General features: G+C 68.1%; 50 protein-coding genes and 1 pseudogene (2 of these 51 only partly in view). 36 read left to right on the top strand and 15 right to left on the bottom strand.

Annotated features, from left to right (window positions below; genetic code table 11):
- Together AC3A6X_RS22180 and AC3A6X_RS22185 are read left to right on the top strand one after the other, a co-directional pair.
- Nucleotides 1-106 carry the final stretch of an FAD-dependent oxidoreductase gene (locus AC3A6X_RS22180; protein ID WP_487844233.1) on the top strand. Its footprint begins 1,241 nt before the window's first position, so 106 of the gene's 1,347 nt are visible here — the last part of the coding sequence; its start codon lies off the left edge, out of view; the stop codon is at nucleotides 104-106.
- 74 nt (nucleotides 107-180) lie between these two features.
- A complete protein-coding gene (locus tag AC3A6X_RS22185) occupies nucleotides 181-1,098 on the top strand; it encodes an acyl-CoA thioesterase (protein WP_487844234.1) in 918 nt (305 codons plus the stop codon).
- 64 nt (nucleotides 1,099-1,162) lie between these two features.
- Here the strand turns inward: AC3A6X_RS22185 and AC3A6X_RS22190 are convergent, their stop codons facing one another.
- From AC3A6X_RS22190 to uvrA, 5 genes are all read right to left on the bottom strand, one after another.
- A complete protein-coding gene (locus tag AC3A6X_RS22190; RefSeq protein WP_487844235.1) occupies nucleotides 1,163-2,050 on the bottom strand; it encodes a DMT family transporter in 888 nt (295 codons plus the stop codon).
- A gap of 35 nt (nucleotides 2,051-2,085) precedes the next feature.
- Nucleotides 2,086-2,328 carry a F0F1 ATP synthase subunit C gene (atpE, locus tag AC3A6X_RS22195; RefSeq protein ID WP_068684783.1) on the bottom strand — a complete coding sequence of 81 codons (243 nt, stop codon included), beginning with the start codon at nucleotides 2,326-2,328 and terminating at the stop codon, nucleotides 2,086-2,088.
- Between the two features lie 139 nt (nucleotides 2,329-2,467).
- Entirely contained in the window at nucleotides 2,468-3,661 is a 1,194-nt protein-coding gene (locus AC3A6X_RS22200; protein ID WP_487844236.1) for a tetratricopeptide repeat protein, read from the bottom strand.
- Nucleotides 3,662-3,672: 11 nt separating this feature from the next.
- Nucleotides 3,673-5,730, bottom strand: coding sequence for a bifunctional metallophosphatase/5'-nucleotidase (locus tag AC3A6X_RS22205; RefSeq protein WP_487844237.1), 2,058 nt, complete (start codon nucleotides 5,728-5,730; stop codon nucleotides 3,673-3,675).
- 156 nt (nucleotides 5,731-5,886) lie between these two features.
- A complete protein-coding gene (gene uvrA / locus AC3A6X_RS22210) occupies nucleotides 5,887-8,946 on the bottom strand; it encodes an excinuclease ABC subunit UvrA (RefSeq protein ID WP_487844238.1) in 3,060 nt (1,019 codons plus the stop codon).
- Between the two features lie 165 nt (nucleotides 8,947-9,111).
- Here uvrA and ssb point away from each other — a divergent pair, with 165 nt between their 5' ends.
- From ssb to AC3A6X_RS22255, 9 genes and pseudogenes are all read left to right on the top strand, one after another.
- On the top strand, nucleotides 9,112-9,645 hold the full coding sequence (ssb, locus tag AC3A6X_RS22215) for a single-stranded DNA-binding protein (RefSeq protein WP_487844239.1): 534 nt from the start codon (nucleotides 9,112-9,114) through the stop codon (nucleotides 9,643-9,645).
- Nucleotides 9,646-10,030: 385 nt separating this feature from the next.
- On the top strand, nucleotides 10,031-10,822 hold the full coding sequence (locus AC3A6X_RS22220; RefSeq protein ID WP_487844240.1) for a polysaccharide biosynthesis/export family protein: 792 nt from the start codon (nucleotides 10,031-10,033) through the stop codon (nucleotides 10,820-10,822).
- Nucleotides 10,797-11,003, top strand: coding sequence for a hypothetical protein (locus tag AC3A6X_RS22225; protein WP_487844241.1), 207 nt, complete (start codon nucleotides 10,797-10,799; stop codon nucleotides 11,001-11,003). The genes AC3A6X_RS22220 and AC3A6X_RS22225 overlap by 26 nt, the downstream gene beginning before the upstream one ends.
- On the top strand, nucleotides 11,000-11,173 hold the full coding sequence (locus tag AC3A6X_RS22230) for an arsenate reductase/protein-tyrosine-phosphatase family protein (RefSeq protein WP_487844242.1): 174 nt from the start codon (nucleotides 11,000-11,002) through the stop codon (nucleotides 11,171-11,173). Before AC3A6X_RS22225 ends, AC3A6X_RS22230 begins: the two co-directional genes overlap by 4 nt.
- Before the next feature lie 31 nt (nucleotides 11,174-11,204).
- Nucleotides 11,205-11,810 (top strand): sugar transferase, encoded by a 606-nt coding sequence (locus tag AC3A6X_RS22235; RefSeq protein WP_487844243.1) that lies wholly within the window; start codon nucleotides 11,205-11,207, stop codon nucleotides 11,808-11,810.
- Nucleotides 11,807-12,469 (top strand): acetyltransferase, encoded by a 663-nt coding sequence (locus AC3A6X_RS22240; protein ID WP_487844244.1) that lies wholly within the window; start codon nucleotides 11,807-11,809, stop codon nucleotides 12,467-12,469. The genes AC3A6X_RS22235 and AC3A6X_RS22240 overlap by 4 nt, the downstream gene beginning before the upstream one ends.
- Before the next feature lie 2 nt (nucleotides 12,470-12,471).
- Nucleotides 12,472-13,647: a DegT/DnrJ/EryC1/StrS family aminotransferase gene (locus tag AC3A6X_RS22245; protein ID WP_487844245.1), complete on the top strand. Its 1,176-nt coding sequence runs from the start codon at nucleotides 12,472-12,474 to the stop codon at nucleotides 13,645-13,647.
- Nucleotides 13,648-13,649: 2 nt separating this feature from the next.
- Nucleotides 13,650-14,015: a VanZ family protein gene (locus AC3A6X_RS22250; RefSeq protein ID WP_487844246.1), complete on the top strand. Its 366-nt coding sequence runs from the start codon at nucleotides 13,650-13,652 to the stop codon at nucleotides 14,013-14,015.
- A pseudogene (locus tag AC3A6X_RS22255) lies at nucleotides 14,008-15,970 on the top strand (polysaccharide biosynthesis protein). Before AC3A6X_RS22250 ends, AC3A6X_RS22255 begins: the two are co-directional and overlap by 8 nt.
- Before the next feature lie 21 nt (nucleotides 15,971-15,991).
- Here the strand turns inward: AC3A6X_RS22255 and AC3A6X_RS22260 are convergent.
- Nucleotides 15,992-16,456, bottom strand: coding sequence for an EVE domain-containing protein (locus AC3A6X_RS22260; RefSeq protein ID WP_309959377.1), 465 nt, complete (start codon nucleotides 16,454-16,456; stop codon nucleotides 15,992-15,994).
- A 104-nt stretch (nucleotides 16,457-16,560) separates the two neighbouring features.
- Here AC3A6X_RS22260 and AC3A6X_RS22265 point away from each other — a divergent pair, with 104 nt between their 5' ends.
- Nucleotides 16,561-17,541 (top strand): LLM class flavin-dependent oxidoreductase, encoded by a 981-nt coding sequence (locus AC3A6X_RS22265; RefSeq protein WP_487844247.1) that lies wholly within the window; start codon nucleotides 16,561-16,563, stop codon nucleotides 17,539-17,541.
- Nucleotides 17,542-17,588: 47 nt separating this feature from the next.
- Here the strand turns inward: AC3A6X_RS22265 and AC3A6X_RS22270 are convergent, their stop codons facing one another.
- A complete protein-coding gene (locus tag AC3A6X_RS22270) occupies nucleotides 17,589-19,205 on the bottom strand; it encodes a WS/DGAT/MGAT family O-acyltransferase (protein WP_487844248.1) in 1,617 nt (538 codons plus the stop codon).
- 187 nt (nucleotides 19,206-19,392) lie between these two features.
- On the opposite strand from AC3A6X_RS22270, the gene mnmA reads away from it, so the two are divergent.
- Nucleotides 19,393-20,502, top strand: coding sequence for a tRNA 2-thiouridine(34) synthase MnmA (gene mnmA / locus AC3A6X_RS22275; protein ID WP_487844249.1), 1,110 nt, complete (start codon nucleotides 19,393-19,395; stop codon nucleotides 20,500-20,502).
- 85 nt (nucleotides 20,503-20,587) lie between these two features.
- On the opposite strand, the gene AC3A6X_RS22280 is transcribed toward mnmA, so the two are convergent.
- Both AC3A6X_RS22280 and AC3A6X_RS22285 read right to left on the bottom strand, forming a co-directional pair.
- Complete coding sequence (locus AC3A6X_RS22280; protein ID WP_309959370.1) at nucleotides 20,588-21,073, bottom strand: NUDIX hydrolase; 486 nt, start codon at nucleotides 21,071-21,073, stop codon at nucleotides 20,588-20,590.
- Nucleotides 21,073-22,257 (bottom strand): DUF4019 domain-containing protein, encoded by a 1,185-nt coding sequence (locus tag AC3A6X_RS22285; protein WP_487844250.1) that lies wholly within the window; start codon nucleotides 22,255-22,257, stop codon nucleotides 21,073-21,075. The genes AC3A6X_RS22280 and AC3A6X_RS22285 overlap by 1 nt, the downstream gene beginning before the upstream one ends.
- Nucleotides 22,258-22,454: 197 nt before the next feature.
- On the opposite strand from AC3A6X_RS22285, the gene AC3A6X_RS22290 reads away from it, so the two are divergent.
- From AC3A6X_RS22290 to AC3A6X_RS22310, 5 genes are all read left to right on the top strand, one after another.
- Nucleotides 22,455-23,570 carry a Re/Si-specific NAD(P)(+) transhydrogenase subunit alpha gene (locus AC3A6X_RS22290; protein ID WP_487844251.1) on the top strand — a complete coding sequence of 372 codons (1,116 nt, stop codon included), beginning with the start codon at nucleotides 22,455-22,457 and terminating at the stop codon, nucleotides 23,568-23,570.
- A 27-nt stretch (nucleotides 23,571-23,597) separates the two neighbouring features.
- The gene (locus AC3A6X_RS22295) at nucleotides 23,598-23,924 is read left to right on the top strand and encodes an NAD(P) transhydrogenase subunit alpha part 2 (protein WP_487844252.1); all 327 of its coding nucleotides are present in this window, start codon (nucleotides 23,598-23,600) and stop codon (nucleotides 23,922-23,924) included.
- 2 nt (nucleotides 23,925-23,926) lie between these two features.
- The gene (locus AC3A6X_RS22300; RefSeq protein ID WP_487844253.1) at nucleotides 23,927-25,414 is read left to right on the top strand and encodes an NAD(P)(+) transhydrogenase (Re/Si-specific) subunit beta; all 1,488 of its coding nucleotides are present in this window, start codon (nucleotides 23,927-23,929) and stop codon (nucleotides 25,412-25,414) included.
- A 97-nt stretch (nucleotides 25,415-25,511) separates the two neighbouring features.
- Nucleotides 25,512-27,191 carry a long-chain-fatty-acid--CoA ligase gene (locus tag AC3A6X_RS22305; protein ID WP_487844254.1) on the top strand — a complete coding sequence of 560 codons (1,680 nt, stop codon included), beginning with the start codon at nucleotides 25,512-25,514 and terminating at the stop codon, nucleotides 27,189-27,191.
- A gap of 13 nt (nucleotides 27,192-27,204) precedes the next feature.
- Nucleotides 27,205-27,987: a 5'-methylthioadenosine/adenosylhomocysteine nucleosidase gene (locus AC3A6X_RS22310; protein WP_487844255.1), complete on the top strand. Its 783-nt coding sequence runs from the start codon at nucleotides 27,205-27,207 to the stop codon at nucleotides 27,985-27,987.
- Here AC3A6X_RS22310 and corA read toward each other — a convergent pair.
- Nucleotides 27,980-28,966 (bottom strand): magnesium/cobalt transporter CorA, encoded by a 987-nt coding sequence (corA, locus tag AC3A6X_RS22315; RefSeq protein WP_106558504.1) that lies wholly within the window; start codon nucleotides 28,964-28,966, stop codon nucleotides 27,980-27,982. The genes AC3A6X_RS22310 and corA overlap by 8 nt on opposite strands.
- 362 nt (nucleotides 28,967-29,328) lie before the next feature.
- On the opposite strand from corA, the gene AC3A6X_RS22320 reads away from it, so the two are divergent.
- The 4 genes from AC3A6X_RS22320 to hprK all read left to right on the top strand — a co-directional run bounded on the left by AC3A6X_RS22320 (nucleotide 29,329) and on the right by hprK (nucleotide 33,564).
- Nucleotides 29,329-31,437, top strand: coding sequence for an ATP-dependent helicase (locus tag AC3A6X_RS22320; RefSeq protein WP_487844256.1), 2,109 nt, complete (start codon nucleotides 29,329-29,331; stop codon nucleotides 31,435-31,437).
- Nucleotides 31,438-31,679: 242 nt separating this feature from the next.
- Nucleotides 31,680-32,009 carry a ribosome hibernation-promoting factor, HPF/YfiA family gene (gene hpf / locus AC3A6X_RS22325; protein WP_106558506.1) on the top strand — a complete coding sequence of 110 codons (330 nt, stop codon included), beginning with the start codon at nucleotides 31,680-31,682 and terminating at the stop codon, nucleotides 32,007-32,009.
- Nucleotides 32,010-32,102: 93 nt separating this feature from the next.
- The gene (locus AC3A6X_RS22330; RefSeq protein ID WP_068681828.1) at nucleotides 32,103-32,570 is read left to right on the top strand and encodes a PTS sugar transporter subunit IIA; all 468 of its coding nucleotides are present in this window, start codon (nucleotides 32,103-32,105) and stop codon (nucleotides 32,568-32,570) included.
- Between the two features lie 34 nt (nucleotides 32,571-32,604).
- The gene (gene hprK / locus AC3A6X_RS22335; RefSeq protein WP_106558507.1) at nucleotides 32,605-33,564 is read left to right on the top strand and encodes an HPr(Ser) kinase/phosphatase; all 960 of its coding nucleotides are present in this window, start codon (nucleotides 32,605-32,607) and stop codon (nucleotides 33,562-33,564) included.
- A gap of 14 nt (nucleotides 33,565-33,578) precedes the next feature.
- On the opposite strand, the gene fur is transcribed toward hprK, so the two are convergent.
- Nucleotides 33,579-33,998, bottom strand: coding sequence for a ferric iron uptake transcriptional regulator (gene fur, locus AC3A6X_RS22340; protein ID WP_106558508.1), 420 nt, complete (start codon nucleotides 33,996-33,998; stop codon nucleotides 33,579-33,581).
- 91 nt (nucleotides 33,999-34,089) lie between these two features.
- Between fur and AC3A6X_RS22345 the strand changes: the two genes are divergently transcribed.
- The 4 genes from AC3A6X_RS22345 to AC3A6X_RS22360 all read left to right on the top strand — a co-directional run bounded on the left by AC3A6X_RS22345 (nucleotide 34,090) and on the right by AC3A6X_RS22360 (nucleotide 36,717).
- Nucleotides 34,090-34,653: an outer membrane protein assembly factor BamE gene (locus tag AC3A6X_RS22345; RefSeq protein ID WP_487844257.1), complete on the top strand. Its 564-nt coding sequence runs from the start codon at nucleotides 34,090-34,092 to the stop codon at nucleotides 34,651-34,653.
- A gap of 84 nt (nucleotides 34,654-34,737) precedes the next feature.
- The gene (gene dapB / locus AC3A6X_RS22350; protein ID WP_487844338.1) at nucleotides 34,738-35,538 is read left to right on the top strand and encodes a 4-hydroxy-tetrahydrodipicolinate reductase; all 801 of its coding nucleotides are present in this window, start codon (nucleotides 34,738-34,740) and stop codon (nucleotides 35,536-35,538) included.
- Nucleotides 35,539-35,548: 10 nt separating this feature from the next.
- Nucleotides 35,549-36,247: a MotA/TolQ/ExbB proton channel family protein gene (locus tag AC3A6X_RS22355; protein ID WP_487844258.1), complete on the top strand. Its 699-nt coding sequence runs from the start codon at nucleotides 35,549-35,551 to the stop codon at nucleotides 36,245-36,247.
- 17 nt (nucleotides 36,248-36,264) lie between these two features.
- The gene (locus tag AC3A6X_RS22360) at nucleotides 36,265-36,717 is read left to right on the top strand and encodes an ExbD/TolR family protein (protein ID WP_487844259.1); all 453 of its coding nucleotides are present in this window, start codon (nucleotides 36,265-36,267) and stop codon (nucleotides 36,715-36,717) included.
- Nucleotides 36,718-36,740: 23 nt separating this feature from the next.
- Here the strand turns inward: AC3A6X_RS22360 and AC3A6X_RS22365 are convergent, their stop codons facing one another.
- The 3 genes from AC3A6X_RS22365 to glgC are packed head-to-tail and all read right to left on the bottom strand — an operon-like array spanning nucleotide 36,741 to nucleotide 41,990.
- Complete coding sequence (locus tag AC3A6X_RS22365; RefSeq protein WP_487844260.1) at nucleotides 36,741-39,212, bottom strand: glycogen/starch/alpha-glucan phosphorylase; 2,472 nt, start codon at nucleotides 39,210-39,212, stop codon at nucleotides 36,741-36,743.
- A gap of 31 nt (nucleotides 39,213-39,243) precedes the next feature.
- Nucleotides 39,244-40,704 (bottom strand): glycogen synthase GlgA, encoded by a 1,461-nt coding sequence (gene glgA, locus AC3A6X_RS22370; protein WP_487844261.1) that lies wholly within the window; start codon nucleotides 40,702-40,704, stop codon nucleotides 39,244-39,246.
- Entirely contained in the window at nucleotides 40,701-41,990 is a 1,290-nt protein-coding gene (gene glgC / locus AC3A6X_RS22375) for a glucose-1-phosphate adenylyltransferase (RefSeq protein ID WP_487844262.1), read from the bottom strand. The genes glgA and glgC overlap by 4 nt, the downstream gene beginning before the upstream one ends.
- A 163-nt stretch (nucleotides 41,991-42,153) precedes the next feature.
- On the opposite strand from glgC, the gene leuS reads away from it, so the two are divergent.
- The 7 genes from leuS to gshB all read left to right on the top strand — a co-directional run bounded on the left by leuS (nucleotide 42,154) and on the right by gshB (nucleotide 52,290).
- Entirely contained in the window at nucleotides 42,154-44,817 is a 2,664-nt protein-coding gene (gene leuS / locus AC3A6X_RS22380) for a leucine--tRNA ligase (protein ID WP_487844263.1), read from the top strand.
- Nucleotides 44,818-44,825: 8 nt separating this feature from the next.
- Complete coding sequence (locus AC3A6X_RS22385) at nucleotides 44,826-45,332, top strand: LPS-assembly lipoprotein LptE (protein WP_487844264.1); 507 nt, start codon at nucleotides 44,826-44,828, stop codon at nucleotides 45,330-45,332.
- Nucleotides 45,332-46,393, top strand: coding sequence for a DNA polymerase III subunit delta (gene holA, locus AC3A6X_RS22390; protein WP_487844265.1), 1,062 nt, complete (start codon nucleotides 45,332-45,334; stop codon nucleotides 46,391-46,393). The genes AC3A6X_RS22385 and holA overlap by 1 nt, the downstream gene beginning before the upstream one ends.
- Nucleotides 46,394-46,481: 88 nt before the next feature.
- Nucleotides 46,482-47,774, top strand: a complete 1,293-nt coding sequence (locus AC3A6X_RS22395; RefSeq protein WP_487844266.1) for a glutamate-5-semialdehyde dehydrogenase — start codon at nucleotides 46,482-46,484, stop codon at nucleotides 47,772-47,774.
- A 98-nt stretch (nucleotides 47,775-47,872) separates the two neighbouring features.
- On the top strand, nucleotides 47,873-49,171 hold the full coding sequence (gshA, locus tag AC3A6X_RS22400; protein WP_487844267.1) for a glutamate--cysteine ligase: 1,299 nt from the start codon (nucleotides 47,873-47,875) through the stop codon (nucleotides 49,169-49,171).
- Between the two features lie 163 nt (nucleotides 49,172-49,334).
- Nucleotides 49,335-51,203, top strand: a complete 1,869-nt coding sequence (locus AC3A6X_RS22405) for a potassium transporter Kup (RefSeq protein WP_487844268.1) — start codon at nucleotides 49,335-49,337, stop codon at nucleotides 51,201-51,203.
- Between the two features lie 145 nt (nucleotides 51,204-51,348).
- Entirely contained in the window at nucleotides 51,349-52,290 is a 942-nt protein-coding gene (gene gshB / locus AC3A6X_RS22410) for a glutathione synthase (RefSeq protein ID WP_487844269.1), read from the top strand.
- Between the two features lie 57 nt (nucleotides 52,291-52,347).
- Here the strand turns inward: gshB and AC3A6X_RS22415 are convergent, their stop codons facing one another.
- Nucleotides 52,348-53,358, bottom strand: a complete 1,011-nt coding sequence (locus tag AC3A6X_RS22415) for an AraC family transcriptional regulator (RefSeq protein WP_487844270.1) — start codon at nucleotides 53,356-53,358, stop codon at nucleotides 52,348-52,350.
- A 106-nt stretch (nucleotides 53,359-53,464) separates the two neighbouring features.
- Here AC3A6X_RS22415 and AC3A6X_RS22420 point away from each other — a divergent pair, with 106 nt between their 5' ends.
- The 3 genes in view from AC3A6X_RS22420 to AC3A6X_RS22430 are tightly spaced (at most 58 nt apart) and all read left to right on the top strand, a layout consistent with a single transcriptional unit that may run on beyond the window.
- Nucleotides 53,465-53,677 (top strand): DUF1289 domain-containing protein, encoded by a 213-nt coding sequence (locus tag AC3A6X_RS22420; RefSeq protein ID WP_487844271.1) that lies wholly within the window; start codon nucleotides 53,465-53,467, stop codon nucleotides 53,675-53,677.
- A gap of 58 nt (nucleotides 53,678-53,735) precedes the next feature.
- Complete coding sequence (locus AC3A6X_RS22425) at nucleotides 53,736-55,469, top strand: fatty acid--CoA ligase (RefSeq protein ID WP_487844272.1); 1,734 nt, start codon at nucleotides 53,736-53,738, stop codon at nucleotides 55,467-55,469.
- Between the two features lie 7 nt (nucleotides 55,470-55,476).
- A protein-coding gene (locus AC3A6X_RS22430; RefSeq protein WP_487844273.1) for a YeiH family protein crosses the window boundary here: on the top strand, nucleotides 55,477-55,813 show its 5' end (the start). Its footprint extends 686 nt past the window's final position; 337 of the gene's 1,023 nt are visible here — the first part of the coding sequence; its start codon is at nucleotides 55,477-55,479; the stop codon falls past the right edge of the window.

The following is a 55,813-nucleotide window of genomic DNA, read 5'->3' on the forward strand; positions in this document are numbered from 1 at the left end:
GGCGGGCACGGCGGCGGCTTCGCTGGAAGCTTCGAATTTCGCCGAGGTGGATGTGGCAGCGTTGCAGAAGAGGCTGGCGGCCGACGGCGTCGACCTGGACCGCTGACAGCCCGGAGACACACGGCGGGCAGGCTCTTTGCTATCGTCGATGGTTCCTGTTTGCCGCGAACCGCCCCCACGATGACCGATCCCGCCACCGCCGCCCGCCTTGTCGGCGAGCTTGTAGCCCTGATGCAAATGCAGCCGCTGGGCGAAGACCGCTTTCTCGCGCAGAGCGAGGACATCGGCACCCCGGCCGTGTTCGGCGGCCAGGTGCTGGGCCAGTCGCTGGTGGCGGCCAGCCGCACGGTGGGCGCCGACCGGCCGGTGCATTCGATGCATGCCTACTTCCTGCTGCCGGGCGAGCACGCGCCCATTGAGTATTCGGTGGACCGCGTGCGCGACGGCCGCAGCTTCACGACGCGGCATGTGGTGGCGCGACAGCGCGATCGCATCATCTTCGAGATGTCGGCCTCTTTCCAGACGGTGGACGAGGGCATCGAGCACCAGCTGGAGATGCCCGCCGAAGCCGGCCCCGAGGGCCTGCCGAGCGAGCTGGAGCAGCGCCACGCGCTCGGCGACCGGCTGCCCGAGCGCTGGCGCAACGCCGCCCTGTCGCCGCATGGCATCGAGTACCGCCGCGTCGATCCCGACGACCTGCTCAATCCGGCGCCCCGGCCGTCGCAGGCCGCGCTCTGGATGCGCGCGATCGCGCCGCTGCCGGACGATCCGGTCGTCCACCGCGCGCTGCTGGCCTATGCGTCGGACCATGGCCTGCTGCGCGCCGCGATGCTGCCGCATGGCCTGAGCTTCATGAGCGGCCGGGTGCGCCCGGCCAGCCTCGACCACGCGATGTGGTTTCACCGCGATTTCCGCATGGACGACTGGCTGCTCTACGTGATCGATTCGCCCAGCGCCGGCGGCGCCCGCGGCTTCTGCCGTGGCAGCCTGTTCACGCGCGACGGGCGGCTGGTGGCGTCGACGGCGCAGGAAGGGATGCTGCGGGTGCTGCCCGAGGGAAGCCCGTGGTCGACGGCGGGGGGTGCGGCGCCGATCTAAGCGCAGGCCTCAGTGCGCACCGGCCGGCTTGCAGGCCAACCGGCCTGAGGCCCGGCCTTTCTCCTCAGTCGCCGCCGGCCCTGGCCGGCCAAAGCACCGACGCAATGGCCACCATCATCAGCACCACCGCGGCCCAGTCCTGCCAGTAGACGGTCTCGCCCAGCCACAAGGCGCCGCTGAACACGCCCAGCACCGGGATCAGCATCACGCTGAGCGTGGAGGCCACCGGCGGCAGGCTGCGCGCGAGGTAGAACCAGACCGCGTGCGCAAAGCCAAAGATGAGCACCGCATTGAAGAGGATCGCGCCCCAGGCGGCCGTGTTCGGCGCGCGCCACTGCGGGCGTTCGAACAGCAAGGTCAGCAGGCTCATCACCACCGCGGTCAGCGCCGTCATCCAGAACGAGAGCGTGAGCGTGGGCAGCTCGATGCGCGAATGCCGCAGCAGCTGCGTGCCCAGGGCCCAGGTGGCCGCCGCCATCAACGCCAGCGCAACGTAGCCGGGCCGCCCCGCGAGGTGGGTGAGCTCGTGCCACAGCAGCAACGCCACGCCGAGCGTGCAGGCGCTCACGCCCAGCCAGCCGCGGCGCGTCAGCGTGGCGGAGAAGAGCATGGCACCGATCACGGCCGAGAACACCGGCATCGTGTAGCCCAGGATCGCCGCGCGCCCGCTCGACAGCGCCTTCACGGCGAGGATGATGCAGGCGTGCCAGACGAACATGTTGGTGGCCGCCAGCCACAGCAGCTGCGGCCAGTGCCTGCGCGGCACGCGAAACGGCACCTTCATCGCGACCAGCGCCAGGGCCAGCACCGGCAGGCCGAGCCAGAGCGACAGGCTGCGAAAGGCCAGCGGCGGATAGTCGGCCACGCCCAGCTTCATCACCGGCCAGTTGATGCCCCAGATCAGGGTCAGCGGAACGAGCAGGGCCAGCTGGCGCAGGGTAAAGGCGTGCATGGGCCGGGATTGTGGCCTGCACGCCTGCAGCTTCTTCAGCGGAAGGGATTCGCCGTCGCGAACCAGAGGCCGATGCCGGTGGCGATGATGAAGGCGCCGTCGGTCACGCCCGCGATCAGGAAGAACAGGGTCTGCAGCTGGTCCTTGAGCTCGGGCTGCCGCGCCGTGCCTTCCAGCAGCCTCGACCCGACGATGCCGATGCCGATGCAGGAGCCCACGGCGGCAATGCCGATGAGAAGCGCGACGGCGAGGGGGAGGATGTCGAAGCCTTGGGTCATGTTGCTCTTTCGTGGCCTTGGGAGTTGGGCCTGGTGACTGCCGGAACCCCCTTGGCTCCGGCTTGGGTCCACTGTCGCCGAGGGGGTGCGTGGCGTCGATGACCTCGGAGGTCATGGCCGTTGGCGTGCGTCGCGCACTTCAGCGCAGGGCGATGACCTGGAGCGCGAGGCGCAACGCGCTTTCGTAGGCCTGGTCGGCGGGCAGCGTGCCGGAGGCGCGTGCCGGCGCCGTGGGGCTGGCTGCATCCGGCGGCGAGGTGGCCGTCGCGATGCCAGGCAGGTCTTGCCAGCGCGAGGCGGGCAGCATCACGGCCTCGCGCTCGGCACCCGGCAGCGCGATGCCCGCGAGCCGCCCGTGGGCGTCGAGCACCGGCCCGCCATGCGGTCCGTCGGCCAGCTCGATGCCCAGGCGCCGAAGGCCGTTGCTCGGGAACGCACCGAAGAAGCCCTGGCTGAGCCACGGCCACGCGGGCACGGCGCTGCCCGATTCGGCATATTCCACCGCGAAGCCCGGACTCCCCGCGAAGGGCTCGCGCGGCGCCACAGCCAGCGAGGGCGGCGGCTCCAGCGCGGCGTCCAGGCGCAGCACCGTGACGCCGAAGGCCTCTAGAACCTTCGAGTGCTCATCGACCCGCGCCCGAGTGGTCTGCCCCAGGCCGTTGCGCACCCACAGCATGCCGGACGGCGCCGAGCGCACCGCGGCGTTGGGCACCAGGGCCAGCGTTCCGTCGCGGATCAGCACGCCGCTGGAGACGATGCGGGCCGCCTCCGGAACTGCGTCCTGCCCTGGCGCCATCACGGCCTGCGGGGCCAAGCGATGAGGCGTCTGCAGCAAGGCGCCCACCGCCATCGGCCAGGGCGTTGCGAACGCGCGGCGGACCTCGAGCGATACGGAGTCTTGCGGCGAGCGCTCGAGCGTCTCGTTCAGTACGCGCTCGGCGAACGCACCCTGGCCGCCGGCCCGCAGCAGCCACGCGTACAAGGCGCCGGCCGAAGGCGATTCGCGGTGCGTGCCGGCGGTATGCGCGCAGAAGGCGAGCGCGCGACGGTACTGCCCGGCCTGCATGTAGGTCCGCACCAGGCCCATCTCGGTGTCGGGCGCGTGCAGCATCATCGCGGCACGGTCGAAGCTCTCGTTGGCCGCGGCGGCGTCGCCCCGCGCGAGTTCCGACTCGGCGCGGCGCAGCACGGCCGCGCGGGCGTCCATCAGCGCCGGATCGTTCACGCGAAAGTCCGTGATCGATGCCGCGGAGCGCGGCGGCGCGGCCGGCTGTGCAACGGCCTGCGTGCCCGCCAGGCCCAGCGCGATGCAGGCGGCTGCGATTCGCTTCAATCTCGAACTTCTCAGGGCAACTGCGTGATGCGCGGGATCGCCAGGGCCGGCAGCGCCGGATCGTAGGCGGGCTTCGGCGCCTTGTAGCCGGCGTTGAGGTAGGCGGTGAGCGCATCGATGTCCTGCGCGCCGCCGAGCACGTTGGTGCCACCCAGCAGCACCGTGAAGCCGTCGCCGCCGGTGGCCATGAAGTTGTTGACGGTGACCCGATAGGTCTTGGTCGGGTTCAGCACCACGCCGTTGGCGACCAGAGTCTCCGGCGCGCCGGTTACGACCGGCGGTGTCACGGTGACGTCGGTCGGCGTCAGCACCACGCTGACGATCTTCGAGCAGGGCGCGGCGGCCGCGCTCCACGAATACTTCAGGCCGTTCGACACCTGCATGATGCGCTGCTGTACCTGGCCCTGGCAGCCGACGAACTGCTGCTCCAGCAGGTTCTTGATCTGCAGCGCGGTCAGCGTCATCGTCACCAGGCTGTTGCCGAAGGGCTGCACGGTGAAGGCGTTGCCGTAGGTCACGTTGTAGGGGTAGCTGGCGCCGGCGATCGCGAAGCCGGGGTTGCGCACGCCGCCGGCGTTCATGAAGGCCATCACCGCGCCGCCGAGGGCGGCCGGCTGCGTGGCCTGCAGCTGGGCGTCGGCGATCAGGCTGCCGGCCGGCATCTCCCCGGCGGCGTTCGCGCTGTTGGGCAGCGGTGCGGCGATGGTGCCGATCACCGCGTTGGCCAGCGGCGACACCAGTGCGTTGTAGCCGTCGACGATGTTCTTCACGCTGGGATCGGTGGCGATGGCGTTGTTGATTGCCACGTCGGTGCGGTCCACCAGCCGGTTGGTCGCCGACACCGAGAGCAGCTTGTGCGAGCGAGGGTGGAAGCTCATGTCGATGTCGGTCAGGATCCGGCCGAAGGCGCTCGCGCTGGTGACCGGGACCAGGCGGCCCTCGCTGTTGGGCAGGCCGGTCGGGCGCGGCGTGCTGACGGCCGTGCCGTTGACGTTCTTCACGTCGACCGTGTTGGCGGAGCAGTTGTAGGCCGCGTGCGTGTGGCCGCTGATGACTAGGTCGACACCATTGCGCAGGCGCTTGACGATGTTGGCGATGTCGGAGTCGCTGCCGTCGGCGTTCCTCAGGTTGCCGTCGCAGCCGTTGATGTCGCCCACGTTCGGGCTGGTCTGGAAGCCGCCCTGGTGCACCAGCACCACGACCGCATCGACGCCCTGCGCGCGCAGACGCGGGATCAGCGCGTTGACCGTGTCGGCCTCGTCGCGGAACTCGAGGCCGGCGACGCCGGTCGGGGTGACGATGGCCGGCGTGCCCTTCAGCGTCATGCCGATGAAGGCCACCTTCACGCCGCGGAAGTTCTTGATGCCGTAGGCCGGCAGCAGGGTGCGGCCGGTCGCGGTCTCGAACACGTTGGCCGACAGCCACTTGAACCTGGCGCCGTCGAAGGTGCCCGGTGAATTGGAGCCCAGGCCCTTGCAGCTGTTCGGGTCGGGGACGCTGTTGGTGAGCTTGCAGCCGCCGTTCTGCAGGCGCTTGAGTTCCGCCGAGCCCTTGTCGAACTCGTGGTTGCCGACGGCGTTGAACTCGAGGCCGATCCTGTTCAGCGTCTCCACCGCGGGCTCGTCGAAGAACAGGGCAGAGATCAGCGGCGAGGCGCCGACGAAGTCGCCGGCGCCGACGACCACGTTCAGCATGTTCTGGGACTTCAGCTTGGCCACGTAGGCCGCCAGGTACTCGGCGCCGCCCACGGCCGGGCGCTGCGCCGCGGGGACCACGGTGTTGACGCCGAAGGTGCCGGGCGACTGCAGGTTGCCGTGGTAGTCGTTGAAGCCGATGACCTTGACCTTGATGGGCTCGCGCGGATGGCCGTGGTGGCCGCGATCGTGGTCACGGTCGTCGTCGTCGCGATCCTGGCCGTGGTCGTTGCGGTCATGATCGTCGCGGCTGTTGGCGGCGAGGATGATCTTCCCCGGCTCGTCCGGACGGGCCTGGGCGATGGTGGATGTCAGGCCGATGCCGGCGGCAACGGCAGTCAGTGCGCAACTCAGCGTCAGGCGGCGGATCGTCATGGCAGGGCCCTCCAGGTCGTTGGAATCGATGCGACCGCGAGTCCGCTCAAGCGCCGATCGCGCGAGGACTCGGATGCACCGCAGGACTATCGATGCACCTGGTGACGGGTCTGTGACGGCGCCGAACCGCCGACGGGGGCGCAGGGCCCGCGCGCCTCAGCCGGGCAGCAACCGCTTCAGATAGTGCCCCGTGTAGCTCGCCTCGTTGGCCGCCAGTTCCTCCGGCGTGCCCGCGCCCACCACGGTGCCGCCGCCCGCGCCGCCTTCGGGGCCCATGTCGATCAGCCAGTCGGCGGTCTTGATGACGTCGAGGTTGTGCTCGATCACGACGATGGTGTTGCCCGCGTCGCGCAGCTGGTGCAGCACCTTCAGCAGCAGCTCGATGTCCGCGAAGTGCAGGCCGGTGGTCGGCTCGTCGAGGATGTAGAGGGTGCGGCCGGTGTCGCGCTTGCTGAGCTCCAGCGCCAGCTTGACGCGCTGCGCCTCGCCGCCCGAGAGCGTGGTCGCGGACTGGCCCAGCTTGATGTAGCTCAGGCCCACGTCCAGCAGGGTGCGCAGCTTGCGCTCGATGGTGGGCACGGCCTTCAGGAACTCGTAGGCGGCCTCCACCGTCATGTCCAGGATCTGGGCGATGTTGCGGCCCTTGTATTGCACCTCCAGCGTCTCGCGGTTGTAGCGCTGGCCCTGGCAGACCTCGCAGGGCACGTAGACGTCGGGCAGGAAGTGCATCTCGACCTTCACCACGCCGTCGCCCTGGCAGGCCTCGCAGCGGCCGCCGGCGACGTTGAAGCTGAAGCGCCCGGGGCCGTAGCCGCGCTCGCGCGCGGTGTTGGTCTCGGCCATCAGCTCCCGGATCGGGGTGAACAGGCCGGTGTAGGTGGCGGGGTTGCTGCGCGGCGTGCGGCCGATGGGCGACTGGTCGACGTTGATCACCTTGTCGAAGTACTCGATGCCCTCGACCGCCTCGTGTGCCGCGGGCTCCTCGTGGGCGCGGTAGAGGGTGCGCGCAACCGCGGTGTAGAGGGTGTCGTTGACGAGCGTGGACTTGCCCGAACCCGAGACGCCGGTCACGCAGGTGAAGAGGCCGACGGGGAAGGCCACGCTGACGTTCTTCAGGTTGTTGCCGGTGGCGCCGACCACGCGGATCTCCTGCAGGTCGGTCTGCGTCGCGAGGTGGGCGGCCTCGCGCGCCGCGCGCCGCTCGCCGGCCGGGCTCATGGGGAAGCGCGAGGCCTTTTTCGGCTCGGCGGCGTCCGGCTTGGCGACCACCGGCAGCCAGGGGGTGCGGCGCTTGGGCACGGCGATTTTCCTGGCGCCCGAGAGGTACTGGCCGGTGAGCGATTCGGGGTGGCCCGCGACCTGCGCGTAGCTGCCCTGCGCCATGACGCGCCCGCCATGCACGCCGGCGCCCGGGCCCATGTCGATCACGTGGTCGGCCGCGTGGATCATGTCCTCGTCGTGCTCGACCACGATCACGCTGTTGCCGATGTCGCGCAGGTGCTTGAGGGTGCCGATCAGCCGGTCGTTGTCGCGCTGGTGCAGGCCGATGCTGGGCTCGTCCAGCACGTACATCACGCCGGTGAGGCCGGAGCCGATCTGCGAGGCCAGGCGGATGCGCTGCGCCTCGCCGCCCGAGAGGGTCTCGGCGCTGCGGTCCAGGCTCAGGTAGTTCAGGCCCACGTCGTTGAGGAACTTGAGCCGCAGGCCGATCTCGCGCACCACCTTGTCGGCGATCTCGGCCTTGGCGCCGCGCAGGTGCAGCTGCTGGAAGTACGCGAGGCTCTCGCGCAGCGTCGCGCGGCTGATCTCGTAGATCGCCATGCGCCGCGTGCCGCTCTCCGGTTCGTCGGCCAGGAACACATGGCGCGCCTCGCGGCGCAGTCGTGTGCCGCTGCAGTCGGGGCAGGGCTGAAGATTGCGAAAGCGCGAGAGATCTTCGCGCACCATGGCCGAATCGGTCTCGCGGTAGCGCCGCGCCATGTTCGGAATCACGCCCTCGAAGGGGTGTTTGCGCACCAGCTTCTTGCCGGCCTGCTGGCCGCTTTCCATGGTGTAGCTGAACTTGATCTCTTCTTCCGCCGAGCCGTGCAGCACCGCCTGCTGCACCGAGGCGGGCAACTCCTCGAAGGGCGTGTCGACGTTGAACTTGTAGTGCTTGGCCACGCTCTCCAGCATGCTGAAGTAGTAGCCGTTGCGCCGGTCCCAGCCCTTGATGGCGCCGCTCGCCAGGCTCAGCGAGGGGAAGGCCACCACGCGCTGCGGATCGAAGAACTCGCGGTGGCCCAGGCCGTCGCAGCTCGGGCAGGCGCCCACCGGCGAATTGAAGGAAAAGAGGCGCGGCTCGAGCTCGGCCAGCGAGTAGTGGCAGATCGGGCAGGCGAACTTGGCGTTGAAGAGGTGTTCCTTCGTGCTGCCGTCCGCGTGCATCTCGAGCGCGATCGCGCGGCTTTCGGCCAGGCGCAGCGCGTTCTCGAAGCTCTCGGCCAGGCGCTGCTGCATGTCGGGACGGGCGCGCAGGCGGTCGATGACGACGTCGATGTCGTGCTTCTCGGTCTTCTTGAGCTTGGGCAGGTCGTTGTACTCGTAGGTCTGGCCGTCGACGCGGAAGCGCACGTAGCCCTGGGCCTGCATTTCGGCGAAGAGCTCGAGGAATTCGCCTTTCTTCTCGCGGGCGACCGGGGCCAGGATCATCAACCGGGGCTCGTCGGGGATGGCGAGCACTGCATCCACCATCTGGCTCACGGTCTGCGCCTGCAGCGGCAGGTCGTGGTCGGGGCAGTAGGGCGTGCCGGCGCGCGCGTAGAGCAGGCGCAGGTAGTCGTGGATCTCGGTCACCGTGCCCACGGTGGAGCGCGGGTTGTGGCTGGTTGCCTTCTGCTCGATGCTGATCGCGGGCGACAGGCCCTCGATCAAGTCGACGTCCGGCTTGTCCATCAGCTGCAGGAACTGGCGCGCATAGGCCGACAGGCTCTCGACGTAGCGGCGCTGCCCTTCGGCGTAGAGGGTGTCGAAGGCCAGGCTGGACTTGCCCGAGCCCGACAGGCCGGTGATCACCACCAGCTTGTTGCGCGGGATGTCGAGGTCGACGTTCTTGAGGTTGTGGGTGCGCGCGCCGCGGATGCTGATGCGCTGCTGGGCGAGCGCGGCGCCGAGGTAGGCGCCGCTGGTGCTGGTGCTGCTGCTATCGCCGAGGTGGGCGCCGTCGGTGCGATCCATAGGGGAGAAATTCACGGGGCGGTGGGTCAAGGGCAACCGAGCATGATAAATCCCCGGGGATTTCAGGGCGAGCAGAGGGATTGGGCGGCCGCATCAGGGGCCAGGCTGCATGGGGCACAATCTCCGATTTCCTCCTCTTTCATCCATTCATCAGGGGCAGTGCATATGGCATCGGTCAACAAAGTCATCCTCGTCGGCAACCTCGGGCGCGACCCCGAAACGCGCACCTTCCCGAGCGGTGACCAGATCTGCAACGTGACCCTGGCCACCACCGACAAGTGGAAGGACAAGCAGAGCGGCGAGATGCGCGAGGCCACCGAGTGGCACCGGCTGGTGTTCAACGGCCGGCTGGCCGAGATTGCCGCGCAGTACCTGCGCAAGGGCTCGCAGATCTACGTCGAAGGCCAGATCCGCACGCGCAAGTACACCGACAAGGACGGCGTCGAGAAGTACGCCACCGACATCCGCGTCGACCAGATGCAGATGCTGGGCAGCCGCCAGGGGCAGGGCGCGCCTTCGGGCGAGGACGATGGCGGCTATGGCGGTGGTTATTCGCAGGGTGGTGGCGGCGGCGGCGGCGGCTACTCGCGCCCGCCCGCTGCGGCACCGCGCGCACCAGCCGCGTCGCCGGCTCCGCGCCAGGCGCCGGCCAAGTCCTCGTCAGGTTTCGACGACATGGACGACGACATCCCTTTCTGACGAGATCCTTCCGGGTCGCCTCCAAAGGCGCAGGGCTTGACGGCCCTGCGCCTTTTTTGTTTTTCCCCTCGGCCGATCGAAGTCCCGGGGGCTGCCAGTCGTCGTGAAGTAGTTGCAAGCAAGCGGGCGCAGGCCTTCGCAGATCCTGATGAATTGTCGCGGCAATTGTTTCCGGCGATGACTCTTCAGCACCATACGCACCGCTGACTACAACCCTTACCAACCCGCGATGATTCAGCTTTTCCGATGCGCATTGATCTGCACGGCCGCAGCGCTGAGTGGCTGCGCGCTCGCACCGGGTGCGAACTTTGGTGCGACTGTCGCGGGCCAATCGGCAAGTCTCAACCACTCCCCCGAGGCTGCAGATTTGCCGCCGCCCGGGGCATTGCAAAGCATTACACCCGAACTGATCCGCCGCCAACGCGCGGGTCAGGCCACCGAGGTGGGCTCGGATGTCAAGCGCCTCTTCGGTGTCGCGCAGCCGTACCGCATCGGCAGCGGTGACATCCTGAATATCGTCGTCTGGGACCACCCCGACCTGGCCCTCGCGCCGGCAGGCTCCCTCACCACGGACGCTGTCACGGGCTCTCCCATCAGCAACGGCTACAACGTGGCCGCAGACGGCACGATCCAGTTCCCCTACGTGGGCAGCTTCAAGGTGGGTGGGCTCACCGAGACGGAAGTGCGCGACCGCCTGATCGCGCGTCTCGCCAAGTACTTCGCCGAGCCGAAGATCACGGCCCGCATCCAGTCCTATCGGGCTGGCCGGGTGTACGTGGATGGGGAGGTGCGCACGCCCGGCCTGCAGATGGTCAACGACATCCCGATGACCTTGCCGGAGGCGCTCCATCGCGCCGGCGGCTTCACTGCCGAGGCCGACCGTTCCTCCGTCACCGTCTCGCGCAGCGGCACCACCACCCTCGTCGACCTGCCGCGACTGGCGGCGCTGGGCATCAATCCGACCGACATCCTCCTGGCTCCCGGCGACCTGGTGCGGGTGCTCAGCCGCGAGGATGCAAAGGTCTACGTGATGGGTGAGGTCACGCGTGCGGCCGCCCAGCCTCTGCGCAACGGCCGGCTTACGCTGAACCAGGCGCTGGGCGAGGCGGGTGGCGTCAGCACCCACCACCGGAAATCCGCGGCAGATCTATGTGGTGCGTGCCGCCGCGGGTGGTGAGCCGGAGATCTTCCACCTCGATGCGAGCGCTCCCGTCTCCTACGTGCTGGCAGAGGGCTTCGAGCTCAAGGCGCGCGACGTCGTGTACGTCGATCCCGCGCCCCTGGTGGTCTGGAACCGCGTCATCAGCCTGATTCTTCCGAGCGCACAGGTGGTCAACGTGGCCAACGGTATCAAATGACCGGACGCATCCTCGTTCTGTGCTCGGGCAACATTTGCCGCAGCCCGCTTGCGGCGGCATTGCTGGCCCGCGATCTTTCCGTCAAGACGATCGGATCGGCCGGGCTGGCTGCGCCGGTGGGGCTGCGCGCGCGCCGGCTTGCCGAAGAGAAGTACGACGTGCGCAAGTGAATGCAGTGATGCTGCGCGAGATGGGGATTGCATGAAGCGTCTTGTCGATATCACGGTGTCGTTGGTGGCCCTGGTCCTTCTCGGCCTCCCTATGCTGCTGCTGGCATGGCAGGTGCGTCTCAGGCTGGGCGGCCCGATCTTCTTCTGCCAGACGCGCCCTGGACTTCACGACCGCCCCTTCCGGATGGTCAAGTTCCGCACCATGACGCAGGCGCGCGGAAGCGATGGCCGCCTGTTGTCCGACGCGGATCGCCTCACCGCCTTCGGCCGCTTCCTGCGCGCCAGCAGCCTGGACGAATTGCCCGAGCTCTGGAACGTGCTCAAGGGTGACATGAGCCTGGTCGGACCCCGTCCCCTGCTGGTCGAGTATTTGCCGTTGTACTCCCGCGTTCAGGCTCGGCGCCATGAAGTGCGCCCCGGCATCACGGGCTGGGCACAAGTCAACGGGCGCAACGCTCTGTCGTGGGACCGGAAGCTCGAACTCGACGTCTGGTACGTCGACAACCGCTCGCTGTGGCTGGACATCCGCATCCTCTGGCTCACGGCGGGGAAGGTCCTGGCGCGCGACGGCATCAGCGCCCCGGGCGAAGCAACGATGCCGCGCTTTACCGGCCCGCAAATGGAGCACGAGCGATGAACAACGCGCCACTCTTCGCGGTCTACGGCGCCAGCGGCTGCGGCCGAAGCGTCATGCCCATCGCGCGTTCACAGTTGCAGCGCCAGGGAATCCCGGCGACGCAGCTGGTCTTCGTGGACGACCAGCCCGAGGCGGCAGTGGTGAATGGCCAGCGCGTGCTGCGCTATGAGGAGTTCCTGGAAGCCCCGGCCAGCACGCGCCATGCCGTGCTCGCCATCGCCGACAGCGAGGTCCGGAAGCAACTCGCCGACCGCTGCCGCACCGGTGGCGTCCAGCCCTGGACTCTCATCGCCGCCGACGTGGTGGTGATGGACGAGGTCACCATGGGCGAGGGCGCCATCCTCAGCCCCTTCGTCACCCTCGGCTCCAACGTCCGCATCGGCCGGCATTTCCACGCCAACCTGTACAGCTATGTCGAGCATGACTGCGTCATCGGCGACTTCGTCACCTTCGCGCCCGGCGTCAAGTGCAACGGCAATGTCGTCGTCGAGGACCATGCCTACATCGGCACGGGGGCGATCATCAAGCAGGGCAAGCCGGGGCAGCCCCTGGTCATCGGCCGCGGTGCCGTCATCGGAATGGGCGCCGTGGTCACAAGGCATGTGCCCGCAGGCACTACGGTAGCCGGCAACCCTGCCCGGCCACTCATCAAGGGTTGATCGTGCTGAACACCTCCTTTTCTCCCTGGCCCAATTTCACCGTCCAAGAGGCCGAAGCCGTGGTGCGGGTGCTGATTTCCAACAAGGTCAACTACTGGACCGGCGACGAATGCCGCGAGTTCGAGCGCGAATTCGCCGCCTGGACCGGCGCCGCCCATGCCGTGTCGCTGGGCAACGGCACGCTGGCGCTGGATGCGGTGCTCAAGGCGATGGACATCGGTCCGGGTGACGAAGTCATCGTCACGCCACGCACCTTCATTGCCAGCGTGTCCTGCGTCGTCAACGCCGGCGCAACACCCGTCTTCGCCGACGTCGAGCCCGACAGCGGCAACCTCTCGGCGCGGACCATCGCACAGGCCATCACCCCCCACACCCGGGCCGTCATCTGCGTGCACCTGGCCGGCTGGCCCTGCGACATGGATCCCATCATGGCCCTGGCCGCCGAGCACGGCATCAAGGTCATCGAGGACTGCGCCCAGGCCCATGGCGCGCGCTACAAGGGCCGGTCGGTCGGAACCCTCGGCCATGCCGGCGCCTGGTCCTTCTGCCAGGACAAGATCATGTCCACGGGCGGCGAAGGCGGCATGGTCACGACCCAAGACAGGGACCTGTGGCGCGCCGTCTGGCAATACAAGGACCATGGCAAGAGCCACGAAGCGGTGTACGAGCGCCAGCACCCGCCGGGCTTTCGCTGGCTGCACGAAAGCTTCGGCACCAACTGGCGCATGCTGGAGATGCAGGCGGTCATCGGGCGCATGCAGCTGCGCAGCATGGCCGACTGGACGGCGAAGCGCACGCGGCATGCCGAGGCGATCCGGGCAGCGTGCGCACCGTACGCGGCAGTGCGCGTGCCGCGACTGCCTGCCTCTTGCATCCATGCCCACTACAAGTGCTACGTGCATGTGCAACCCGATCGGCTTGCGCCCGGCTGGAGCCGCGACCGCATCGTCGAGGCCATCCAGGCGCTGGGCGTTCCCTGCTATCAAGGCTCGTGCTCCGAGGTCTATCTCGAGAAGGCCTTCGACGGCACCGGTTGGCGCCCGGCCGAACGGCTGCCGGTCGCGCGCGAGCTTGGAGAGACCAGCCTGATGTTCCTGGTGCACCCGACGCTGACCTCGGCGGAGATTGCCAAGACCTGCGCCGTGATCGACCAGGTGCTGCAGAAGGCGAGTGCCTGACCATGCGCACGACCCTGCTGCGTTCGGCCTTCTGGATCTGCGTGTTGGCGATTCTGGCGATGTCGCTCATGCCTCCGGTGCCGCATATGCCCACCACCGGCTGGGACAAGAGCAACCACATGCTCGGCTTCGCCGTGCTGATGCTGCTCGGCCGCTGGGCCTATCCCGGTCGCACGGTGTTTCTCGTGACCGGCCTGCTGGCCTACGGCGCCCTCATCGAGCTGCTGCAATCGCTCACGCCTGCCCGCTTCGCCGAATGGGCGGACTTGCTGGCAGACGGGCTCGGACTCTTCGCCGGCTGGTTGCTGGGCCAGATGACGGCTTGGCTCCGGGCCCGGCGGCTTGCACCGAGGTCGAGCGATGAGTGAGCACTCGACGCTCCTCGCGCGGACCGCGGCCCCCTTGCTGGCGCTGCCCCGCGTCGCCAAGCGTGCTCTGGTGCTGGGGGTGGATGCCTGCCTCTGCGTGTTCACGGTCTGGCTCGCGCTGTCGCTGCGCTTCGACGCCTGGGTGGTCTTGTCCGGCCGCGACCTGTGGGCCGTGGGGATCTCGCTGTCCCTGGCCCTGCCGCTCTTCGTGAAGTTCGGGCTGTATCGCTCCATCTTCCGCTACAGCGGGTGGCCGGCCGTCTCGGCCATCGCGAAGGCAGTCGGGATTTATGCCGCGGCCTACGGCCTGGTGTTCGCGGCGATCGGCGTCCCGGGCGTGCCGCGCACCATCGGTCTGATCCAACCGCTGCTGCTGCTGCTTGCCGTGAGCGTTTCGCGTCTTCTTGCCCGTGGCTGGCTGGGAGGGGTCTATCAAGGGCTGCTGAGCCGCAGCGAACTCCCTCGGGTGCTGATCTACGGCGCAGGCGATGCCGGCCGCAAGCTCGCCCAGGCCCTGTCCGCCAGCAGCGAGCTGCGGCTGCTGGGCTTCTTCGACGACGACAAGCGCCTGCAGGGCGGCCTGATCCATGGCCTGCCGGTTCATGATCCCGCGACGCTGAAGGAGCAGGTGGCCGTACTGCACGTCAGCGACATCTTCCTGGCCATCCCCTCGGCTTCGCGCCAGCGGCGTCACGAGATCCTCGAGCAGGTGCGGCAGGTCAGGGTATCGGTGCGTACGCTGCCGGGCCTGATGGAACTCGCCCAGGGCAAGGTACAGGTCAGCGACCTGCGCGAACTGGACGTCGAAGACCTCTTGGGGCGTAACGCCGTCCCGCCCCATGCGATCCTGCTCGGCAAGAACATTCGCGGCAAGGTGGTGCTGGTGACCGGCGCCGGCGGCTCCATCGGCAGCGAGCTTTGCCGACAGATCGTCGCGGGCGATGCATCCACACTGCTGCTGGTGGACCGCTCCGAATTCGCGCTCTACAGCATCCATCGCGAACTGCTGCAGGGACTGGAAGGCCTGGGCGCGGGCGTGCCGCGGATCGTGCCTCTGCTCGCCTCGGTGGCGGATGCGCGTCGCATGCGCGAGATCATGGCGGCCTGGCATCCGCACACGGTCTACCATGCCGCAGCCTACAAGCACGTGCCGCTGGTGGAGCACAACCCGGCCGAGGGGGTTCGCAACAATGTGTTCGGCACGCTGATCACGGCCGGGGCCGCGTCCGCGCACGGCGTGCGCGATTTCGTGCTCATCAGCACCGACAAGGCCGTGCGGCCCACCAACATCATGGGCTGCAGCAAGCGCCTGGCCGAGATGGGCCTGCAGGCCCTGGCGGAGCAGGCGGCACGCCGGTCCAACGGCACGCGCTTCTCGATGGTTCGCTTCGGCAATGTGCTGGACTCCTCAGGCTCCGCTGTTCCGCCAGCAGATTCGCAACGGCGGCCCCATCACGCTGACGCACCTCGACATCACCCGCTACTTCATGACCATTCCCGAGGCGGCGCAACTGGTGATCCAGGCAGGAGCGATGGCGAGCGGCGGCGACGTGTTCGTGCTGGACATGGGCGAGCCGATCAGGATCGTCGATCTCGCCCGCCGCATGGTCGAGCTCTCCGGAATGACCGTGCGGGACGCCGACAACCCGGCCGGGGACATCGAGATCCGTGTGGTCGGCCTGCGCCCCGGCGAAAAGCTCTACGAAGAGCTGTTGATCGGCGACAACCCGATGCCCACCTTGCACCCGCGCATCCTGAAGGCGCGCGACGATTTCCTGCCCTGGGGCGAGCTGTCGCCTCAACTGGAGCGCCTGAAGGCCGCACTCGAGATCAACGACGCGCCCTCGATCCGGCAGCAGCTGCAGCACATGGTGCTCGGCTACCGGCCGCGCGGGGAGGTGGTGGACTGGGTCCACCTCGAGCAGCGCGCCGAGCTCGCCGTCGCGGCGGTCTGAGGCGATCGAGGGTCGCCGCCCTCAGGCCAGCATCTTGTCCGCGATCAGATGCCAGTGCACCGGATCGACCGGCGTGATCGAGAGGCGATTGCCCCGGCGCAGCACCACCATGTCCGCCAGCTCGGGCGTCGCACGCATCTCGGGCAGGCCCAGCAAGCGGGTCTTGCGCAGCGCCTGCACGTCCAGCAGGACCCAGCGCGGGTGCTCGGGCTTCGATGCCGGGTCGTAGTAGGGCGACTCGGGATCGAACTGCGTCGGATCGGGCCGGGTGCCGGAGGCCACGCGCGCGATGCCCACGATCCCCGGCTGCGGGCAGCTCGAGTGGTAGAACAACACGCCGTCTCCCACCTGCATCTGCTTGGCCATGTAGTTGCGCGCCTGCCAGCCGCGCACGCCGGTCCAGGGCACGGTGGCGTCGGGCGCGGCCAGCGCGTCGTCGATCGAGCAATCGTCGGGTTCGGACTTCATCAACCAGAAATTGGACATGGCGGTATCAGCTTCGGTGGATGGCGATAGCGCGACGTTTTATCAGAACCCGGAATTCGCCTGCGCCAGCACGACCATCGCGATCGGGCCATGATGCCGCGACCATGGTGCCCTTCTCCATCCTCGACCTCTCCCCCATCACCGAAGGCAGCGACGCCGCTCAGTCCTTCCGCAACTCCCTCAGCCTCGCCCAGCATGGCGAGAAGCTGGGTTACCGGCGCTACTGGCTGGCCGAGCACCACGGCATGCCCGGCATCGCGAGCGCGGCCACGGCGGTGCTGCTGGCCCACATCGGTGCCGGCACCTCCACCATCCGCATCGGCGCCGGTGGCGTGATGTTGCCCAACCATTCGCCGCTGGTGATCGCCGAGCAGTTCGGCACGCTGGAGTCGCTCTACCCGGGCCGCATCGACCTCGGCCTCGGGCGAGCCCCGGGCTCCGACCAGCGCACCGCGCGGGCCTTGCGGCGCGACCTGCAGTCCGATGCCGACCAGTTCCCGCAGGACGTGGTCGAGCTGATGGACTTCATGGCCAAGGAGCCGCAGCAAGCGGTGCGCGCGGTGCCGGGCATGGGGCTGGAGGTGCCGGTGTGGATCCTCGGCTCCAGCACCTTCGGCGCGCAGCTCGCGGCGCACCTGGGCCTGCCCTATGCCTTCGCCTCGCATTTCGCGCCGCAGCAGCTGATGCAGGCGATCCGCCTCTACCGCGACACCTTCAAGCCCTCGAAGCAGCTCGCCAAGCCTTATGTGATGCTGGGCTTCAACGTGTTCGCGGCAGAGACCGACGAGGAGGCCGAGTTCCGCTCGAGCTCCTGGCAGCAGGCCTTCGTCAACCTGCGCAGCGGCCGGCCGGGCCGGCTGCCGCCGCCGGTGGCGAACTACCGCGCGCGCATCGGGCCGGCGGAGAACGCGCTGCTCGACTCGGTGCTGTCTTGCGCGGCGGTAGGGTCGAAGGAGACGGTGCGCTCCGGGGTGAAGGCCTTCATCGAGCGGACGGGGGCGGACGAGCTGATGATCACCTCGCAGGTGTTCGATCACGAGGCGCGCTTGAAGTCCTACGAGATCCTCGCCGGGCTTCGGGATTGACTCCCTCTCCCGGGGGGAGAGAGGGCAAGTCCGGGGAGAAGGAAGAGTCAGTTCAGCGCTGCAGCGCGCTTGGAGGCGGGAGTCTTGCGTGGTGCCTTCGGCACTGCAGTGCGTACCGCTTTCGCGGTCACCTTTTTCTTGGCCACCCTCTTCGGTGCCGCCCGCTTCTTCGCGGGCGCCTTCGGCACAGCGGCAGCAGCGGGTGCAGCCACCGGCACGGCAACGGGCGCGGCCGCAGCAGCCGGCGCTGCCTTCCCCACGATCAGCCCGAACAGCTTCTTGTGCTCCGCCACCACATAGTCCCCCAGGTCCGCCACATCCGGCACCGCGCGCCGGCAAGCCGTGAGGCCGAACTCGAGCGCGCCGTTGTAGCTCTGCACCGTCATGTTCAGCGCGAGCCCGTGGCCCGGGATCGAGACCGGGAAGTAGGCCGCCACCTTGGCCCCCGCGAAGTAGAGTGCGAACGAAGGCCCGGGTACGTTGGAGATCGCCACGTTGGCCGCCGGCGGCAGCTTGTCTGCCAGGCCCGAGCGGCCGTAGAGCGAGGCCAGCCCGGACATCAGCGAGGGCACGCCGAGCGAGGGAAAGTCGGTCGGGATCGCGGCCTTGACGTTGCCGGTGAGCTTCTTGCCCTCGCTGGAGGACTCGTGGATGGCCGCCAGCCGCTCCAGCGGATCGGCGATGTCGGTCGCCAGGCTCACCAGCATCACCGAAACCTGGTTGTTCAAGTCCGTGTTGCCCTCGCTGCGCAGCGACACCGGCACGCCCGCGATCAGCGGCTTGGCCGGCTTGCAGCCGTAGTCGGCCAGGTAGCGCCGCAGCGCGCCGGCGCAAATGGCCAGCACGATGTCGTTGAGGCTGGTGTCGGTGGCCTTGGACATCTGCTTGACCTCGGCCAGCGGCACGCTGCGCGCGGCGAAGGAGCGCTGGTTGGTGATCGAGACATTGAGCGGCGTGCGCGGCGCGGTCCGCAGCGCCTTGGGCAGCTCGAAGGCGCGCTGCCCCGTGTTCTCGGACACCGGCATCAGCACGTTCGTGATGGCCTTGGCCGTGGCCGGGATCGACTGGATCAGCTTCACGTACTGCTGCACCGCGTTGCTCAGCGCCGCCGTGGCCAATTCGGCCATGCCCAGCTGCGATGAATCGGGCCGGCGCGTCACCCGCGGTGTCTTCACCGGCGCGGGCGTCTCCGAGATGTCGAACAGCGCCTTGGCCACCGCGACGCCAGCCTGGCCGTCGATCGCGGCGTGGTGCATCTTGCTGTAGAGCGCCACCTGGCCGGTCTGCAGGCCCTCGATGATGTGCATCTCCCACAGCGGGCGGCTGCGGTCCAGCAGAGAGGAATGCAGCCGCCCGACCAGGCGCTCCAGCTGCGCCAGGGTGCCGGGCCGCGGCATGATCACGTGGTGGATGTGGTGGTCCAGATCCAGGTCGTCGTCGTCCACCCACACCGGGTTGGCGAGGTCGAAGGGCATCATCGCCAGCTTGCGCACGAACACCGAGGCCAGGTGCAGGCGCCCGCTCAGGTACTTCTTGGCGTCTTCGGCGAAGTCGCCCTCGTAGCCGGGCGGCAGGTCGATCAGCTGAAGGCTGCCCACGTGCATCGGCGACTCGGGGGTTTCGAGGTGCAGGAACGAGGCGTCCATGCCGCTGAGGTGATCCATGCGTGTCTCCTGGGTGGCGCTTTCCGCGCGCGCCCGCGTTGTTGTGCTTCCGATCGGCGTTGCAGTGTGAACCTCGGCGCTGCTTCTTTCAACTCGATGAAGACCCGCAGGCGACGCGCGTCGCTTCACGCTCCGTGATTACCCGGACACGGGCACCGGCATGATCGGCCTGGGACAATCGCCGCCCATGGAAAAGCAGCGCATCGTGGTGGGCCTGAGCGGCGGGGTGGACTCCGCGGTCACGGCGCACCTGCTCAAGCAGCAGGGCCACGAGGTGGTCGGCATCTTCATGAAGAACTGGGAAGACGACGATGACAGCGAGTACTGCTCGTCGAATATCGACTTCGTCGACGCCGCGAGCGTCGCCGACGTGCTGGGCATCGAGATCGAGCATGTCAACTTCGCGGCCGACTACAAGGACCGCGTCTTCGCCGAGTTCCTGCGCGAGTACCAGGCCGGCCGCACGCCCAACCCCGACGTGCTGTGCAATGCCGAGATCAAGTTCAAGGCCTTCCTGGATCACGCGATGCGCCTGGGCGCCGAGAAGATCGCCACTGGCCACTATGCACGCGTGCGCTTCAACGCCGCGAGCGGGCGCCACGAACTCCTCAAGGGCCTCGACCCCGCCAAGGACCAGAGCTACTTCCTGCACCGCCTGAACCAGCAGCAGCTGGCGAAGACGCTGTTCCCCGTGGGCGAGCTGCACAAGACCGAGGTGCGCCGCATCGCCGACGAGATCGGCCTGCCCAACGCGAAGAAGAAGGATTCGACCGGCATCTGCTTCATCGGCGAGCGGCCCTTCCGCGAGTTCCTCAACCGTTACATCTCGAAGGAGCCGGGCCCGATCCGCGACGAGCGCGGCCGGCGCATCGGCGAGCACCAGGGCCTGAGCTTCTACACCCTGGGCCAACGCCAGGGGCTGGGCATCGGCGGCCTGAAGCCCAAGGGCGCGCAGCGCGGCGCCGGCGAGCATGCGCCCTGGTTCGTCGCGCGCAAGGACATCGAGAGCAACACCCTCTGGGTGGTGCAGGGCCACGACCATCCCTGGCTGCTGTCGCCGGCGCTGGAGGCCGACGATGCCAGCTGGGTAGCGGGCGAGGCACCCGAGCCGGGCGCCTATGCGGCGAAGTCGCGCTACCGCCAGGCCGATGCCGGCTGCGTGCTGGGCGAGGGCGCCAACGGCGCGTTCCGGCTGGCCTTCGCCGAGCCCCAGTGGGCGGTGACGCCGGGGCAGTCGGCGGTGCTTTACGACGGCGAGGTCTGCCTGGGCGGCGGGGTCATCTCGCGGGCCGGCTGAGCCTGCCTTCGGGTGGCGATGCGGTGCCTCATTGGAGTGCCTTCGCCTTCGGTGCGAGTCCCCTTCGGAACGGCCGGGCGGGGGCTCAGGCCTCGTCCTCGCCAGCCACCGAGGCATGGACGTGGATGAGGTCCAGCGGGTGGCGATGCCCCGCAAGATAGTCGTCCACGCATTGCAGCAGCAGCGGGCTGCGATGCCGTTCGCGGCTCGCGCGCAACTCGTCGGCCGTCATCCACAAGGTGCGCACGATGCCGTGGTCCAGCGCGCGGCCCGGCTCCAGGGGGCCCAGCGTGCCGCAGAAGGCGAAACGCATGTAGGTGGTGTCCTCGCCCCGCGCGCCGCGCTGGCGTGCCATGTAGATGCCCACCAGCGCCGTTGGCGTGAAGCGGTGCGCGGTTTCTTCCAGCGTCTCGCGCGCACAGCCTTCGGCCGGCGACTCGCCCGGGTCCAGGTGGCCGGCGGGCGAGTTCAGCCGCAGGCCGTCGCTCGTCTCTTCCTCGACCACCAGGAAGCGGCCGGCCTGCTCGATCACCGCGGCGACGGTGACGTTGGGCTTCCAGCGATGCGCCATCAGCGCAGTACGTAGCCCGAGAAGCGCCAGACCCGGTCGTCGCCCAGCTGGAAGGTCACCAGCTCGCGCACGGTGGCGTTGGCCTTGTTGGCAAAGCGGGTCTCGTATTCGACGCTGACGTACTGGCCGGCCAGCTCCTGGTTGCCCTCGCCGACCACCTGCCGGTTGATCGCGACCCAGGTGCGCTGCTGCGCGGCACCCAGCGGCGCGCGCGCCTTGGTGACCTGATTCACGAAATCGTCGCGGCCTACGCGCTTGCGGGCGGCCGGCGTGGCGCCGTCCCAGAGCTCGCCGGTCTTGTTCTGGTCGATCATCTGGATCGCCTGCAGACCGCCGCGCACCATGTCGCTCGGCTCGACGTCCTGCGCGAATGCGAACTGCAGCCAGCTGCCCAGCAGCGCGGCTGCCAGCAGGCCTCGAATCGTCTTCTTCATCGTTTCCACTCCTTGGTTGATTAGTCTGCCGCGCCTGCCACGGCACAGGGCAAGCCGGCGACCTCGTCGGGGGAGGAACTCCAGCCGATAGCCCAGGCCGTACACCGAGGCCAGCACCACGCCATTCTCGGGGCGCAGCGCCAGTTGGACGCGCAGCCTCGACACATGCGTGTCGAGCGAACGCGAACCAGTACCCAGTTCCTGGCCCCAGATGGCCTGCATCAGGTGTTCGCGCGACAGCAGCCGGCCGATGTTGCGGAACAGCAGGAGTGCCAGCTCGTACTCGCGTTGCTTCAGCCGCACCGGTTCTCCGTGCAGGCGAATCGTGCTGGTGTGCGGGGAGAAGTGATACGGGCCGTAGGCCAGCTCTCTTTCGAAGCGGGTCGGGTAGGCCCGGCGCAGCAGGGCCTGCACGCGCGCCTGGAACTCGGCGCTGCCCAGGGGCTTCACCATGAAGTCGTCCGCGCCGGCCAGCAGCGCCGCGGCCATTCCGGTCTTGTCTTCCGGGGCGGCCGTGAGGAGAAGCGGGAGCCGGTTGCCGAAGCACTCGCGCAGCTTGCGGATGACCTCGATCCCGTCGACATCCGGAGGTCGCCAGTCGAGGACCAGCAGGTCGAAGACCTCGTCGCGGAGTCCGCGCAGCAAGGACTTGCCGTCGGCAAAGCCGTGGCACTCGTGGCCGATCATCGCCATCACGCGCTGAATCGACTCCATCTCACGCGGCTCGTCGTCGAGCATCGCTATTCGCATGGCAACCCCCTGAAGATTTTTTGCTTCTTGGTCCACGCCGCCGGCCATCTGGGCGCCGGTCGTGCGCGGAGTGCGAATGTACAGGAAGTGGATGCGGGTGGGGAAGGGGGCGGGTGCGGGACAGCGCGAACGGCCTGCTGTTGTCATCTTCATGTAAGCTCGGCGCGAATTCCAACGCTGCCCCGAGGAGAAACCCCATGCTGATAGGCGTGCCGGCCGAAACCGTGCCCGGCGAAACCCGAGTGGCCGTCACACCCGAGACGGCCAAGAAGCTTGTCGCGCAGGGGCACACCGTGCGCGTGCAATCCGGCGCCGGCATCACTGCCGCGATCACCGATGCCGCCTTCCAGGCGGCCGGTGCCGAGATCACCGACGCCGCAGGCGCCTTCGCCTGCGAACTGGTGCTCAAGGTGCGCTCGCCCTCCGACGGCGAGGCCGCGCTCATGAAGCCCGGCACCGTCGTGGTGGGCATGCTCAACCCCTTCGATGCCGAGGGCCTGCAGAGGCTCGCGGCCGCGGGCCTCACCTCCTTTGCGCTGGAGGCCGCCCCGCGCACCACCCGTGCCCAGAGCATGGACGTCTTGTCCTCCCAGGCCAACATCGCCGGCTACAAGGCCGTCATGATTGCCGCGGACAAGTACCAGCGCTTCTTCCCCATGCTCATGACCGCTGCCGGCACCGTCAAGGCCGCCCGCGTGGTGATCCTGGGCGTCGGCGTGGCCGGCCTGCAGGCCATCGCCACCGCCAAGCGCCTGGGTGCCGTCATCGAGGCCTCGGACGTGCGTCCCTCCGTCAAGGAACAGGTCGAATCCTTGGGTGCCAAGTTCATCGACGTGCCCTACGAGACCCAGGAAGAGAAGGAAGCCGCCGAAGGCGTGGGCGGCTACGCGCGCCCCATGCCCCAGAGCTGGATGGACCGCCAGAAAGTCGAAGTGGCCAAGCGCGTGGCCGCCGCCGACATCGTGATCACCACCGCGCTCATTCCCGGCCGCCCCGCGCCCGTGCTCGTCACCGAGGAGATGGTCCAGGCCATGAAGCCCGGCTCGGTGATCGTCGACATGGCCGCCCCGCAAGGCGGCAACTGCCCGCTGACCGAGGCCGGCCGCACCGTCATCAAACATGGCGTCACGCTCGTGGGCGAGACCAACCTGCCCGCCCTGGTGGCCGCCGACGCCTCCTCGCTCTACGCACGCAACGTGCTCGACTTCCTGAAGCTCGTGCTCCCCAAGGAGGGCGGCTTCAAGATCGATCTCGAGGACGACATCGTCGCCGCCTGCCGCATGACGCAGGACGGCCAGGTCACGAAGAAGTAAGCCAGCAAGCAAGCGAGGAGAAGCCCCATGGATCCCGTGTCCCACACCGTCATCAACCTCATCATCTTCGTGCTGGCCATCTACGTGGGCTACCACGTGGTCTGGACCGTCACGCCCGCACTGCACACGCCCCTGATGGCGGTGACCAACGCCATCTCCGCCATCGTCATCGTGGGCGCCATGCTGGCGGCCGCGCTCACCAGCAGCTGGCTGGGCAAGGGCATGGGCGTGCTGGCCGTGGCGCTGGCCGCGGTCAACGTCTTCGGCGGCTTCCTGGTCACCCGGCGCATGCTGGAGATGTTCAGGAAGAAGGACAAGAAGGCGGCGGCCCCCGCCAAGGCGGAGGGCCACTGACCATGTCGATGAATGTCGTCACGCTGCTGTACCTGGTCGCCAGCATCTGCTTCATCCAGTCCCTCAAGGGCCTGAGCCATCCCACCACCTCCATCCGCGGCAACCTCTTCGGCATGGTCGGCATGGCGATTGCCATCCTGACCACCGCCGCGCTGATCGTGCAGCTCGCCGGCGGCAAGGCCCAGGGCATGGCCTGGGTGCTGCTGGGCCTGGTGGTGGGCGGCGGCTACGGCGCCTACCGCGCCAAGACGGTCGAGATGACCCAGATGCCCGAGCTGGTGGCCTTCTTCCACAGCATGATCGGCCTGGCGGCTGTCTTCATCGCGGTGGCGGCGGTGGTCGAGCCCTGGGCCTTCGGCATCACGCCGCCGCCGGTGGCGGCGGTGATCGGCGCCAACGTGCCCGAGGGCGCGTACGTGGTCGACGGCTTCGCGCGCTTCGCGATTCCTGCGGGCAACCGGCTGGAGCTGTTCCTGGGCGCGGCCATTGGCGCCATCACCTTCAGCGGCTCGGTCATCGCCTTCGGCAAGCTCTCGGGCAAGTACAAGTTCCGCCTGTTCCAGGGCGCGCCGGTGCAGTTCAAGGGCCAGCACATGCTCAACCTGGTGCTGGGGCTGCTGACCATCGGCCTGGGGCTGGTGTACATGTTCACCGAGAGCTGGACGGCCTTCTTCGTGATGCTGCTGCTGGCCTTCGTGATGGGCGTGCTGATCATCATCCCGATCGGCGGGGCCGACATGCCGGTGGTGGTGTCGATGCTCAACAGCTACTCGGGCTGGGCGGCCGCGGGCATCGGCTTCTCCTTGAACAACGCGATGCTGATCGTGGCCGGTTCGCTGGTGGGCTCCTCGGGTGCGATCCTGAGCTACATCATGTGCAAGGCCATGAACCGCTCCTTCTTCAACGTGATCCTGGGCGGCTTCGGCGGCGAGACGGCCGCGGCCACGGGCGGGTCGAAGGAGCAGCGGCCGGTGAAGAGCGGCAGCGCGGACGACGCGGCCTACATGCTGAGCAACGCCGACACCGTGATCATCGTGCCGGGCTACGGCCTGGCGGTGGCGCGGGCCCAGCACGCGGTCAACGAGCTGGCCGAGAAGCTCACCCACAAGGGGGTGACGGTGAAGTACGCGATCCACCCGGTGGCCGGGCGCATGCCCGGGCACATGAACGTGCTCTTGGCCGAGGCGGAAGTACCCTACGACCAGGTCTTCGAGATGGAAGACATCAACGGCGAGTTCGCGCAGGCCGACGTGGCGATCATCCTGGGGGCCAACGACGTGGTGAACCCGGCCGCGCTCACCAAGGGCACGCCGATCTACGGCATGCCGATCCTGGAGGCCTACAAGGCCAAGACGGTGATCGTGAACAAGCGCTCGATGGCTGCGGGTTATGCCGGGCTGGACAACGAGCTGTTCTACATGGACAAGACCATGATGGTCTTCGGCGACGCCAAGAAGGTGGTCGAGGACATGGGCAAGGCGATCGAGTAAAAGAAAGAGGAGCGCCAAGCGCCCGCCGCCCGGTGCCATCGAGGCCGGGCGGCGTTTTCGTGAGCAGAAACCAGAATTCGTTCGAGGAGACAGATCCATGACAGACCGCCCCTGGCTCAGCAGCTACCCGCAAGGCGTGCCGGCCGACATCGATGCTTCCCGCTATGCCTCGCTGGTCCAACTCATGGAGGAGAGTTTCTCCAAGTTCGCCGACCGCACCGCCTACAGCTTCATGGGCAAGGACATGGGCTACGCCGAGGTCGACAAGCTGAGCCGCGCCTTCGCCGGCTACCTGCAGGGCCTGGGCCTGGCCAAGGGCGACCGCGTGGCGGTCATGATGCCCAACTGCCTGCAGTACCCGATCGCGGTCTGCGGCATCCTGCGCGCCGGGCTGATCCTGGTCAACGTGAATCCGCTGTACACGCCGCGCGAGCTGGAGCACCAGCTCAAGGATTCGGGCTCCAAGGCCATCGTGATCATGGAGAACTTCGGCAACACGCTGCAGCAGTGCATCGCGGCCACGCCGGTCAAGCATGTGGTGCTGAGCGGCATGGGCGACCGCCTCGGCCTGTTGAAGGGCGCGCTGGTCAACTACGTGGTGCGCAACGTCAAGAAGATGGTGCCCGAGTACAGCCTGCCCGGCGCCGTGCGCTTCAATGATGCGCTGGACAAGGGCGCGGGGCGCAAGCTGCAGACGGCGGTCGCGGGGCCGGACGACGTGGCGGTGCTGCAGTACACCGGCGGCACCACCGGCGTCTCCAAGGGTGCGGTGCTGCTGCATCGCAACGTGATCGCCAACGTGCTGCAGTCCGAGGCCTGGAACGACCCCGTCATGCAGAAGGTGCCGGCCGGCGAGCAGCCCACCAGCGTGTGTGCGCTGCCGCTCTATCACATCTTCGCCTTCACGGTGAACATGATGCTGTCCATGCGCACGGGCGGCAAGCTGATCCTGATCCCCAATCCGCGCGACATCCCGGCCGTGCTGAAGGAGCTGTCGAAGCACACCTTCCACAGCTTCCCGGCGGTCAATACGCTCTTCAACGGGCTGGCCAATCACCCGGACTTCAACACCGTCAACTGGAAGAACCTCAAGGTCTCCGTCGGCGGCGGCATGGCGGTGCAGGGCGCGGTCGCCAAGCTGTGGCTCGACAAGACCGGCTGCCCGATCTGCGAGGGCTACGGCCTGTCGGAGACCTCGCCCTCGGCCACCTGCAACCCGACCACCAGCACCGCCTACACCGGCACCATCGGCGTGCCGCTGCCCAGCACCTACCTGAAGCTGCTGGACGACGACGGGCGCGAGGTGCCGGCCGGCCAGCCGGGCGAGATCGCGATCAAGGGCCCGCAGGTGATGGCCGGCTACTGGCAGCGCCCCGACGAGACTGCCAAGGTCATGACGGCCGACGGCTACTTCAAATCCGGCGACGTGGGCATCGTCGACGAGCGGGGCTACTTCAAGATCGTGGACCGCAAGAAGGACATGATCCTGGTCTCGGGCTTCAACGTGTACCCGAACGAGATCGAGGATGTGGTGGCGCAGGTGCCGGGCGTGCTCGAATGCGCGGCCGTCGGCATCGCCGACGACAAGACCGGCGAGGCGGTCAAGCTGGTGATCGTCAAGAAGACCCCGGATCTCACCGATGCCCAGGTGCGCGAGTTCTGCCGCGCCAACCTCACCGGCTACAAGCAGCCCAAGGTGATCGAGTTCCGCACCGAGCTGCCGAAGACGCCGGTGGGCAAGATCCTGCGTCGCGAACTGCGCGACAGCAAGAAGTAGCGGGGCATCTGCCGTGGCGGCGCCGGTCGCGATCGTGGCTGCCATGCAGGAGGAGCTGGGCGCGCTGCTCGCCGCGATGCCCGACGAGCGGCGCGTGCGTGTCGCCGGCCGCGATTTCTGGGTCGGGCACCTGCACGGCCAGACCGTGGTGGCGGTGCTGTCGCGCATCGGGAAGGTCGCGGCGGCCACCACCGCCACCGTGCTGCTGGAGCGCTTCGGTGTGCGCGCCATCGTCTTCACCGGCGTGGCCGGGGGGCTGGCGCCCGGGGTGCGGGTGGGCGACGTGGTGGTGGCGAGCCGGCTGCTGCAGCACGACCTGGATGCCTCGCCGATCTTTCCCCGTTACGAGGTGCCCCTGACCGGGCACGCGCGCTTCGCGACCGACACCGCCATCAGCGATGCGCTGGCGGCCGTGGCCGAAGGGCTGCTGCGCGATCCGGTCGCCTTGCTGGGTCGGCAGGTGGTCGACGACTTCGGGCTGCACGCGCCGCGCCTGCATCGCGGCCTGGTGGTCAGCGGCGATCGCTTCATCGCCCGGGCGGCCGACAGCGAGACGCTGCGCCACGAGCTGCCCGATGCGCTCGCCTGCGAGATGGAAGGGGCCGCGGTGGCGCAGGTCTGCCACGACTTCCGAGTGCCCTTCGCGGCGGTGCGCACGATCTCGGACCGCGCCGACGACCAGGCCCACACCGATTTCATGCGCTTCGTCTCCGCGGTGGCGAGCCGCTACAGCCTGGCGCTGATGAACGGCTGGCTGGCCGGGCTGCCCGGCGCGAAGGTGAACGAGCCTACTTGAGCCAGCCGCGCCGGCGGAAGTACCACATCGGCACCAGCGCGCTGGCGATCATCAGCACGATCGCATAGGCGTAGCCGTAGCCCCATTCCAGCTCCGGCATGAGCTTGAAGTTCATGCCGTAGACGCTCGCGATCAGCGTGGGCGGCAGCAGCGCCACGCTGGCCACCGAGAAGATCTTGATGGTCTTGTTCTGGTTGATGTTGATGAAGCCCACGGTGGCGTCCATCAGGAAGTTGATCTTGTCGAACAGGAAGGCCGTGTGGTTGTCCAGCGACTCGATGTCGCGCAGGATCTGCCGCGCCTCCTCGAACTGGTCGGCGTTGAGCATGCGGCTGCGCATCATGAAGCTCACCGCGCGGCGCGTGTCCATCACGTTGCGGCGGATGCGCCCGTTCAGGTCTTCCTGGCGGGCGATGGCGGCCAGCACCTCGCCGGCCAGCTCGTCGCTCACGTTGCCCTCCAGCACCTTCTTGCCCGCGACTTCCAGCTCGTCGTAGATGTTCTCCAGCGAGTCGGCCGAGTATTCGGCGTCGGCGTCGAAGAGCTTCAGCAGCACCTCCTTGGCATCCTCGATCAGCCCCGGCGCGCGGCGTGCACGCATGCGCAGCAGGCGGAATACCGGCACGTCCTCGTCGTGGATCGAGAACAGCACGCCGCGGCTGCGCAGCTCGGTGTTGTGCTGGTTGAGGATGAAGGCCACGCGCACCGAGCGCGGGTTCTCGTCGTCGTCGATCAGGAAGTCGCTGCGCACATGCAGCTCGCCGTTGTCTTCCTCGTAGAAGCGCGCCGACTCCTCGATGTCCTCGTCCATCGCATCCTCGGGGATGGACAGGCCGTAGTACTGCTTGATCCAGCGCTTTTCTTCCAGCGTGGGCGATTCGAGGTCGACCCAGATCGGCTGGAATTGCGACAGTTCCTCGAGCGCCTCGATTTCTTCCTGGACGAGGCGCCCGTTGGCGAGCGTGAAGATGTTGAGCATGGCTCACTCCCGGGTGATGCTTGTGGCGGTTGGCGAGGGTGGGGGCGCTTTCAAATCCCCAGCCAACGACGCGTCACAGGAGAGTTGAAAGCTGCCGAGGCGGAACGGTTTCCATCCGAGTCTCCGGTTGCAGCGAGGCGCGATTATGTCACCGGCCTCTTGCATTTTCCTGATGAGATCTGGACGGATATCCAGTAAAGTCGCGCTCGATGTGTAGTCCACTGCGTCACTGAAATGGCACCCGCTGTCCGCGCGATACGGGCGCGCTGCCGCGTTACAAATGCGCGCGATGCCGTCTGGCACTGCTGCGCTTTGCGCCTTGCATCGCATCCCGTCTCGCACGGCCCTCGGGTGCCATTTCAATGACGCAGTGGACCGGCATCGCGATCCCCGTCCCCATGCGTCAGGAAGAGCGTCTCGCCGCTGTGCTCTCCGAGCTCAACGAGGCGCAGCGCGCGGCCGTCGAGCATGGGGCCGGCGAGGCGCAGCCGGACCCGCGCCCGCTGCTCGTGATCGCCGGCGCCGGCTCGGGCAAGACCAGCACGCTGGCGCACCGCGTGGCCCACCTGATCGCACACGGCGCCGATCCGCAGCGCATCCTGCTCCTGACCTTCTCGCGCCGTGCGGCGCAAGAGATGGAGCGGCGCGCCGGCCAGGTGCTGGCGAAGGTGCTCGGGCTGCGCTCGGAGGCGCCGCCGGCGCTGCCCTGGGCCGGCACCTTCCATGGCGTCGGCGCCCGGCTGTTGCGCGAATACGCGGCACAGATCGGCCTCGACGCCAGCTTCACCATCCACGACCGCGGGGATGCCGAGGACCTGATGGGCCTGGTGCGCAGCGACATCGGCCTGGCCGCCATGGAGCGCCGCTTCCCGCGCAAGGGGACCTGCCTCGCGATCTACTCGCGCGTCGTCAACAGCGGCGCGCCGCTCGCCGAGGTGCTGGCGCAGGCCTTCCCGTGGTGCGCCGAATGGGAGGCCGAGCTCAAGCGCCTGTTCGGCGCCTACGTCGAGGCCAAGCAGGCACAGCAGGTGCTCGACTACGACGACCTGCTCCTGTACTGGGCCGAGATGGTGGCGGAGCCCGCGCTCGCGGCGCAGATCGGCGCGCGCTTCGACCATGTGCTGGTCGACGAGTACCAGGACACCAACCTGCTGCAGGCCGCCATCCTGCGCGCCCTCAAGCCCGACGGCTGCGGCCTCACCGTGGTGGGCGACGACGCCCAGGCCATCTATTCCTTCCGCGGCGCGACGGTGCGCAACATCCTCGACTTTCCCGGCCAGTTCACGCAGCCGGCGCGCATCGTCACCCTGGAGCGCAACTACCGCTCGACCCAGCCCATCCTCGACGTCTCCAACGCCGTGATCGCGGCCGCGGCCGAGCGCCATGCCAAGACCCTGTGGACCGACAAGCCCTCGGTGGGCCGGCCGCAGCTGGTGCTGGTGCCCGACGAGGCCCAGCAGGCCCGCTTCGTGGCCGAACGGGTGCTCGCGCACCGCGAGGGCGGGCTGGCGCTGAAGTCGCAGGCGGTGCTGTTCCGCACCTCGAGCCACAGCGCGGCGCTCGAGCTCGAGCTGGCGCGGCGCAACATCCCCTTCGTCAAGTACGGCGGCCTCAAGTTCCTCGAGGCCGCGCATGTGAAGGACCTGCTGGCGGTGCTGCGCTTCGCGCAGAACCCGCGCGGGCGCATGGCGGGCTTTCGCGTGACGCAGCTGATCCCCGGCATCGGTCCGGCCACATCGACGCGGCTGCTCGATGCGATGGCCCAGGCGGAGGACCCCGGCGCCGTCGTGCAGACCTTCCAGCCGCCGGCCGCTGCGAAGGAGGAGTGGGCGCACTTCGCGGCCATCTATGCGCAGCTGCGTGCTCCGGAACTCGCCTGGCCGGCCGACATGGAGCTCGCCCTGCGCTGGTACCTGCCGCACCTGGAGCGGCTGCACGACGATGCCGGCCTGCGCCGTGGCGACGTCGAACAGCTGGCGCGGCTGGCCTCGGGCTATGCCTCGCGCGAGCGCTTCCTCACCGAGCTCACCCTCGATCCGCCCGAGGCCACCAGCGACCGGCCCGGCCCGCCCCTGCTCGACGAGGACTACCTCATCCTCTCCACCATCCATTCGGCCAAGGGGCAGGAATGGCGCTCGGTGCATGTGCTCAACGTGGTCGATGGCTGCATCCCCGCCGACGTGGCCCAGGGCGCGCAGGAGCTGGAGGAGGAGCGGCGCCTGCTCTACGTCGCCATGACCCGCGCGCGCGACCACCTGCACCTGATCGTGCCGCAGCGCTTCTACGTCACCCAGCAGGCGGTGCGCGGGGACCGGCATCTCTATGCCGGCCGCACGCGCTTCATCACGGCGGCCGAGGCCCGGGGCTTCGAGCAGCTCACCTGGCCGCCGCCGCCCGAACGCGCCCCCGCCGTGCCGCCGCCCGCGGCCGTCATCGATCTGCAAAAACGCCTGCGCGCCGCCTGGCGCTGAGCGCGGCGCGCGGTCTTTAGCACTACAAAATTCATAGCGCCTGGGCCTTGACCCCAGGGCCATGCGGGGGTTTGCGCCCAGAGGGATTGCAATTCGATGACAGCATGGGCATAGTGAACCGAAGCTTCCCCTCTCTCCCTCCCTCTCCCTCTCTTCCTCACCCCCATTCGTTTTCGCCGGCCAGGCTTCACCTCCATGAAGCAGGGTCTTTTTCCCAAACCGTCAGTTCCAGGAGGTCATTCATGAATTTGACGATCAGCGGTCATCACCTCGACGTCACCCCCGCGCTTCGCAATTACGTCACGAGCAAGTTGGACCGAATCACCCGCCACTTCGACCAGGTGGTCGATATCAAGGTGATCCTCACGGTGGAAAAGCAGAAGGAAAAGGAAGGGCGCCAACGGGCCGAATGCAATATTCACGTCAAGGGCAATGACATGTTCGCCGAGTCGAGCCACGCTGATCTCTACGCCGCCGTCGACCAGTTGGTCGACAAGCTCGACCGCCAGGTCGTGCGCCACAAGGAGTCCCTCAAGAACCACTTCCACGCAGCGCCGAAACGCGTGATGTAGTGCCACCTCGGGCAAACACTCTTGCGGGCCGCCTTCGGGCGGCCCTTTGCTTTTTGCCGGGCGGGTGCATAATCGCCCCCGCCCTGCCCCAACATGAACCGACTCGCGTCCATCCTGCCGCCCGCTCAAGTCCTCGTGAGCGTTGACGCCACCAGCAAGAAACGAGCTTTCGAAGAAGCGGGCTTGCTGTTTGAAAACCTGCATGGCCTCGGCCGCGCCCTCATCACCGACAGCCTGTTCGCCCGCGAACGCCTGGGCTCCACCGGTCTGGGGCACGGCGTGGCCATCCCGCATGGCCGCATCAAGGGCCTCAAGTCGCCAATGGCCGCGGTGTTCCAGCTGGCCAACCCGATCGGCTTCGACGCCCCGGACGAACAGCCGGTGGTGCTGCTGATCTTCCTTCTGGTGCCCGAAGCGGCGACCCAGAAACATCTTGAAATACTCTCCGAGATCGCCGAACTGCTGAGCGATGCCGGCCTGCGCGAGCAGATCAAGTCGAGCAACGACGCCGCCCAGCTGCATGCCCTGATCGCAGGATGGCAATCGGCCCAGGTCGCTTGAAGCGCGTCGTTCGTCGCCTGGGACCGTCTGGCGCATGAAGCCGACCGTCATCAGTGCCGACGCGATGTTCGAGGAGTTCCGCGGGTCGCTCCGTTGGGAGTGGCTCGCCGGCCTGGGCGCCTCGGAGCGCCAATTCGATCCCGGCGTCATCAGCCGTGCCCAGTCGGCCGCCGACCTGGTCGGCTACCTCAACTACATCCATCCGTACCGCGTGCAGATTCTCGGCGCACGCGAGGTGGCCTACCTCACGCGCGGCTCGCCCGACGACTGCGTGCGGCGCATCGCCCGCATCGTGACCCTGGAGCCTCCCATGCTCGTGCTGGCCGACGGCCAGACGGCGCCCGACCAGCTGCTGTCGATCTGCGAGCGGGCGCAGCTGCCCCTGTTCGCGACGCGGGAATCCTCCGCCTTCGTGATCGACCTGCTGCGCGCCTACCTGTCCAAGCATTTCGCCGAGCGCACCTCGATGCACGGCGTTTTCATGGACATCCTCGGCCTGGGCGTGATGATCACGGGCGAGTCGGGACTGGGGAAGAGCGAGCTGGGCCTGGAGCTGATCTCGCGCGGCAACGGCCTGGTGGCCGACGACGCGGTCGACCTCTACCGCATCAACCAGGCCACGCTGGAAGGGCGCTGCCCCGAGCTGCTGCAGAACCTGCTGGAGGTGCGCGGCATCGGCTTGCTGGACATCCGCGCCATCTTCGGCGAGACGGCGGTGCGCCGGAAGATGCGGCTCAAGCTGATCGTGCACCTGGTGCGGCGCGACAGCTTCGAGCGCGACTACGAGCGCATGCCCTCGGCGCCGCTGACCCAGGACGTGCTGGGCATCCCGGTGCGCAAGGTGATCATCCAGGTGGTGGCCGGCCGCAACATCGCCGTGCTGGTGGAGGCGGCGGTGCGCAATTCGATCCTGCAGCTGCGGGGCATCGACACGTACGCCGATTTCGTGGCGCGCCACCACAAGGCGATGGAAGGCGCGCGGGAGGACGACTAGGCGCCTGGGCGGGGCTAACGCTTGCTTGCGCAGTCGGCGCACAGGCCGTACAGCGACATCGCGTGGTCCTGCAGGATCCAGCCCTTGTCCTTCGAGATCATCTGCTGGCGGCGCTCGATTTCGGCGTCGTAGAACTCCTCGACCTTGCCGCAGCCGGTGCACACCAGGTGGTCGTGGTGTTTGCCCTCGTTGAGCTCATAGACCGCCTTGCCGCTCTCGAAGTGGCTGCGCTCGAGGATGCCCGCCTGCTCGAACTGCGTGAGCACGCGGTAGACCGTGGCCAGGCCGATGTCGGAATGCTCGTTGAGCAGCACGCGGAAAACGTCTTCCGCGGTCATGTGGCGCTGGCCGCCGTTCTGGAAGATCTCGAGGATCTTGAGGCGCGGCAGCGTGGCCTTGAGGCCCGTGTTCTTGAGTTCGTCGATATTGGCCATGTTGGTTCCTGCGCCCGTCCCTGCGAGGGCCCACGAAGGGCCAGCCGCTACAATGGCCCGATCATATCGCTTGCCCTCCTGGCCCTTTTCCATGCCTGAGATTTCCCAAAGCCGCCTCTGGCTGCTTGTCGGTGCCGTCGCCGCAACGCTGAGCCTGGGGGCCTGCAGCAGCTTCACCGAGCGCTCGCGCAGCGCGCTCAGCGCCATCACCCCCTACAAGGTCGAAGTGGTGCAGGGCAATTTCGTTTCGAAGGAGCAGGTCGAGCTGCTCAAGCCCGGCATGCCGCGCCAGCAGGTGCGCGAGATCCTCGGCACCTCGCTCCTGAACGACGTGTTCCACTCCAACCGCTGGGACTACGTCTTCACCATCCGGCGGCAGGGCGTCGAGCCCCAGCAGCGGCGCCTGACGCTGTTCTTCAACGGCGAGGTGCTCGACCGTTTCGAGGGCGACCCCATGCCCAGCGAGCAGGAATTCGTCGCCGCCGTCGATGCCCGCGGGCGCGCCGGCAAGGTGCCGGTGCTGGAAGCCACCGAAGACCAGCTCAAGAAATTCGAGCCGGGCAAGGACAAGGGCAAGGAGGCTGAAGCCGAGAGCTCCTCCGCGTCCCTGCCGCCGCTGCCCCCCAGCTATCCGCCGCTCGAAGCGACGCGCTAGCACGCCGATCCGCCGGCAGCATCGGCTGGCATCTCACGAAGGTTCCCTCGCGTGACCGATTCCTCTTCTTCCTCCACGCCGGCGCTGCGCCGGATCGCCATCGCCGGCGCCTCCGGGCGCATGGGCCACATGCTGATCGAGGCCGTGCGCGAAGCCCAGGACTGCCGGCTGGCCGGCGCCCTCGACATCGCGGGCAGCCCCGCGCTCGGCAGCGACGCCGCCGCCTTCCTCGGCGCCGCCAGCGGCGTGCCCATCGTGTCGGACCTGCGCACCGGCCTGCAGGACGCCCAGGTCCTGATCGACTTCACCCGGCCCGAAGGCACGCTGGCGCATCTGGCGGTGTGCCGCGAGTTGGGCGTGCAGGCCGTGATCGGCACCACCGGCTTCAGCGAGGCCCAGAAGGCCGAGATCGCCGCCGCGGCCAAGGACATCGCCATCATGATGGCGCCCAACATGAGCGTGGGCGTCAACGTCACCTTCAAGCTGCTGGAGATGGCGGCCAAGGCCCTGTCCACCGGCTACGACATCGAGATCATCGAGGCGCACCACCGCCACAAGGTCGATGCGCCCTCGGGCACCGCGCTCAAGATGGGCGAGGTGATCGCCGGCGCGCTGGGCCGCGATCTCAAGGACTGCGCGGTCTACGCGCGCGAGGGCATCACCGGCGAGCGCGACCCCTCCACCATCGGCTTCGCGGCCATCCGCGGCGGCGACATCGTGGGCGACCACACGGTGCTCTTCGCCGGCACCGGCGAGCGCATCGAGATCACCCACAAGTCCGCCAGCCGCGCCACCTACGCGCAGGGCAGCCTGCGCGCGGTGCGCTTCCTGGCCGAGCGCAAGACCGGGCTGTTCGACATGTTCGACGTCCTCGGGCTGCGCTGACCTCCCCCGCATGACGATCCTGGAGCTGCTCACCCACGGCGATGGCGTCAGCCGCTCGGTGGCGGCGCTGCTGCTGCTGATGTCGGTGGCGAGCTGGGTCGTGATTCTCTGGAAGGCCTGGCTGCTGCGCGGCGGCACGCACGACGTGGTGCGCAGCATCGCCGCCTTCTGGCAGTCGGCTTCGCTGGGCGACGCCGAGCAGAGGCTGCGGGGCTTCGACCGCGCGGCCCTGGTCTGGCCGGCGGTGAGCGCGGTCCGCCAGCTCGGCGCGCAGCCCGATCCCGCCACGCTCGGCGGCGCAGTCGCTCGCGCCCAGCGCCTCACGCGGGTGCTGCGCGACGCCTTGCATGCCGCCCTGCGGCGCCTGCAGTCCGGGCAGATCCTGCTGGCCACGGTCGGCGCCACCGCGCCCTTCGTCGGGCTCTTGGGCACGGTCTGGGGTATCTACGGCGCGCTGACCGGCATCGCCGGCGAGGCCGGCGGCTTCACCATCGACAAGGTGGCCGGCCCGGTGGGGGAGGCGCTCATCATGACCGCCTTCGGCCTGGCAGTGGCCATCCCGGCCGTCCTGGCCTACAACGTGTTCGGCCGCGTGGTCAGCCGCATCGAGGCCGAGCTCGAGGGCTTCGCGCACGACCTGCTGGGCGCCCTGGGCGAAGACCCGGCGCGCGAGGCGCCGCTGCCGCCGGCCCGCGCAATGCCCGCGTAGCCGGCCCGGACGCTTCCATGGCCTTCGGTCGCACCTCCCTCGGCAGCAGCGCCACCGGCGGCCGCGCGATCGGCGCCGGCGGGCAGCGGCCGTTGTCGGACATCAACGTCACGCCGCTGGTGGACGTGATGCTGGTGCTGCTGGTCATCTTCATCATCACCGCTCCCCTGATGGCCAGCTCGATCAAGCTCGACCTGCCACGCACCGATGCCGGCCAGCCCACCGACACGCCGAAGTTCGTGAGCCTCTCGGTCGATGCCGCCGGCCGGCTCTTCCTGAACGACCAGCCCGTGACGCCCGAGGAGCTCGCGGCCCGGCTCCAGAAGGCCGCTGCCGACAGCCGCGACACCGAGGTCCAGCTGCGCGCCGACCAGACCGTTCCCTACGGCCGGGTGGTCGAGCTGATGGGCATCGCGAACAAGGCGGGCCTGAGCCGCATCGGTTTCGTGACCCAGGCGCCGGCCAAGTAGCCGCCCGTCACGGACCCGCCGGATCAGCCCAGCCTGACCGGCCGGGTATGCCAGATCTCGTGCGCGTACTGCGCGATCGTGCGGTCCGACGAGAAGCCGCCCATGCCCGCCACGTTGAGGATCGCCATGCGCGTCCACGCGTCGGGATGGCGATACAGCGCGTCGACCTTGTCCTGCGTCTTGACGTAGCTCGCATAGTCGGCCAGCAGCAGGTACTGGTCGCCCCAGTTCACGAGGGCCTCATAGATTTCCTGGTAGCGCGCCGGCTCGGCAGGCGAGAAGACGCCGTCGCGAATGCTGTCCAGCACGCGGCGCAGATGCGGGTCGGATTCGTAGATGACGCGTGGCTGGTAGCCGCCGGCGCGGATCTCGGCAACCTCGGGCGTGGTGTTGCCGAAGATGAAGATGTTCTCCGCGCCCACGCTCTCGCGCATCTCGACGTTGGCGCCATCGAGCGTGCCGATGGTCAGCGCACCATTGAGCGCGAACTTCATGTTGCCGGTGCCGGAAGCCTCGGTGCCGGCTGTCGAGATCTGCTCGGACAGGTCGGCCGCCGGCATGATGACCTCTGCCAGGCTCACGCTGTAGTTGGGCACGAACACGACCTTCAGCAGCTCGCCCACCCGATCGTCGTTGTTGACCACCTGCGCCACGTCGTTGATGAGACGCACCACGAGCTTGGCCATGTGGTAGGCCGAGGCGGCCTTGCCCCCGAACACCACCACGCGCGGCACGTGGTGTGCCTGCGGCGCGTGCAGGATGCGTTGGTAGCGCGTGATCACATGCAGCAGGTTGAGCAGCTGCCGCTTGTACTCGTGCATGCGCTTGACCTGGACGTCGAACATGGCGTCCGTGTCGACGACGATGCCCAGGTTCTGCTCGATCCAGTTGGCCAGGCGCAGCTTGTTCTCGCGCTTGGCATGGCGAAAGGCCCGCACGAAGGCCGGCTGCTGCGCCATCGGCCGCAGCGCTTCGAGCTGCGACAGCTCGCGCCGCCAGCCGCGGCCGATGCGCGCGTCGAGCAGGGCCGCCAGCGGCGGATTGGCCTGCGCCAGCCAGCGACGCGGCGTCACGCCGTTGGTCTTGTTGTTGAAGCGCTCCGGGAAGAGGCGCGCGAAGTCGGCGAAGATCGACTGCTTCATGAGCTCCGAATGCAGGGCCGAGACGCCGTTGATCGAATGGCTGGCCAGCACTGCCACGTAGGCCATGCGCACGCGCCGCTCGCCGGACTCGTCGATGAGCGACATGCGCCGCATGAGCTCCACGTCGTGGCCGTTCGCGTGGGCCACGACGTGGAGGAATCGTGCGTTGATCTCGAACAGGATCTGCAGGTGGCGCGGCAGAACGCGCCCCAGGATCTCGACCGGCCAGGTCTCCAGCGCCTCGTGCATCAGCGTGTGGTTGGTGTAGCTGAACACCTTCTGGGTGTGGGACCATGCCGTGTCCCAAGGCAGGCCGTGCTCGTCGATGAGCAGGCGCATCAGCTCCGGGATCGCCAGGACGGGGTGCGTGTCGTTGAGGTGGATGCTGATCTGCTTGGACAGCGTGTCGAAGCCGGTGTGGTTGCGCAGGTGGCGGTGCAGCATGTCCTGAACGCTGGCGCTGACGAAGAAGTACTCCTGGTGCAGCCGCAGCTCGCGCCCCGAGGCGGTCGAGTCGTCCGGGTAGAGCACGCGCGAGACGTTCTCGGAGTGGTTCTTGCTCTCGACCGCCGCCATGTAGTTGCCGCGGTTGAAAGCCGACAGGTCGATCTCCTCGGTGGCGCGCGCCGACCACAGGCGCAGCGTCTGGGTGGCCTGCGTGCCGTAGCCCGGGACGATGGTGTCGTAGGCCATCGCCAGCACGTCATGCGTGTCGATCCACTTGGCCGCGTCGTGGGAGGCACCCTTGCCGTCCAGGCGCTGGACATGGCCGCCGAAGCGCACGCGGTAGGTCACCTCGGGGCGCTGGAACTCCCAGGGGTTGCCGCGCGTGAGCCAGTAGTCGGGTGTCTCGACCTGCTGTCCGTCGACGATCCGCTGCCGGAACATGCCGTACTCGTAGCGGATGCCGTAGCCCATGCCCGGCACCCCGAGCGTGGCCATGGAGTCGAGGAAGCAGGCCGCGAGCCGCCCGAGGCCGCCGTTGCCGAGCGCGGCGTCGGGCTCGCGCTCGGCGAGCGCCTGGATGTCGACGCCGAAGTCGGCCAGCGCTTCCTTCACGGTGTCCTGCAGCTCCAGCGCGAGCAGGGCGTTGGTGAAGGTGCGCCCGATCAGGAACTCCATCGACAGGTAGTAGACCCGCTTGAGCTTCTGGGTGTACTGGGCGCGCGTCGTCGCCATCCAGCGCTCGACGAGCTGGTCGCGCACCGCCATCGCGGTCGCGTGCAGCCAGTCGTCGGGGCTGGCGGCCACGGGGTCCTTGCCGACCGCATAGATCAGCTTGTTGGCGACGGAGCGCTTGAAGGCGGCGACGTCGCGGTCGGGATGGTCGTACGAGAAATCAGCGAGGGACATGATGTCGGAGGGTGGGGTGGTGTTTGTTGCCTCAGGCCAGCGCCTGGGCATAGACGTCGAGATAGCGGGCGGCCGCGCTGCCCCAGTCGGCGGGGCGGCCCATCGCGCTGGCGCGCACCGCGTCCCAGTCGGCCGGGCGGCGGTAGAGGGCGAAGGCGCGGCGCAGCGCGCGCCCGAAGCCGTCGGCGTCGAAGGTGTCGAAGCAGAAGCCGGTGGCCCGGCCGTCGGCCATGTCTTCCAGCGTGGCATCGACGACGGTGTCGGCCAGGCCGCCGACGCGGTGCACCAGCGGCAGGCTGCCGTATTTGAGGCCGTACATCTGCGTCAGGCCGCAGGGCTCGAACAGCGAGGGCACCAGGGTCACGTCGCCGGCACCGAAGAGGCGGTGCGCGAGCGGCTCGCTGTAGCCCAGCGTGACGCTGACCGACCGCGGCGCGGCTGTGGCCCGTTCGCGGAATGCGCGCTCCAGCCCGGCATCGCCGCTGCCGAGCAGGGCCAACTGGCCTCCCTGCGCCAGCAGGGCGTCGAGCCCGCCGAGCACCAGGTGCAGGCCCTTCTGCTCGGTCAGGCGGCTCACGACCACGAAGAGCGGCGTCTCGGCCCCCGGCGCGAGCCCGAGCTGCGCCTGCAGCGCCGTCTTGCAGCGCATCTTGCCGGCCCATTGCCCGGGCTCGAAGCGGTGCGGCAGGAGCGCGTCGGTGGCCGGGTTCCAGACCTGGTCGTCGACCGCGTTGAGGATGCCGCTGAGAACGCCACTGCGGCGGCGCAACAGGCCGTCCAGCCCGCAGCCCTGCTCGGGCGTCTGGATCTCGCGGGCGTACGTCGGACTCACGGTGGTGATGCGGTCGGCGAAGCCCAGGCCGCCCTTCATGAAGGAGAGCTGGCCGTGGTATTCCAGGCCGTCCATCCCCCAGGCGGTGGCCGGCAGGCCGAGGTCGGCGAAATCCCAGGGCGCGAACAGCCCCTGGTAAGCCAGGTTGTGGACCGTGAAGACGCTGCCGACGCGCGGATGCCCGTGGCGGGGCGCGAACGCCAGGTAGGCCGGCGCCAGGGCGGCATGCCAGTCGTGCGCATGAACCACCTGGGGCTGCCAGGCCGCATCGAGCCCGTGGGCGATCCGCGCTGCGGCAAAGCCCAGCAGCGCGAAGCGCCGGTGGTTGTCCCCGTAGGGTTTCCGCTGCGCGTCCTCGTACGGATTGCCCGGGCGGTCGTACAGCCACGGCGCGTCGATCCAGTAGGCCGGCAGGTCCGGCGCGCCTTCGGCCCTGATGCGCCCGAGGCGCAGGCGCACGCGCTCGCCCCAGGGAGCCTCCAGCTCGGCCACCTGGACCGCGTCGGCAACGCCATCCCGGATCGCCGGAAAGCCCGGGAGCAGCACCCGCACGTCCTGCTGCGCGGCCAGCAAGGCCCGCGGCAGCGCGCCGGCAACATCGGCCAGGCCACCGGTCTTGAGCAGCGGGAACAGTTCGGCGCTGACCTGGAGGATCCTCATTCGAGCCGCTTTAGCATGTCGCGCGTGATCAGCACCACGCCGCCTTCGGTGCGCTCGAAACGCGCCGCGTCGGCCGCCGGATCCTCGCCGACGACGATGTCCTCGGGAATCACGCAGCCGCGGTCGATCACGACCTTGCGAAGCCGCGCGCCGCGGCCCACCTCGACGTCCGGCAGCAGCACCGCCTCCTCGATCCTGCAGAAGGAATGCACCCGCACGCCGGAGAACAGCACCGAATCCTTGACGTGCGAGCCGGACACGATGCAGCCGCCCGAGACGATGGTATTGACCGTCATGCCATGCTTGCCGTCGCGGTCGAGCACGAACTTGGCCGGCGGCAGCTGCCGCTGGTAGGTCCAGATGGGCCAGTCGGTGTCATAGATGTCGAGCTCGGGGGTGATCGAGGCCAGATCGAGGTTGGCAGCCCAGAATGCATCAATCGTGCCGACGTCGCGCCAGTAGGCCTTGGCGTCGGCGCCGTGGCGCGCGCGCGTCACGCAGGACATGCCGAAGGGGTGCGCCACCGCCCGCCCCTGGGCGACCGAGCGCGGGATGATGTCCTTGCCGAAGTCATGGCTGGAGGCCGGGTCGGCGCTGTCTTCCTCCAGCAGGCGGTACAGGTACTCGGAGTCGAAGATGTAGATGCCCATGCTGGCCAGCGCGACTTCGGGCTTGCCGGGCATGGCCGGCGGGTCGGCCGGCTTCTCGAGGAAGGCGGAGATCCGGCGTTCGCCGTCCACCGCCATCACGCCGAAGGCGACGGCTTCCATGCGGGGCACCTCGATGCAGCCGACCGTGCACCCCCGCCCATGCGCGACGTGGTCGCCCAGCATGATCGAATAGTCCATCTTGTAGACGTGGTCGCCGGCCAGCACGACCACGTAGTCGTGCGGCGTCGAGCGGGTCTGGATGATGTCCAGGTTCTGGTAGACCGCGTCGGCCGTGCCGCGGTACCAGTGCTCCTCGCCGACGCGCTGCTGGGCCGGCAGCACGTCCACCATCTCGTTGAGCTCGGCGCGCAGGAAGCTCCAGCCGCGCTGCAGGTGGCGCATCAGGGAGTGCGACTTGTACTGGGTGACCACCGCCATCCGCCGGATGCCCGAATTGAGGCAGTTGGAGAGCGCGAAATCGATGATGCGGAACTTGCCGCCGAAATACACCGCCGGCTTGGCCCGGCGGTCGGTCAATTGCTTGAGGCGGGAGCCCCGTCCGCCCGCCAGTACCAGCGCAATGGTGCGGCGAACGAGCTGGTGGGCCTGAAGATTCGGTTGCGTGCTGCTTTCCATCTCTTGCCTCCGTCGTCTTTTCCGTCGGGCGCCAGCCTAGCATTTCTGGCGTGTTCGTGGCTGCTTCGCTGCCCGGGTTCGCAGCCGGACGCCGCCCCGGCGCCGCAGCCGCGATAATCCGCCTTCCCCCGGCCAGCCGATGCCGGGCTGTTGTCGAAGTCCCATGAACCCCAGCTACAAACCCAGCGATGTCGAGTCGTCCGCCCAGGCGGCCTGGACGGCCGCCGATGCCTACCGCGTGACCGAGGACGCGAAAAGGAAGAAGTACTACGCCTGCTCGATGCTGCCGTACCCCAGCGGCAAGCTGCACATGGGCCATGTGCGCAACTACACCATCAACGACATGCTCACGCGCTACCTGCGCATGAGCGGCTACAACGTGCTGATGCCGATGGGCTGGGACGCCTTCGGCCTGCCGGCCGAGAACGCCGCGCTCAAAAACGGCGTCCCCCCGGCCAAGTGGACCTACGAGAACATCGGCTACATGAAGGGCCAGCTCCAGGCCATGGGTCTGGCGATCGACTGGAGCCGCGAGATCGCGACCTGCGATCCCGGCTACTACAAGTGGAACCAGTGGCTGTTCCTCAAGATGCTCGAGAAGGGCATCGCCTACCGCAAGACCCAGGTGGTCAACTGGGACCCGGTCGACCAGACCGTGCTGGCGAACGAGCAGGTGATCGACGGCAAGGGCTGGCGCACCGGCGCGACCGTCGAGCGGCGCGAGATTCCCGGCTACTACCTGAAGATCAGCGACTACGCCGAGGAACTGCTCGACCACACCCAGCACAAGCTGCCGGGCTGGCCCGAGCGCGTCAAGCTGATGCAGGAGAACTGGATCGGCAAGAGCGAGGGCGTGCGCTTCGCCTTCCCGCACGACATCAGGGACGAGAAGGGCGAGCTCATCCAGGGCGGCCGCATGTACGTCTTCACCACGCGGGCCGACACCATCATGGGCGTCACCTTCTGCGCCGTGGCGCCGGAGCATCCGCTGGCCGTGCATGCCGCGAAGCTGGACCCCAAGGTCGCCGCCTTCGTCGAGGAATGCAAGAGCGGCGGCACGACCGAGGCCGAGCTGGCGACGCAGGAGAAGAAGGGCGTGCCCACCGGCCTGCATGTGCGCCACCCGATCACCGACGAGCCGGTGCCCGTCTGGGTCGGCAACTACGTGCTGATCGGCTACGGCGACGGCGCCGTGATGGGCGTGCCGGCGCACGACGAGCGCGACTTCGCCTTCGCCAACAAGTACGGCATCGAGATCATCCAGGTGGTGCTGGTCGATGACGAGCCGCATTTCGACTACCACCGCTGGCAGGACTGGTACGCCGACAAGCAGCGCGGCGTGACCATCAACTCCGACAACTTCAGCGGCATGTCCTATGCCGAGGCGGTCAAGGCGGTGGCGCATGCGCTGGACCTGAAGGGCCTGGGCGAGATGCAGACCACCTGGCGCCTGCGCGACTGGGGCGTGAGCCGCCAGCGCTACTGGGGCACGCCGATCCCCATCATCCACTGCGATGAGCACGGCGCGGTGCCGGTGCCCGAGAAGGACCTGCCGGTGGTGCTGCCGACCGACTGCGTGCCCGACGGCTCGGGCAATCCGCTGCACAAGCACGAAGGCTTCCATGCCGGCGTGGTCTGCCCCGTCTGCGGCAAGCCCGCGCGGCGCGAGACCGACACCATGGACACCTTCGTCGACAGCGCCTGGTACTTCATGCGCTATTGCGATCCGAAGAACGACCAGGCCATGGTCGCCGAGGGCGCCAAGTACTGGATGCCGATGGACCAGTACATCGGCGGCATCGAGCATGCGATCCTGCACCTGCTCTACGCGCGCTTCTGGACCAAGGTGATGCGCGACCTCGGGCTGGTGAAGGTGGACGAGCCTTTCAGCAAGCTGCTCACGCAGGGCATGGTGCTCAACCACATCTTCTACCGGCGCAACGAGAAGGGCGGCAAGGAATACTTCCCGCCTTCGGAGGTGACGCAGGTGCTGGACGCGCAAGGCCGCATCACCGGCGGCACGCTGGCCGACGGCACGGCGGTCGAGTACGGCGGCGTCGGCAAGATGGGCAAGAGCGAGCGCAACGGCGTGGACCCGCAGGACCTGATCGAGAAGTACGGCGCCGACACCGCGCGCCTCTACACCATGTTCACCGCGCCGCCCGAGGCCACGCTGGAGTGGAACGACGCCGCCGTGGAGGGCAGCTTCCGCTTCCTGCGCCGGGTCTGGAACTACGGCGTCGCGCTCGGCACGGCACAGGCGGCCGTGCCTGAAGGCACCGAGATCGACATCGAGATGGTCGATCCGCGCTCGGCCTTCGGCAAGGAAGCCAAGGCGCTGCGCCGCGAGGTGCATACCGTGCTGCGGCAGGTCGACTACGACTACCAGCGCATGCAGTACAACACCGTGGTGTCGGGCGCGATGAAGCTGCTGAACGCGCTGGAGGGCTTCAAGGCCAACGGCAGCCCGGGCGACCGGGCGGCGGTGCGCGAAGGCTTCGGCATCCTGCTGCGCTGCCTCTACCCGGCCACGCCGCACATCACGCATGCACTGTGGCATGCGCTCGGCTACGACAAGCTGCACGGCGCGCTGCTCGACGCGCCCTGGCCGGAGGTCGACACGGTCGCGCTCGAGCAGGACGAGATCGAGCTGATGCTGCAGGTCAACGGCAAGCTGCGCGGCTCGCTGCGCGTGCCCGCCAATGCGACCAAGCCGGAGATCGAGAAGATCGCGCTGGCGAGCGAGGCCTTCGTCAAGCACGCCGAAGGTGCCACGGCCAAGCGCGTGATCGTGGTGCCCGGGCGGCTGGTCAACGTGGTGATATGAGCGTGGACATGAACAGATCCTTCCCCTCGCGTCGCGCCCTGCTCGCCGGCGCGGCCGCCACGCTCTTGCTTTCAGGCTGCGGCTTCCAGCTGCGCCGCGCGCCGGACTTCGCCTTCAAGTCGCTGGCGGTGCCGGGCAAATCGGCCTATGTGGTGGCGCTGCGCCGCCAGTTCCGCGCTGCCGGCAACGTCGAGCTGATACCCGAGGAGGAGAAGGAGCGGGCCGAGGCGATCCTCGACGTCCTGTCCGAGACCCGCGGCAGCGCCGTGCTTTCCACCAACTCGTCCGGCCAGGTGCGCGAGCTGCAGCTGCGCCTCACGATGCGCATCCGGCTGCGCACGCCCGGCGGCAAGGAGCTGCTGGGCCCGATCGTGATCGAGCAGTCCCGCGACATCACCTACAACGAAACCGCCGCCCTCGCCAAGGAAAGCGAGACCGAGCTGCTGTACCGCGACATGCAGGCCGACATCGCCCAGCAGACCCTGCGCCGGCTCGCGGCCGTCAAGAGCCTCTGATGCAGCTCGCGGCGGCCCAGCTCGAAGCCCACCTCCAGAAGGGGCTGAAGCCGCTCTACGTGATCCACGGCGACGAGCCGCTGCTCGCGCAGGAGGCGGCCGACGCGATCCGCGCGGTCGCGCGGCAGCAGGGCTACACCGAGCGCAGCTCCTACACCGTGGCCGGCGCCCATTTCGACTGGAGCGCGGTGCTGGCGGCCGGCGGCTCGCTGAGCCTGTTCGCCGACCGGCAGATGGTCGAGATCCGCATCCCCTCGGGCAAGCCGGGCAAGGACGGCAGCGCCGCGCTGCAGCAGATCGCCGAGGCCGCCGCGGGCAACGACAGCACCCTGACGCTGGTCCTGCTGCCGCGGCTGGACAAGGCCACGCGCACCGGCGCCTGGTTTGCCGCGCTCGAGACCCACGGCGTCACCTTGCCCGTCGAGACCATCGAGCGCGCCGCGCTGCCGCAGTGGATCGCGCAGCGGCTGGCACGCCAGGACCAGCGCGTGAAGGGTGGCGAGGAAGGCCAGCGCACCCTGCAGTTCTTCGCCGACCGCGTCGAGGGCAACCTGCTGGCCGCGCACCAGGAGATCCAGAAGCTCGCGCTGCTCTACCCCGCGGGCGAGCTCGGCTGGGAGCAGGTCGAGGCCGCGGTCAACAACGTGGCGCGCTACGACGTCTTCAAGCTCTCCGAGGCGGTGCTGGGCGGCAACCCGCAGCGGGTGGCGCGCATGCTCGACGGCCTGCAGGCCGAGGGCGAGGCCGAGGTGCTGGTGCATTACACGCTGGCCGAGGACATCCGCGCGCTCAAGCGGGTGAAGGACGCCATGTCGGCCGGCCGCCCGCTGCCCATGGCGTTGCGCGAGAACCGCATCTGGGGCCCGCGCGAGCGTACCTTCGAGCGCGTGCTGCCGCGGCTGGACGATCGCGCGCTGGCCCGCCTGCTGCGCGCCGCCCATGTGGTCGACGGCATCGTCAAGGGCCTGAAGCAGCCCGATTGGCCGGCCAGCGGCTGGCAGGCGCTGCAGCGGCTGGCGCTGATGCTGTGCCGGGCCTGCGCGGCGCCGGCGCGCGGTTGAAGCCGTCCGCCCGGCGTTGCTTTTTCAGGAACCCGGCGTTTCCATGCGCCGCCCAGTCCCGCGGGCCTCGCGTGGGAAAATGCGGGTCATGAACGCCTTCAACGTCAACGAACACATGCAGGCCCTGGGGCTGCAGGCCAAGACGGCCTCCGCCCGGATGGCGAAGGCCCCCGCGGCGACCAAGAACCAGGCGCTCAAGGCGCTGGCGCGGCGCCTGCGCGAGAGCGCCGAAGCCCTGGCACCCGCCAACGCGCGCGACGTCGAACGCGCCCAGGCCGCCGGCCTCTCGGCCCCGATGGTCGATCGCCTCAAGCTCACGCCCAAGACCATCGAGACCGTGGCGCTGGGCTGCGAGCAGCTGGCCGCCATGCCCGACGTGATCGGCGAAGTCATCGGCATGCGCCAGCAGCCCAGCGGCATCCGGGTGGGCCAGATGCGCGTGCCGATCGGCGTCTTCGGCATGATCTACGAGAGCCGGCCCAACGTGACCATCGAGGCGGCCAGCCTCGCCATCAAGAGCGGCAACGCGGCCATCCTGCGCGGCGGCTCGGAGGCGATCGACTCGAACAAGGCCCTGGCCGCGCTGGTGGGCGAGGCGCTGGCCGAGGCCGGCCTGCCGGTGGAGGCGGTGCAACTGGTGCAGACCACCGACCGCGAGGCCGTGGGCCGGCTGATCGCCATGCCCGAGTTCGTGGATGTGGTCATCCCGCGCGGCGGCAAGGGCCTGATCGAACGCATCAGCCGCGAGGCCAAGGTGCCCGTGATCAAGCACCTGGACGGCAACTGCCATGTTTACGTCGACGACACGGCCGAGTTGGACATGGCGGTGCGCATCGTGGACAACGCCAAGACGCAGAAGTACAGCCCCTGCAACGCGGCCGAGGGCCTGCTGGTCGCGGCCTCGATGGCCGAGAGCTTCCTGCCCGAGATCGGCGCCATTTTCGCGGCCAAGGGGGTCGAGATGCGTTGCGACCCCGCCGCCGCGCGCATCCTGCGGGCCGAGGGCGCGCTGCCCCCGGGCGCCAAGGTGGTCGACGCGGTCGAGTCCGACTGGTCGGAGGAATACCTGGCGGCCGTCATCAGCATCAAGGTGGTGGAGGGCGTCGACGAGGCCATCGCCCACATCAACCGCTATTCCAGCCACCACACCGACGCCATCGTCACCCGCGACCACATGCACGCCCAGCGCTTCCTGCGCGAAGTCGACTCGGCCAGCGTGATGGTCAATGCCAGCACGCGCTTCGCCGACGGCTTCGAGTTCGGGCTGGGGGCCGAGATCGGCATCAGCACCGACAAGTTCCATGCGCGCGGGCCGGTGGGGATCGAGGGGCTGACCTCGCTGAAGTACGTGGTGCTGGGGCAGGGCGAAGTTCGGAGCTGAAGGGCGGCGAGCAGGCGCTTGTCATCCTGGCCGGCGCCCTCAAATCCTACAATTCCACTCCACCTTTCGTCGCAGAACACGCATAACAAGGCCGCCTCATGGTTCCCCACCTCGTCACCGCCCTGACCGGCCCGATCAACGAACTGGAGCAGCGCATCCTCGACTCCATGCCGGCCATCGAGCGCTGGTTCCGGCTCGAATGGATGGAGCACACGCCGCCGTTCTACAGCTCCGTCGACATCCGCAATGCCGGCTTCAAGCTGGCGCCGGTCGACACCAGCCTCTTTCCGCGCGGCTGGAACAACCTCACCGACGACATGCTGCCGCTGGCGGTGCAGGCCGCGCAGGCCGCCATCGAGAAGATCTGCCCCGAGGCGCGCAACCTGCTGGTAATCCCCGAGAACCACTCGAAGAACACCTTCTACCTGGCCAACGTGGCGCGGCTGGTGCGGATCTTCCACATGGCGGGGCTCAACGTGCGGGTCGGCTCCATCGACCCGGCCATCAAGTCGCCCAAGAAGATCGAGCTGCCGCACGGCGAGAGCGTGTGCCTGGAACCGGTGGTGCGCAGCCGGCGGCGCCTGGGGCTCAAGCACTTCGACCCCTGCACCATCCTGCTCAACAACGACCTGTCGGCCGGCACGCCGGGCATCGTCGAGGACCTGCACGAGCAGTACCTGCTGCCGCCGCTGCATGCGGGCTGGTCGGTGCGCCGCAAGAGCAACCACCTGCACAGCTACGAGGAAGTGTCCAAGCGCTTCGGGAAGCTGCTGGGCATCGACCCCTGGCTGATCAACCCCATGCACGCCCGTGCCGGCGGCGTCGACCTGACCGAAGGCAAGGGGCTGGACGTGCTCACCAGCCACGTCGATGCGCTGCTCACCAAGATCCGCCGCAAGTACAAGGAATACGGCATCAACGAGAAGCCCTTCGTGGTGGTCAAGTCGGACAACGGCGCCGACCCCATGGGCGTGATGACGGTGCGCGACGTGAAGGACCTGGAGGCCTTCAACCATCGCGCACGCACCCGCGGCGCCGCCGCCAACGACGAGGTGCGCGCCTCGGGCGACCTGATCGTGCAGGAAGGCGTGCTGACCAACGAGCGCGTGCATGACGGCGTGGCCGAGCCGGTGGTCTACATGATGGACCGCTACGTGGTCGGCGGCTTCTACCGGGTGCATGCGGAGCGCAGCCCCGACGAGAACCTCAACATCCCGGGGGCCAGCTTCGTGCCGCTGGCCTTCTCGGAGAGTGCGCACTTACCGCAGCCGGGCGCCAAGCCTGGCGCGAGCGCCCCCAACCGCTTCTACATGTACGGGGTGATCGGCCGGCTGGCCATGGTGGCGGCCAGCTATGAAATGGAAGCCACCGATCCCGACGCCGAGACGTACGAATGATTTCTTAATCGCCCCGGTCTTGCGGCGGGTCCGGGTGGCGGCAAAATAGCGACCCCACAGCAACGCAAAACCCCGAGGGCGGAGGGCAACGCGGCAGGCCTCATGAGGCCGTCGAGGCGCCAGGGCGTGAAGATCACGCCGACACCCTTGTGCATCGATTTCCGTGTCCCCCACCAAATCCTCCTCCGCCGCGCTGATCCTCGCGGCCATCGGCGTCGTCTACGGCGACATCGGCACCAGCGTCCTGTATGCGGTCAAGGAGGTGTTCGGCCACGGCCATGTCCCGTTCACGGTCGAGAACGTCTACGGCATCCTGTCGATGTTCTTCTGGACGCTGACGGTGATCGTCTCGCTCAAGTACGTGGTGTTGGTGCTGCGCGCCGACAACGAGGGCGAGGGCGGCCTGGTCGCGATGCTGGCGCTGGCCTCGCAGGCGGTGGTCGACAAGCCCCGGCTGCGCCACGTGTTGCTGATGGTCGGCATCTTCGGCACCTCGCTGTTCTATGGCGACGGCGTCATCACCCCGGCCATCTCGGTGCTGTCGGCGGTCGAGGGCCTGGAGGTGGTGTCGCCGCACTTCAAGCACTATGTGATCCCGATCACGCTGGTCGTGCTGTTCTGCCTGTTCGCGGTGCAGAAGCACGGCACCTCGGGCATCGGCCGCTTCTTCGGGCCCATCACGCTGGCCTGGTTCTTGGTCATCGCGCTCCTGGGCGTCTCGCAGATCATCACCCACCCGTCCATCCTCAAGGCCGTCAGCCCGCACTTCGCGCTGCGCTTCATGTGGGACAACCCGGGCACCAGCTTCATCATCCTGGGCGCGACCGTGCTGTGCGTGACCGGGGCGGAGGCGCTTTACGCGGATCTGGGCCACTTCGGCAAGCGGCCGATCCGCGTCGCCTGGTTCTCGGTCGTGATGCCGGCGCTCACGCTCAACTACTTCGGCCAGGGCGCGCTGCTGCTGGAGAACCCGGCGGCGGTGAAGAACCCCTTCTTCATGATGGCGCCCGAGTGGGCGCTGATCCCGCTGGTGCTGCTGGCCACCGCGGCCACGGTGATCGCCTCGCAGGCGCTGATCACCGGCGCCTTCAGCGTCACGCGCCAGGTGATCCAGCTGGGCTACCTGCCGCGCCTGAACATCGAGCACACCAGCGTGCGTGCCGCCGGGCAGATCTACATCCCCTTCGTCAACTGGGGCCTGTTCGTCGCCATCGTGCTCGCGGTGGTCATGTTCCGCTCCTCCAGCAACCTGGCCGCGGCCTACGGCATCGCCGTCACCACCGACATGCTGATCACCACGGTGCTGACCTTCTTCGTGATCCGCTACGCCTGGAAGTACCCGCTGGCGCTGTGCATTGCGGCGACCGGCGTCTTCTTCGTGGTCGACTTCCTGTTCTTCGCCTCCAACCTGCTCAAGCTGTTCGAGGGCGGCTGGTTCCCGCTGCTGATCGGCGGCTCCGTCTTCATGCTGATGCTGACCTGGAAGGAAGGCCGCCGCCTCATGGGCCAGATGCAGATGGCCGAGGCCATCGACCTGCGCGGCTTCCTGGACTCGGTCTTCGTCAATCCGCCGGCGCGGGTCGACGGCACCGCGGTCTTCATGACCGCCGAGCCCGGCGTGGTGCCCAATGCGCTCCTGCACAACCTCAAGCACAACAAGGTGATGCACGAGCAGAACCTGTTCGTCACCGTGCGCAACCACGAGGTGCCGTGGATTCCGATGGACAAGCGCATCGAGATGGAGGCGCTCGGCCACCACTGCTGGCAGGTGATCGTGCACTACGGCTTCAAGAACGACGTCGACCTGCCGCGCGCACTCGAGCATGCGCGTCTGCGCGGCTGCCAGCTGGAGCCGATGACCACCAGCTACTTCCTCTCGCGCGACGTGGTCATTCCCACGCTCGGCAGCGGCATGGCGCCGTGGCGCGAGAAGCTGTTCGCCCAGATGCACCACAGTGCGAGCGGGGCGGCGGGCTTCCTGGGCTTGCCGAACAACGCGGTGGTGGAGCTCGGCTCGAAGATAGAGATCTAGCCACCCTCAGAACCATGCAGCGCCTGGCCCGCAAACCCTTCGCCGGCAAGGACATCGCACCTGCCTGCAAGATCAAGCAAGACGTCCGGGCCGCTGCGGCAGCAGACGCGGCCCGCCCTTCATCGAACGCCGGAAAGACATCCTGATGCACATCCTCTTCATTGCCGATCCGCTCGAGCAGTTCAAGATCTACAAGGACACCACCTTCTCCATGATGCGCGAGGCGCAGCGCCGCGGCCACAAGCTCTCGGCCTGCCTGTCGCAAGACCTGACCTGGCAGCGCGGCCACCCCGTCATCGCGAAGGTGCGCGAGATCACGCTGACCGGCGAAGCGGCCTGGTTCCGCGAGGAAGCCGTGATCGAGCGCCCCCTCCAGGCCTTCGACGTGGTGCTGATGCGCAAGGACCCGCCCTTCGACGCCGAATACATCTACGCCACCCACCTGCTCGAGCAGGCCGAGCGCGAGGGCGCGCGCGTGATCAACAAGCCGCGCGCGCTGCGCGACCACCCGGAGAAGCTCGCGATCATGGAGTTCGCGGAGTACACCACGCCCACCCTGGTCACGCGCGACGCGGACGCGGTGCGCGCCTTCCATGCCGAGCACCAGGACATCATCCTGAAGCCGCTGGACGGCATGGGCGGCATGGGCATCTTCCGCGTGCGGGCCGACGGGCTGAACCTCGGCTCCATCGTCGAGACGCTCAACAAGAATGGCGCGCAGACCATCATGGTGCAGCGCTTCGTGCCCGAGATCACGCAGGGCGACAAGCGCATCCTGGTGATCGGCGGCCAGGCCGTGCCCTACAGCCTGGCGCGCATCCCCCAAGGCAGCGAGGTGCGCGGCAACCTGGCCGCCGGCGGCAAGGGCGTGGCGCAGCCGCTGACGGAGCAGGACCGGCGCATTGCCGAGGCCATCGGCCCGGTGCTCAACGAGCGCGGGCTGCTGCTGATCGGGCTGGACGTGATCGGCAACTCGCTCACCGAGATCAACGTCACCAGCCCGACCTGCTTCCAGGAGATCACGGACCAGACCGGCTTCGACGTGCCGGCGATGTTCATCGACGCGCTCGAGGCCGAGCTGCGCTGAGCCGCTGGCCGGCGCCCAGCCCACGGGCCACGCGCACCAAAGGGCCACCCTCCTTCGCTAGTATTTTGTGCTGCTCCCTGCACGGCGCCGCCGACCTGCGACCTCGCCAAACTGCTGCTTGTACCAACGAGAGAAAGCGCTGAGCGCCGAGAAGCCCAGCAGATCGGCCACCTGCGACAGGGGGCGCGTGCCGGCGTCGATGTACTGCGCTGCCAGCTCGCGCCGGATGGTGTTCATCACCTCGGTGAATGTCGTTCCTTCACGCAGGAGCCGCCGATGCACCGTGCGCCGGTCGACGCCGAGTTGTTGCGCCACCTGGTCGATGGAGCACTGGCCTGAAGGCAGCAGCACGAGCAGGATGTTGCGCACGCCATCGACCGCGTTCATGCTGCCCGATCCACCGGTGGCATCGAGAAGCTGTCGCGCATAGCGCGCCATTACCGGATCGGCCATCGGGTTCGGTGCATCCATGTCGCGCGTGGTGCAGACGAGCCCGTTGAAGTCCTGTCCGAAGTCGACGGCATGGCCGAACATGCGAATGTGCAGGCTCGGATCGCGCGGCGGTGCGTGCGCGAAGCACACCCGCAATGGGTTCCACGTCGGACCGAGGAAAAACTTCAGACTGCGGAACATGACGCCGACAAGCAGCTCCATCGCTTGCCGCGATGAGCCGGGGTGGCCGACCAGCAACTCGTCCCGGATCACTGCAATGCCTTCCGCCTCGTCGAACCTCATGAAAAGCGATTCGTTCAGCATGCGGCTGTAGCGCACCAGCGCACGCACGACGCGCCGCACCGTGGGTTCCTCGCGCACCACCAGCGCCACCGGCCCGAGGTTGGACAGGAGCCGCGTCTCGGCCATGCGCAATCCGAAGTTGTCCAGGCCGCTGGCAATCGCCGAGGCCTCCAGCAGGGCGCGCACCGCGTCGCTCGGAATGCGCAGGTCGGGATCGTGCAGGCAGGCCGGGCTGAGCCCCACCTCCGCCAGCAACACCAGCGGATCGAGTCCGGCCGAACGCGCCACCTCGGCATAGTGGGTCAGGCTGGCGCTGCGAACGAGGCTCGACATGGGGTTGGGACCAAGTGTCCCGTCAGGTTAAACGCACGTCCCCGTTCGTCAATCGGCGTATCCCCCGAATCGAAACAATCAGCGTCGAACCTAGCCGCTGATCTCGATGAGCCCATTCAAACCCACTGCCGACCCCTGCATCAATGTTTGCAGGATGGACCTGGACGGAAAGTTCTGCCAGGGATGCAAGAGAACCCAGCTGGAAATCGGCGGCTGGGCACGGATGACCGAGCAGCAAAGGGCCGACGTTGCCGCCTTGATCGAGCAGCGCATGGGCCCGAGGGTCACGCTCGACGCGACGGTGCGGCCGGCTCCATAGACCGGCGCTTGCCACGCACCATTCGAAAAACCAACCCCTGTGACGAAAACGGAGACACATGAACGCAAATCTCATCGCCCCCACGCCGTCGGCGTACGCATACCCATTGCTCATCAAGCAGTTGCTGGTCAACTCGCTGAGCCTGTACGGCGACCAGGAAATCACCTATCGCGGCGAAATGCGCTACAGCTTCCGCGAGTTCCGCCAACGCATCGGCCGCCTCGCGTCGGCGCTGAGCGCGATGGGCGCCCGGCACGGCACCACGGTGGCCGTCTTGGACTGGGATAGCCACCGCTACCTGGAAAGCTACTTCGGCATTCCGATGATGGGCGCAACGCTGTTCACGGTGAACGTGCGTTTGTCGCCGCAGCAGATCCTCTACACGCTGAACGATTCGGAGGCCGAGATCGTGCTGGTGCATGCGGATTTCGTGCCGATGCTCGAGCAGATCAAGGATGGGCTCAAGGGCGTGCGCCACATTGTCGTGATGGCAGACGGCCAGCCCGTGCCGCAGACGGCACTGCCGCTGGCGGGCGAGTACGAGACCTTGCTCGGGCAGGCCTCGCCCGAATTCGAGTTCCGCGACTTCGACGAACAGACCAAGGCGGCAACCTTCTACACGACCGGGACCACGGGCGACCCGAAGGGCGTGAGCTATAGCCACCGCGACATCGTCCTGCATGCCCTGGTCGCGGCCACGAGCCTGTGTGCGCAGAAAGACGGCCAGCGCCTGCACCGCGAAGACGTCTACATGCCCATCACGCCGATGTTCCACGTGCTCGCCTGGGGCCTGCCGTACGTCGCCGTCATGCTGGGTCTCAAGACGGTTCTGCCGGGCCGCTACGTGCCGGAGCTCCTGCTGAAACTGCGCCAGTCGGAGCAGGTCACCTTCTCCCATTGCGTCCCGACCATCCTGCAAATGCTGTTGCAGGCGGCACCCCAGGATGGCGCGCCGGACCTCTCGGGCTGGAAGATGATCATCGGCGGCTCGGCGCTCTCCCCGGTCCTGTGCGAGGCGGCGCTCGCCCGCGGTCTCGATGTGTTCGCCGGCTACGGCATGTCGGAGACCGGCCCGATCGTGTCGCTGGCACAGCTTCCGCCCGGATTCAAGGCTGCCGATCCGCGCGAGGAGGTGCGGATGCGATGCTCGCCCGGTCGTCCCGTGCCGCTGGTGGACTTCCGCATCGTCGACGAAGAGATGCGCGACATGCCGCGCGACAGCAAGAGCCAGGGTGAAATCGTCCTGCGCGCGCCCTTTCTCACGCGGAGCTACTTCAAGAAGCCCGAAGCGTCCGAGGAGCTGTGGGCGGCAGGCTATTTGCACACGCAAGACATCGCGGTCATGACGCCGGGCGGATTCGTCCAGATCGTCGATCGCATCAAGGACGTGATCAAGACCGGTGGCGAGTGGGTCTCCTCCATCGAGGTGGAAGGCCTGATCGCCGAAGTACCTGGCGTTCAGGAGTGCGCCGTGATCGGCGTGCCCGACGCGAAGTGGGGCGAGCGGCCCATGGCCTTCGTCGTCTGCAAGCCCGGCATGGAACTCGAGCCGAGCGCCATCTGCGAACGACTTCTGGGACATGTCGAATCGAAGCGGATCAGCAAATTTGCCGTCCCGGACACGGACCGCATCGCCTTCGTCTCCGAGATCCCGAAGACAAGTGTCGGAAAGATCAACAAAAAGGCGCTGCGCGGCCAGCCGCCCACTTCGGAAGAGTTGTCCGCCGGACTGCGCAAGGATTCCGCTCGCGTCGGCGAGGTTCTGCGCTCGGTCAACTACAAGCCCGAGTGAGCGCGGCATGAACTCTCTGACGGCGACCGGCTGGCGCGAGCCGGCGCGCACGAACTTCCACGGCATCCTGGTGTCGGTGGTGGTGGCGGTGGCCGCCATCTCGCTGGCCGAGCACTACCGCGTCTCGGCGATGCTGTTCGCGTTGCTGCTCGGCATGGCCTTGAACTTCCTGTCGACCGAAGGCCGCAGCGCGCCGGGCATCCGGTTCTCCGCCAGCACGCTGCTGCGCATCGGCGTCGCGCTCCTGGGCGTGCGCATCACGCTGGGGCAGATCACGGCGCTGGGCGCGCTGCCGATCGCGATGGTCGTGGGCTCGGTGGCACTGACCATGGGCTTCGGCATCC

The sequence above is a fragment of the Variovorax sp. Soil_C_12 genome (assembly GCF_057657375.1).

Coding starts and splice junctions, on each gene's coding strand:
- AC3A6X_RS22265 (WP_487844247.1), top strand. CDS start 16,561: ATGGTGCCCTTCTCCATCCTCGACCTCTCCCCCATCACCGAAGGCAGC.
- AC3A6X_RS22360 (WP_487844259.1), top strand. CDS start 36,265: ATGGCCTTCGGTCGCACCTCCCTCGGCAGCAGCGCCACCGGCGGCCGC.
- ssb (WP_487844239.1), top strand. CDS start 9,112: ATGGCATCGGTCAACAAAGTCATCCTCGTCGGCAACCTCGGGCGCGAC.
- AC3A6X_RS22425 (WP_487844272.1), top strand. CDS start 53,736: ATGAACGCAAATCTCATCGCCCCCACGCCGTCGGCGTACGCATACCCA.
- AC3A6X_RS22320 (WP_487844256.1), top strand. CDS start 29,329: ATGACGCAGTGGACCGGCATCGCGATCCCCGTCCCCATGCGTCAGGAA.
- hpf (WP_106558506.1), top strand. CDS start 31,680: ATGAATTTGACGATCAGCGGTCATCACCTCGACGTCACCCCCGCGCTT.
- AC3A6X_RS22190 (WP_487844235.1), bottom strand. CDS start 2,050: ATGCACGCCTTTACCCTGCGCCAGCTGGCCCTGCTCGTTCCGCTGACC.
- AC3A6X_RS22365 (WP_487844260.1), bottom strand. CDS start 39,212: ATGTCCCTCGCTGATTTCTCGTACGACCATCCCGACCGCGACGTCGCC.
- corA (WP_106558504.1), bottom strand. CDS start 28,966: ATGCTCAACATCTTCACGCTCGCCAACGGGCGCCTCGTCCAGGAAGAA.
- AC3A6X_RS22300 (WP_487844253.1), top strand. CDS start 23,927: ATGTCGATGAATGTCGTCACGCTGCTGTACCTGGTCGCCAGCATCTGC.
- AC3A6X_RS22385 (WP_487844264.1), top strand. CDS start 44,826: ATGAACAGATCCTTCCCCTCGCGTCGCGCCCTGCTCGCCGGCGCGGCC.
- AC3A6X_RS22395 (WP_487844266.1), top strand. CDS start 46,482: ATGAACGCCTTCAACGTCAACGAACACATGCAGGCCCTGGGGCTGCAG.
- holA (WP_487844265.1), top strand. CDS start 45,332: ATGCAGCTCGCGGCGGCCCAGCTCGAAGCCCACCTCCAGAAGGGGCTG.
- atpE (WP_068684783.1), bottom strand. CDS start 2,328: ATGACCCAAGGCTTCGACATCCTCCCCCTCGCCGTCGCGCTTCTCATC.
- AC3A6X_RS22270 (WP_487844248.1), bottom strand. CDS start 19,205: ATGGATCACCTCAGCGGCATGGACGCCTCGTTCCTGCACCTCGAAACC.
- leuS (WP_487844263.1), top strand. CDS start 42,154: ATGAACCCCAGCTACAAACCCAGCGATGTCGAGTCGTCCGCCCAGGCG.
- AC3A6X_RS22260 (WP_309959377.1), bottom strand. CDS start 16,456: ATGTCCAATTTCTGGTTGATGAAGTCCGAACCCGACGATTGCTCGATC.
- mnmA (WP_487844249.1), top strand. CDS start 19,393: ATGGAAAAGCAGCGCATCGTGGTGGGCCTGAGCGGCGGGGTGGACTCC.
- AC3A6X_RS22230 (WP_487844242.1), top strand. CDS start 11,000: ATGACCGGACGCATCCTCGTTCTGTGCTCGGGCAACATTTGCCGCAGC.
- AC3A6X_RS22250 (WP_487844246.1), top strand. CDS start 13,650: ATGCGCACGACCCTGCTGCGTTCGGCCTTCTGGATCTGCGTGTTGGCG.
- AC3A6X_RS22285 (WP_487844250.1), bottom strand. CDS start 22,257: ATGCGAATAGCGATGCTCGACGACGAGCCGCGTGAGATGGAGTCGATT.
- AC3A6X_RS22235 (WP_487844243.1), top strand. CDS start 11,205: ATGAAGCGTCTTGTCGATATCACGGTGTCGTTGGTGGCCCTGGTCCTT.
- glgA (WP_487844261.1), bottom strand. CDS start 40,704: ATGAGGATCCTCCAGGTCAGCGCCGAACTGTTCCCGCTGCTCAAGACC.
- glgC (WP_487844262.1), bottom strand. CDS start 41,990: ATGGAAAGCAGCACGCAACCGAATCTTCAGGCCCACCAGCTCGTTCGC.
- AC3A6X_RS22240 (WP_487844244.1), top strand. CDS start 11,807: ATGAACAACGCGCCACTCTTCGCGGTCTACGGCGCCAGCGGCTGCGGC.
- AC3A6X_RS22205 (WP_487844237.1), bottom strand. CDS start 5,730: ATGACGATCCGCCGCCTGACGCTGAGTTGCGCACTGACTGCCGTTGCC.
- hprK (WP_106558507.1), top strand. CDS start 32,605: ATGAAGCCGACCGTCATCAGTGCCGACGCGATGTTCGAGGAGTTCCGC.
- gshB (WP_487844269.1), top strand. CDS start 51,349: ATGCACATCCTCTTCATTGCCGATCCGCTCGAGCAGTTCAAGATCTAC.
- AC3A6X_RS22345 (WP_487844257.1), top strand. CDS start 34,090: ATGCCTGAGATTTCCCAAAGCCGCCTCTGGCTGCTTGTCGGTGCCGTC.
- AC3A6X_RS22420 (WP_487844271.1), top strand. CDS start 53,465: ATGAGCCCATTCAAACCCACTGCCGACCCCTGCATCAATGTTTGCAGG.
- AC3A6X_RS22185 (WP_487844234.1), top strand. CDS start 181: ATGACCGATCCCGCCACCGCCGCCCGCCTTGTCGGCGAGCTTGTAGCC.
- AC3A6X_RS22355 (WP_487844258.1), top strand. CDS start 35,549: ATGACGATCCTGGAGCTGCTCACCCACGGCGATGGCGTCAGCCGCTCG.
- AC3A6X_RS22290 (WP_487844251.1), top strand. CDS start 22,455: ATGCTGATAGGCGTGCCGGCCGAAACCGTGCCCGGCGAAACCCGAGTG.
- AC3A6X_RS22295 (WP_487844252.1), top strand. CDS start 23,598: ATGGATCCCGTGTCCCACACCGTCATCAACCTCATCATCTTCGTGCTG.
- uvrA (WP_487844238.1), bottom strand. CDS start 8,946: ATGGATCGCACCGACGGCGCCCACCTCGGCGATAGCAGCAGCACCAGC.
- gshA (WP_487844267.1), top strand. CDS start 47,873: ATGGTTCCCCACCTCGTCACCGCCCTGACCGGCCCGATCAACGAACTG.
- AC3A6X_RS22280 (WP_309959370.1), bottom strand. CDS start 21,073: ATGGCGCATCGCTGGAAGCCCAACGTCACCGTCGCCGCGGTGATCGAG.
- AC3A6X_RS22305 (WP_487844254.1), top strand. CDS start 25,512: ATGACAGACCGCCCCTGGCTCAGCAGCTACCCGCAAGGCGTGCCGGCC.
- fur (WP_106558508.1), bottom strand. CDS start 33,998: ATGGCCAATATCGACGAACTCAAGAACACGGGCCTCAAGGCCACGCTG.
- AC3A6X_RS22330 (WP_068681828.1), top strand. CDS start 32,103: ATGAACCGACTCGCGTCCATCCTGCCGCCCGCTCAAGTCCTCGTGAGC.
- AC3A6X_RS22415 (WP_487844270.1), bottom strand. CDS start 53,358: ATGTCGAGCCTCGTTCGCAGCGCCAGCCTGACCCACTATGCCGAGGTG.